The 57,671-nt window shown below is 46.2% G+C and carries 45 protein-coding genes and 1 pseudogene (1 of these 46 only partly in view); 36 read left to right on the top strand and 10 right to left on the bottom strand.

What is annotated here, in order from left to right:
• Positions 1-80: 80 nt before the first annotated feature.
• Positions 81-698: pseudogene (locus tag P150_RS17400) on the top strand (toxin-antitoxin system YwqK family antitoxin); the annotation flags it as partial.
• On the opposite strand, the gene P150_RS17035 reads toward P150_RS17400, so the two are convergent.
• The 4 genes from P150_RS17035 to P150_RS0103495 form a co-directional block, all read right to left on the bottom strand.
• Complete coding sequence (locus tag P150_RS17035; RefSeq protein WP_231477575.1) at positions 581-1,033, bottom strand: GxxExxY protein; 453 nt, start codon at positions 1,031-1,033, stop codon at positions 581-583. The pseudogene P150_RS17400 and the gene P150_RS17035 sit on opposite strands and share 118 nt — an antisense overlap.
• 391 nt (positions 1,034-1,424) lie before the next feature.
• The gene (locus tag P150_RS15845; RefSeq protein WP_197018034.1) at positions 1,425-1,766 is read right to left on the bottom strand and encodes a DNA-binding protein; all 342 of its coding nucleotides are present in this window, start codon (positions 1,764-1,766) and stop codon (positions 1,425-1,427) included.
• A gap of 67 nt (positions 1,767-1,833) precedes the next feature.
• A complete protein-coding gene (locus P150_RS0103500; RefSeq protein WP_028896501.1) occupies positions 1,834-2,340 on the bottom strand; it encodes a hypothetical protein in 507 nt (168 codons plus the stop codon).
• Positions 2,337-2,948 (bottom strand): master DNA invertase Mpi family serine-type recombinase, encoded by a 612-nt coding sequence (locus tag P150_RS0103495; protein WP_028896500.1) that lies wholly within the window; start codon positions 2,946-2,948, stop codon positions 2,337-2,339. Before P150_RS0103495 ends, P150_RS0103500 begins: the two co-directional genes overlap by 4 nt.
• A gap of 641 nt (positions 2,949-3,589) precedes the next feature.
• Here P150_RS0103495 and P150_RS0103490 point away from each other — a divergent pair.
• The 6 genes from P150_RS0103490 (at position 3,590) to P150_RS0103465 (ending at position 8,521) form a co-directional block, all read left to right on the top strand.
• Entirely contained in the window at positions 3,590-3,925 is a 336-nt protein-coding gene (locus P150_RS0103490) for a helix-turn-helix domain-containing protein (protein WP_028896499.1), read from the top strand.
• Positions 3,926-3,931: 6 nt separating this feature from the next.
• Positions 3,932-4,312, top strand: coding sequence for a hypothetical protein (locus P150_RS0103485; RefSeq protein ID WP_028896498.1), 381 nt, complete (start codon positions 3,932-3,934; stop codon positions 4,310-4,312).
• A complete protein-coding gene (locus P150_RS0103480; RefSeq protein WP_028896497.1) occupies positions 4,309-6,369 on the top strand; it encodes a bifunctional DNA primase/helicase in 2,061 nt (686 codons plus the stop codon). Before P150_RS0103485 ends, P150_RS0103480 begins: the two co-directional genes overlap by 4 nt.
• Positions 6,357-6,665, top strand: a complete 309-nt coding sequence (locus P150_RS0103475; protein ID WP_028896496.1) for a helix-turn-helix domain-containing protein — start codon at positions 6,357-6,359, stop codon at positions 6,663-6,665. Before P150_RS0103480 ends, P150_RS0103475 begins: the two co-directional genes overlap by 13 nt.
• A gap of 193 nt (positions 6,666-6,858) precedes the next feature.
• Positions 6,859-7,623, top strand: a complete 765-nt coding sequence (locus P150_RS0103470; RefSeq protein WP_028896495.1) for a type IV toxin-antitoxin system AbiEi family antitoxin domain-containing protein — start codon at positions 6,859-6,861, stop codon at positions 7,621-7,623.
• Complete coding sequence (locus tag P150_RS0103465) at positions 7,616-8,521, top strand: nucleotidyl transferase AbiEii/AbiGii toxin family protein (RefSeq protein WP_028896494.1); 906 nt, start codon at positions 7,616-7,618, stop codon at positions 8,519-8,521. Before P150_RS0103470 ends, P150_RS0103465 begins: the two co-directional genes overlap by 8 nt.
• A 59-nt stretch (positions 8,522-8,580) precedes the next feature.
• On the opposite strand, the gene P150_RS0103460 is transcribed toward P150_RS0103465, so the two are convergent.
• The 3 genes from P150_RS0103460 to P150_RS0103450 all read right to left on the bottom strand — a co-directional run bounded on the left by P150_RS0103460 (position 8,581) and on the right by P150_RS0103450 (position 18,382).
• Positions 8,581-14,787, bottom strand: coding sequence for a helicase-related protein (locus P150_RS0103460; RefSeq protein ID WP_028896493.1), 6,207 nt, complete (start codon positions 14,785-14,787; stop codon positions 8,581-8,583).
• A gap of 88 nt (positions 14,788-14,875) precedes the next feature.
• Positions 14,876-16,957, bottom strand: a complete 2,082-nt coding sequence (gene topB / locus P150_RS0103455) for a type IA DNA topoisomerase (protein ID WP_028896492.1) — start codon at positions 16,955-16,957, stop codon at positions 14,876-14,878.
• A gap of 21 nt (positions 16,958-16,978) precedes the next feature.
• Positions 16,979-18,382 (bottom strand): DUF4099 domain-containing protein, encoded by a 1,404-nt coding sequence (locus P150_RS0103450; protein ID WP_028896491.1) that lies wholly within the window; start codon positions 18,380-18,382, stop codon positions 16,979-16,981.
• Positions 18,383-18,636: 254 nt separating this feature from the next.
• Between P150_RS0103450 and P150_RS0103445 the strand changes: the two genes are divergently transcribed.
• From P150_RS0103445 to P150_RS0103340, 22 genes are all read left to right on the top strand, one after another.
• On the top strand, positions 18,637-19,059 hold the full coding sequence (locus tag P150_RS0103445; RefSeq protein WP_028896490.1) for a GPW/gp25 family protein: 423 nt from the start codon (positions 18,637-18,639) through the stop codon (positions 19,057-19,059).
• An 11-nt stretch (positions 19,060-19,070) separates the two neighbouring features.
• Positions 19,071-20,855, top strand: a complete 1,785-nt coding sequence (locus P150_RS0103440) for a type VI secretion system baseplate subunit TssF (RefSeq protein WP_036932030.1) — start codon at positions 19,071-19,073, stop codon at positions 20,853-20,855.
• Entirely contained in the window at positions 20,852-23,302 is a 2,451-nt protein-coding gene (locus tag P150_RS0103435) for an AAA family ATPase (RefSeq protein WP_028896488.1), read from the top strand. Before P150_RS0103440 ends, P150_RS0103435 begins: the two co-directional genes overlap by 4 nt.
• Complete coding sequence (locus P150_RS0103430; RefSeq protein WP_028896487.1) at positions 23,281-24,213, top strand: hypothetical protein; 933 nt, start codon at positions 23,281-23,283, stop codon at positions 24,211-24,213. Before P150_RS0103435 ends, P150_RS0103430 begins: the two co-directional genes overlap by 22 nt.
• Before the next feature lie 18 nt (positions 24,214-24,231).
• The gene (locus tag P150_RS0103425; RefSeq protein WP_028896486.1) at positions 24,232-25,122 is read left to right on the top strand and encodes a TssN family type VI secretion system protein; all 891 of its coding nucleotides are present in this window, start codon (positions 24,232-24,234) and stop codon (positions 25,120-25,122) included.
• Complete coding sequence (locus P150_RS0103420; RefSeq protein WP_028896485.1) at positions 25,109-26,254, top strand: hypothetical protein; 1,146 nt, start codon at positions 25,109-25,111, stop codon at positions 26,252-26,254. Before P150_RS0103425 ends, P150_RS0103420 begins: the two co-directional genes overlap by 14 nt.
• A 4-nt stretch (positions 26,255-26,258) precedes the next feature.
• Positions 26,259-26,765, top strand: a complete 507-nt coding sequence (locus P150_RS0103415) for a hypothetical protein (RefSeq protein WP_028896484.1) — start codon at positions 26,259-26,261, stop codon at positions 26,763-26,765.
• Positions 26,749-27,201: a type VI secretion system TssO gene (gene tssO / locus P150_RS0103410; protein WP_028896483.1), complete on the top strand. Its 453-nt coding sequence runs from the start codon at positions 26,749-26,751 to the stop codon at positions 27,199-27,201. The genes P150_RS0103415 and tssO overlap by 17 nt, the downstream gene beginning before the upstream one ends.
• Positions 27,202-27,203: 2 nt before the next feature.
• Complete coding sequence (locus tag P150_RS0103405; RefSeq protein WP_028896482.1) at positions 27,204-28,154, top strand: PKD domain-containing protein; 951 nt, start codon at positions 27,204-27,206, stop codon at positions 28,152-28,154.
• The gene (gene tssR / locus P150_RS15840) at positions 28,151-30,469 is read left to right on the top strand and encodes a type VI secretion system protein TssR domain-containing protein (protein WP_051617521.1); all 2,319 of its coding nucleotides are present in this window, start codon (positions 28,151-28,153) and stop codon (positions 30,467-30,469) included. Before P150_RS0103405 ends, tssR begins: the two co-directional genes overlap by 4 nt.
• 3 nt (positions 30,470-30,472) lie before the next feature.
• Positions 30,473-31,246: a DUF5457 domain-containing protein gene (locus P150_RS0103395; protein WP_028896481.1), complete on the top strand. Its 774-nt coding sequence runs from the start codon at positions 30,473-30,475 to the stop codon at positions 31,244-31,246.
• 287 nt (positions 31,247-31,533) lie between these two features.
• Positions 31,534-31,932 (top strand): type VI secretion system tube protein TssD, encoded by a 399-nt coding sequence (tssD, locus tag P150_RS0103390; RefSeq protein WP_004357856.1) that lies wholly within the window; start codon positions 31,534-31,536, stop codon positions 31,930-31,932.
• A 97-nt stretch (positions 31,933-32,029) separates the two neighbouring features.
• The gene (locus P150_RS0103385; protein ID WP_028896480.1) at positions 32,030-33,787 is read left to right on the top strand and encodes a type VI secretion system Vgr family protein; all 1,758 of its coding nucleotides are present in this window, start codon (positions 32,030-32,032) and stop codon (positions 33,785-33,787) included.
• Between the two features lie 3 nt (positions 33,788-33,790).
• Complete coding sequence (locus P150_RS0103380) at positions 33,791-35,146, top strand: hypothetical protein (RefSeq protein WP_028896479.1); 1,356 nt, start codon at positions 33,791-33,793, stop codon at positions 35,144-35,146.
• 18 nt (positions 35,147-35,164) lie between these two features.
• Positions 35,165-39,415 carry an RHS repeat-associated core domain-containing protein gene (locus P150_RS15835; RefSeq protein WP_081819268.1) on the top strand — a complete coding sequence of 1,417 codons (4,251 nt, stop codon included), beginning with the start codon at positions 35,165-35,167 and terminating at the stop codon, positions 39,413-39,415.
• Entirely contained in the window at positions 39,412-40,134 is a 723-nt protein-coding gene (locus tag P150_RS0103370; protein WP_028896478.1) for a hypothetical protein, read from the top strand. Before P150_RS15835 ends, P150_RS0103370 begins: the two co-directional genes overlap by 4 nt.
• A gap of 92 nt (positions 40,135-40,226) precedes the next feature.
• On the top strand, positions 40,227-44,492 hold the full coding sequence (locus P150_RS15830; protein WP_081819267.1) for a DUF6531 domain-containing protein: 4,266 nt from the start codon (positions 40,227-40,229) through the stop codon (positions 44,490-44,492).
• Between the two features lie 5 nt (positions 44,493-44,497).
• Positions 44,498-44,788 carry a hypothetical protein gene (locus P150_RS0103360; protein ID WP_002672917.1) on the top strand — a complete coding sequence of 97 codons (291 nt, stop codon included), beginning with the start codon at positions 44,498-44,500 and terminating at the stop codon, positions 44,786-44,788.
• 581 nt (positions 44,789-45,369) lie between these two features.
• Positions 45,370-45,780 carry a hypothetical protein gene (locus tag P150_RS0103355; RefSeq protein ID WP_028896477.1) on the top strand — a complete coding sequence of 137 codons (411 nt, stop codon included), beginning with the start codon at positions 45,370-45,372 and terminating at the stop codon, positions 45,778-45,780.
• A gap of 493 nt (positions 45,781-46,273) precedes the next feature.
• Positions 46,274-46,741: a hypothetical protein gene (locus P150_RS0103350; protein WP_028896476.1), complete on the top strand. Its 468-nt coding sequence runs from the start codon at positions 46,274-46,276 to the stop codon at positions 46,739-46,741.
• Positions 46,742-46,743: 2 nt separating this feature from the next.
• On the top strand, positions 46,744-48,120 hold the full coding sequence (locus P150_RS0103345) for a DUF5458 family protein (RefSeq protein WP_028896475.1): 1,377 nt from the start codon (positions 46,744-46,746) through the stop codon (positions 48,118-48,120).
• A 122-nt stretch (positions 48,121-48,242) separates the two neighbouring features.
• Positions 48,243-48,980: a hypothetical protein gene (locus tag P150_RS0103340; protein WP_197018032.1), complete on the top strand. Its 738-nt coding sequence runs from the start codon at positions 48,243-48,245 to the stop codon at positions 48,978-48,980.
• A gap of 443 nt (positions 48,981-49,423) precedes the next feature.
• Here P150_RS0103340 and mobC read toward each other — a convergent pair whose 3' ends face one another.
• The 3 genes from mobC to P150_RS0103325 all read right to left on the bottom strand — a co-directional run bounded on the left by mobC (position 49,424) and on the right by P150_RS0103325 (position 53,289).
• Positions 49,424-51,427, bottom strand: a complete 2,004-nt coding sequence (gene mobC, locus P150_RS0103335) for a conjugal transfer protein MobC (protein ID WP_028896473.1) — start codon at positions 51,425-51,427, stop codon at positions 49,424-49,426.
• Positions 51,428-51,582: 155 nt separating this feature from the next.
• Complete coding sequence (gene mobB / locus P150_RS0103330) at positions 51,583-52,863, bottom strand: conjugal transfer protein MobB (RefSeq protein ID WP_028896472.1); 1,281 nt, start codon at positions 52,861-52,863, stop codon at positions 51,583-51,585.
• A 6-nt stretch (positions 52,864-52,869) separates the two neighbouring features.
• Entirely contained in the window at positions 52,870-53,289 is a 420-nt protein-coding gene (locus P150_RS0103325) for a hypothetical protein (RefSeq protein WP_197018030.1), read from the bottom strand.
• A gap of 586 nt (positions 53,290-53,875) precedes the next feature.
• Between P150_RS0103325 and P150_RS0103320 the strand changes: the two genes are divergently transcribed.
• The 7 genes from P150_RS0103320 to P150_RS0103290 all read left to right on the top strand — a co-directional run.
• The gene (locus P150_RS0103320; RefSeq protein ID WP_028896470.1) at positions 53,876-54,679 is read left to right on the top strand and encodes a division plane positioning ATPase MipZ; all 804 of its coding nucleotides are present in this window, start codon (positions 53,876-53,878) and stop codon (positions 54,677-54,679) included.
• Entirely contained in the window at positions 54,666-55,187 is a 522-nt protein-coding gene (locus tag P150_RS0103315) for a DUF3408 domain-containing protein (RefSeq protein ID WP_028896469.1), read from the top strand. Before P150_RS0103320 ends, P150_RS0103315 begins: the two co-directional genes overlap by 14 nt.
• Before the next feature lie 119 nt (positions 55,188-55,306).
• Positions 55,307-55,687: a DUF3408 domain-containing protein gene (locus tag P150_RS0103310; RefSeq protein ID WP_231477568.1), complete on the top strand. Its 381-nt coding sequence runs from the start codon at positions 55,307-55,309 to the stop codon at positions 55,685-55,687.
• The gene (locus P150_RS0103305; RefSeq protein ID WP_028896467.1) at positions 55,684-56,421 is read left to right on the top strand and encodes a hypothetical protein; all 738 of its coding nucleotides are present in this window, start codon (positions 55,684-55,686) and stop codon (positions 56,419-56,421) included. Before P150_RS0103310 ends, P150_RS0103305 begins: the two co-directional genes overlap by 4 nt.
• A gap of 153 nt (positions 56,422-56,574) precedes the next feature.
• Positions 56,575-56,880, top strand: coding sequence for a DUF4134 domain-containing protein (locus tag P150_RS0103300; protein WP_028896466.1), 306 nt, complete (start codon positions 56,575-56,577; stop codon positions 56,878-56,880).
• Positions 56,881-56,882: 2 nt separating this feature from the next.
• Entirely contained in the window at positions 56,883-57,218 is a 336-nt protein-coding gene (locus tag P150_RS0103295) for a DUF4133 domain-containing protein (protein WP_028896465.1), read from the top strand.
• A protein-coding gene (locus tag P150_RS0103290; RefSeq protein WP_028896464.1) for a TraG family conjugative transposon ATPase crosses the window boundary here: on the top strand, positions 57,215-57,671 show its 5' end (the start). 2,048 nt of this gene lie beyond the right edge of the window; the window shows 457 of its 2,505 coding nt (coding positions 1-457); it begins with the start codon at positions 57,215-57,217; its stop codon lies off the right edge, out of view. The genes P150_RS0103295 and P150_RS0103290 overlap by 4 nt, the downstream gene beginning before the upstream one ends.

Genomic DNA, 57,671 nt, shown 5'->3' with positions numbered 1-57,671 from the left:
CTTCACATTTTTTTCGTACGTTTGCATATTGAATGTTTCGCACAATGTGGGCATACAGAAAAAGTAACAGAGAGAAGAAAATGAAAGCATTACGCATAATCATATTGTTGGCAGCGTTTCCACTGGCATTGTTGGCGCAGCGCACAGTCAATCCGAATATCCCTCAAGGGGCAATCTTCTATAACAGCAGTTGGAAGGGAGTGCCGAAGGCGTCGCAGGCTGCATATTACAGAATGATTGCTATTGACGATAAAGGGCAGAAGATGTTCTATGATTATTACATCAGTGGGCAGCTCCGTGCCGAAAAACACTATGTTTCCATCAACAGGCAAGACGACAAGCGGACGGTTTTGTCGGGACTTTGCCGCACTTTCCACAAGTCAGGCAGGGTAGAGTCCATTATGCAATACCGAAACGGAAAGGCACACGGACGCGCTGTCTCGTTCTTTCCGAGTGGAAACGTGGGAATGAAACTGAACTACAAGAACGGCGTTCTCGACGGTACCACCTATACTTACAGCGAGTCAGGAAGACTGGAGTACACCACCGTATGGCGCAATGGCTCGAAAGTCAGCGAGCATCAGGGAGGAAAAGATAAATACGTGGACTGGGAAACGAACACCGATCCTTTCTGCGACGAATACCGAAGCGACGAAACCCTGATAATGGCGCAGTCGGCTGCGATTGCCGAAAACAGAACGCCTGCACGGAATATCGGCAACCACTCCGAATACAATCCTGTGGGACTGAAGTTTATCAGCATGCCATAGGGTAGATGCGTCAGGTTGAGATAGTTCCATAACTGGCGACGATGGGGCGTGTCGATATGGGCGATGGCTTTCAGCTCGACGATGATGTTGCCGTTTACCACCAAGTCCATGCGATAACTCTGGTCGAGTTTTACTTCTTTCCAGAATATAGGCAGGAATACTTGTCGCTCTACGGTGTAGCCTTTCTGTTCCAGCAGATATTTCAATGCCACTTCGTAGGCATTCTCGAGCAGTCCGTAGCGGTATTCCCGATGCACCCTCATTGCTTCTCCTGCTATGTCGCGAAAGAAAGCATATCGCCTGTTATGTTCTTGTATCAAATTCATATTGGTTAATGTTTTACTTTTATATCTGTTTAATTTGTGCAGATTTGATAGATTTCTGCCGTTAGGCACTCCTGTTTGATGTAGTCGCTCTGCCGAGCGAGAAATCTTACAAATCATTCCAAATCTTTTTATTCATTATATATATTATTATGTGAGATTTTGTTTCTATTTGTAGGATTTACTCGCCTGTCGGCTCATCAACTCGTCTGCGCCGTGAGGCGCACTCCTTTTTCTCGTTAGGTCGGACAGACACGGGGGCTGTCGCTACGGCTATAGCCCTGTCTCCCCCTCCTTTGCAGGGCTTTTGGGGGAGGTTTCGGCTCGGGGGCTATGGGTTGTCATCCTCGCCGCTGCCATTTTCGCCCTGCGTACCTTGCTGCTTGCGCCGCTTGGGGTTGTCTACCACCAGTTCCACGCTCTTTGCCGAGTCGCGCATCTGCATCTTGGGCGTGAAGACGATTTTCGGGGTCTTGAGCGTGGCGGCGGTCACGTCGATTTCATTGTCCACCATCGTCGGAGGGGCGATGACGCGGAACGAGCCGAGGTCGGCAAGGTCCACGCTGGCTCCCATCAGCAGGGCGTCGCGCACGATGGCGCCGAGCGAGATGAGGGCGTTGGAGACGTCGCCGGCAGAGAGCGAAGTCTCGCGGACAATGCGGTCCACCACCATCTTATTGAACACTGTTGCCAGTCAGTGTTAAACACTCTTGACGATTGGTGTTAAACACCCTTTGGGACTACTGTCGGCAGACGACTTTTCGGGTTGTTCCGTCGCTCATCTTGACGATGTTCACACCGCACTGCATCCGTGGCTGTCGGCTGCCGTCGAGGGAGTAAATCTCCTGCACGGTGGCTGTGGCAGAGGCTTCGGGCGAGGTGATGCCGGTGGTATTGTCGGGCACGATGACGATTCCATTAGAAGAGAACTTGCCGTTTGCATCAACAACACACTGCCCTCCGTCTATGTCGATAACGTGTCCTCCCTCGGGGCTTTGTATATGGCAGTCGATGAGAGTAATGGATTTCAGATAATTGATGTATGGCGTTTTCAGCGTAGCATTCTTCACCACAAGGTGGTTGTTGAAAATCGGAGGTTTGATATTGACGGACAATGGTTTCAATTTGGAAGGAGGCAAGGACTCTCCTATGGAAATATTCCAAAGATTGTAGCTCCAGAGATTTCTTTCGGAGGAAATTATGCGTTCGATGTTAGCGGTAGATATATCGATACCAATAAATGTCATTCTTTAACCTCCGACAGATTAGTTCGTTGTAGAAATAAATAAAGTGTATTGCGACTGACTTTTAGTTTATGGGCTAAATCTGTTTTAGATATACCTCTTTCCAAACTCTTTTTTATCAGCATTTCTTTGTTATCCAATTTGTGTTTCTTATTTTTACTGCCCTTACGTCGTCCCAGCACAACACCCTCTGCTTTCTTTCTCGCCAACGCTTCTTTTGTGCGCTGGCTGATAAGATTGCGCTCTATCTCCGCTGACAAGCCAAAAGCAAAGGCAAGGACTTTGCTCTGAATATCATCGCCAAGGCGATAATTGTCTTTGATAGTCCAAACTCTACATTCCTTAGTCATACAGATGTTTAATATCTCCATTATCATAAAGAGATTCCTGCCAAGACGTGATAATTCGCTACAAATGATAATGTCGTCCTTGTTGATTTTCTTCAATAGGTTGCCCAACTGCCGTTTAGTATAGTTTTTCGTGCCACTGATAGTTTCTTCAATCCAGTCGTCAATCGAAAGATTTTGATGTTCACAAAAGTTACTAATCTCGAAACGTTGATTTTCTACTGTTTGCTTATCGCTGCTTACTCTAATATATCCGTAAATCATAGTTGCATGTGTGATAGTTATTACTTTCACAAATACAAACGGATATTGCAATAAAAGAAATACGATAAGATTTTCTAAAATGTTGAAGTTTTTGGGTGTAATAAAGGGTGTAAATCACGTAATTCGTTGATTTACACCCTTGTTTGCGGAGAGAGAGGTTTATGAACCAAACTCTGCTAAATCGCTGTAATTAAATCTCCTATCCTTTTTGACGAATCAGTAGTGTAGCATTTTTGTAGCAGTATTTTGACTGCCTAATGACTACCATTCTGACTACCTTTTGAAAGCACAACTGCTCTCTTTTCTTGGGTACAAAGGTATATAAAATTGTACTAACCTCCAAATCTTTGTGCAACAAATATTTAGATATTTTACTGCTACACCTTCCAGTGCACGGTGCAAGCCCTTATATATAAAGGGTCTTGCACCGTGCACTGGTTCTTCAAAAAACTGTTTGTTTTTGCCGTTCTGGAATGATTACAAAGTATTTTCGTTATAGATTATAGAAATCAGAACAAACATCCCATGCTGACACTGCTCACAATATTCATCTGCACCTAATGCAAGCCACCTTGCATGGGACGCAAACATTTGAATGTAGCGGGTTGCTCAAATTTAGGTGTCTTTGTAACTTTATAGATATGAAACAGTTGCACAAAACCCTAAAGGAAAAACGAGAGCATGAAGGTTACTCTCAGGAGTATATCGCTGAAAAACTGAAAGTTAGCTCAAGCACCATCTCAAGATGGGAGACCGGTGCCATATCAATGAGTGTCGTACAGATTTACAACTATGCCAAGGCTTTGGATATGGACGAGGGTGACCTGCTTGCATCCATTGCAAGAAGAAGGCAGGAAATACCGCTTCCGTTTGTCCGACTGAACATTGATGTGTTTGATGAGGAAACTTATGGAAGGATGATGGAGCTCGTTAAAGAACTGGGTCCGCAACATATTATCTTACAGACCAAACTATGATGACAGATGGAAATAATCGCAGTAGAAAGCCGGGCCTATCAGGAACTGATAGACAGGCTCAATAGAATTGAGCAGTTTGTCGAACGAACTTCTCGTCTTATCCAGGATATAGATGATGAGCTGGAAATGACCACCAAAGATCTTATCGGGACTCTGAATGTTTCAGAGTCCACTCTTTACCGCTGGCGCAAGAAACAGTTAGTACGGTATCGCTACACGGAGAGTGGTGATGTGCGTTACTTCTTCAAGTCTATCGTGATAGCCACAAAATGCAACCGCCTTCGTGTCTCAGGCATGAGGAACGACGAGGTTCTTGGTCGACTCAACCGCTTCAAGGATAATCTTATCATGAGTTCATGCCTTAACCCTAAAAACCGACAACTATGATAGAAAAGGAGCAGATACTATCACTTACACAAGGAGGGCTTAATGTGTTTTCCCATTTCCTTGGCTTTGAGGTGAACCTTCACCGTAACTTCCGCAGTCCTTTTTATGACGACAGGCGGGCTTCATGCCATATCTATTATGATAGGAAAACTTCTTCCTATAAGTTCTATGATCATGGGGATACCACCTATTCGGGGGATTGTTTCTGGTTTGTGGCAACCATGCGAGGCTTAAATCTGAAAACCGATTTCCCCGAAGTCTTGAAAATCATCGTCCAAGAACTTGGACTGTATTCCTTGTATGACGGTGGGAAGCATGGCAAGCGCGCTGCACCGCCCCGTAAAAGCCCTATCGTTTCCAGCCCTAAGGCTGACATTACCCAAAGTGCGGAAGAACGCCCATACAATTTCGAAATACAGCCTTTTGACGATGGATTGCTGAACTATTGGGCTCATTACGGTATCCATGAGGATACGCTTCGGCTTTTTCGGGTACGAAGCCTTAAACGGTATGAAAGCGTATCTGCTGAAGGCAGGAAGTTTGAACTTTGCAGTTCACCGACAGAACCAATGTTTGCCTATCTCGGAAACGGCTATGTCAAAATATACCGCCCTCACAGCCCGAAAATCCGCTTTCTCTATGGCGGACGGATGCCTGCCACTTATTGCTTCGGTATGGAGCAGATTCCCACTAAAGGCGACATGCTCTTCATTACAGGCGGGGAAAAGGATGTGCTATCATTGTATGCACACGGCTTTAATGCGATCTGCTTCAACAGTGAAACGGCACAGATACCGACAAGCATCATTGAGAGCCTTCAACTTCGCTTTCGGCATATCATACTTCTGTATGATGCCGACGAGACAGGCGTACGGGAGGCGCATAAACAGGCTGAACATCTGGCGGAATACAAGGTCTTGAACCTTTCACTTCCGCTCAGCGGAACCAAGACAGAAAAAGACATTTCCGATTTCTTTGCCTTAGGCAACGGGGCGAAGGAACTGAAAGAACTGCTTGCCAAGATGTTTACAGACCTATACAGCCAAACCATGATGATGCTTCGCTCCTGTGAGATAGACTACGATAACCCCCCGGATATTTCCAAGTCAGTAGTGGCAGTAAACGGTGTGCCACTCGGCACGCAGGATAACCTGTTCTGCATCACCGGAGGTGAGGGTACGGGCAAGAGCAACTATGTGGGTGCGATTCTTTCCGGAGCATTGGGAGAAGAACGATTGCCAATAGAGAGAACCTTGGGATTGGAGATTACCGCCAATCCCAAAGGCTTGGCTGTACTGCACTATGACACAGAACAGTCTGAAGCACAGCTCCACAAAAATCTGGGTAAGACTTTGCGCCGGGCTTCATTGAAGGCAGTGCCGGAGTTTTACCATTCCCTGTATCTCGCCTCTCTGTCCCGCAAGGACAGGCTGAAACTTATCCGCGAGAGTATGGATTTGTTTCACCACAGACATGGAGGTATCCATTTCGTGGTGATTGACGGCATAGCCGACTTGATACGTTCAGCCAACGATGAAACGGAAAGTATTGCCATCGTGGACGAACTTTACCGCTTGGCAGGGATTTATAATACCTGCATTATCTGCGTTCTCCATTTTGTACCGAATGGCATCAAACTCCGTGGGCATATCGGTTCGGAGCTTCAACGCAAGGCGGCAGGAATACTCTCCATAGAGAAAGATGACAATCCCGAATACTCTGTGGTGAAGGCTCTGAAAGTCCGTGACGGAAGCCCGTTGGACGTGCCGATGATGCTCTTCGGGTGGGATAAGGCTGAAGAAATGCACGTCTATCGCGGTGAGAAGTCTAAGGAGGACAAGGAAAAGCGCAAGACCGATGAACTTATTGGCGTTGTCAAAGAAGCATTCCGAAGTTCCTTCAAGCTCACTTACCAAGAACTTTGTGAGGTCTTGATGTGCGAAATGGAAATCAAGGACAGAACCGCAAAGAAATACATCGCCTACATGAAAGAACAACGTATCTTGGCACAAGATACCAATGGTAACTATCAAAAAGGAGAACTATGCCGTACATAGATTACAATACAGAAGACACTTGGCAAAAATGCCTGTTCGATAAACTGATGAGTGTCGAGGAAAAACTCAACCAGCTACTTGTCCTGCAAGAGCAATCCGTCGATACGACTGTCCGTCCACCTTTGAAGCCGGAGTACTTGGATATCATTGATGTATCCAAGATTCTCAAAGTGGAACAAAAGACCATCTATAACTGGGTTTGGGCAGGGAAGATTCCTTATCTCAAAGCCAACGGTCGATTGCTTTTCCTTCGGGAAGAGATAGATGAAATGGTACGGAAGCGAGATGGTTGGTAAAAGTCAGTTTCATACAAGTATGTTGGGAAATGTCTTCATGTTTTATTTCATCTTCCTTTTCCTTACAATGGTTGAAATTTTACCCTGCAAGTCAACTATTAGTTTACTTTCGGGAAAATAATTCAACCAGCCGTCTGTAATTAGCAAAGTCTTTTGTACCTTTGCGGTTGGTTTTTATTACAGCAAGTAAACTATGAGTGTACTAAAAGGAAAAAAAATAAACCAAATGCTTCAATCCGGGCAAAAGAACGGATTGCTGTTTGCGACATGGCTTGTAGAGCATGGCTATTCCAGGCAGTTGTTGAGCAGGTATCGTTCTTCCGGTTGGTTATCCTCTCTATGCAAGGGAGTCATGTACCGCACAGGTGACACGCTGTCCGCTTTTGGTGCTTTGCAGTCCTTCAACGAACAGGTAGGAAAGAGTTTTCGTGTTGCGGCGCATTCTGCTTTGGAGCTTTGGGGCTTCAACCATTATGTTCCTATGGGCAAACCCCTGTTAATGGTATCAACGGCAAGTGACAAAATGCCACAATGGATGAAGCATGACGTTTTCGACCGTGAATTTAAGTTTTTCAAGACAGAGGTATTTATCAGTGCACAGATAACAACTTTAACATACTTGGACTGGAGGCTGCTTATATCCTCCCCTGAGCAGGCTTTTATGGAATGTCTGCTACTGACGCCACGCCAATATAACTATATGGATTTATTTTATATAATGGAACAGCTGACCACTTTGCGTCCGAATGTTGTCCAATCGTTATTGGAAACCACAAAACATTACAAAATGAAGAGGCTGTTTCTATATATGGCTGAAAAAGCGGGGCATTATTGGTATGAAGACTTAGACTTAAAAAAAATAGATTTGGGGACACATAAACTCCAACTCGTCAAATCCGGTATATATATCAGCAAGTATAAGATGATTATCCCAAAAGAATTAAACGATTATGAATGATCAACAATATAAAAAACAGGTGGCATTGTTACTACGCATTATGCCCTTGGTTTACAAGATAACGGATTTTGCAGTCCATGGAGGCACGGCTATTAACCTGTTCCACCAGAATATGCCACGTTACTCGGTTGATATTGACCTTACCTATATTCCGATAGAGTCACGCACGGCGAGTTTAGAAAAGATAAATCAACATCTCGGAGAGCTGAAAACAAGTATAGAACGTGCCATTCCCGGAATACATGTGATACATAAATCCAAAGTATGGAAATTGCAATGCACGTATGATGGCGCCACGGTGAAAATAGAGGTAAATGGTACAAAACGAGGCATACTTGGAGATGTTGAAATAATGGAACTCTGTCCGAAAGCAAAGGAAGAGTTTCAAGCCAACTGTAAGGCACGCATAGTTCCTTATTCCCAACTTTATGGAGGAAAAATTACAGCTGCCCTCAGCCGCCAGCACCCACGTGACATGTTTGACTGCAAATACATGAAAGACCAAACGCTTGAAGATGTAAAAGACGGGCTCATCTTATGCCTATTGGGAAGCGACAAGCCTATCGTGGAATCTCTGTCTCCTAATAACATAAACCAAGAGGAGGCACTTGAAAACCAATTCAAGGGAATGTCAGATATTCCATTTACCTATACAGACTATGAGCAGGCTCGTGAATCCATTATTAAAAAGGTAAATGACAGCCTTACAAATTCAGACAAGGAATTCCTCGTTTCCTTTGAGGATGGAACACCACTGTGGGAGAAATGTTGCGCAGGGAATTTAAGCCAATATCCATCTGTACAATGGAAATTACTGAATATAGACAAACTCAAGAAACAGGCTCCCGATAAGCACAAAGAAGGAGTGGATAAATTAAAACGTCATTTGCGGATATAATGACAAAAGTCAGACATTCGATACGAATGTCTGACTTTTATTTTGCCCCTGACATCTGTTTAGTGTCTCCATTTGGGTCTGAAGTTTTGTGAACGGTAGTCTTCTTCCTTGTCTTGGGCAGTATAACTCTCGCTCTTTATTTCGGATGACTGTTTATTGTCGGACAAGTTCTCTCCTTGCTTCATTTCCTCCGTTTCCTCTTTTTCCTCCTCCGGCGGTGCAAGCGTAAGCGCAATTTTTCTGTCAAGTTCTGCTGCCTCTCCTTTGAGCGCACGCAGTTCGTCCTCTTTCTTCCAAGAACTGTTGGCAATATTCGTGTAAACGTCCTTGTTGGCCACAACCTTTGCCATTTCCTTCTCATGCGTCTCTATCACCTTGGGGATACGCTCCAAGGCATTGATAAAATTCTGGCAGGCAAGTTTCGGGTCGCTTGCGAGTTTACCATTGTTATAGGTGTAGAAAATGCTTTCCTGCCCCTTGACCAGAAAGCGATTGATGGAGCAGTCGAACAACTCTTTGGAAGAATTTTCAGTCTTGACCATGATGGAGAAGCCATAAATCTCACCGATCTTATTGTATTCACCATTGGTACGGGCTTTTTCCTCGATCTCCTGCAGGCGTGCGGCAATGACCTTGATGTCCGTGGAGTTTTCCACCCCCTTGATGGTAATCCTGTTGATAGGGTTGCCTTCCGTGTCACGTTCCACTCTTTGCTGAAAAAGTGCAAGGTCATCCTTGGCTTCCTTGATTTTATCCGAATGGAAAGACACGGAACTCTCAATTTCCGCCAATTTCCCCGTTGCTGCATCACGTTCACGGAGGAAGTTCTTACGTTCTGATTCTAAGGTGGTAATCTTCTTATCCAATCTCGCTTTCTCTAAAAGGTCGGTATTACCTGAAAGCACTGCTACATACTCGGAGAAGTTCATGCCGCTGTCCTCATCCATACTTCCCTCGTCAATGGTACGGCTACCGAGCGTGTTCGTCTTTAACTGATTGATGAAAAGCTGCTTGTTGTGCAGCAGATTGAACTTGTAACTGTCCAATGAACGCTCCACGGCATAGATAATCACATCTACTTTATTGTCTGCAAACTCCTTGGCAATTATATTGCCCTTGCGCACGGCACGCCCATCGCGCTGTTCCAAATCCGAAGGGCGCCAAGGACAGTCTAAATGATGGACGGCCACGGCACGTTGCTGGGCATTCACACCCGTACCCAACATGGAGGTAGAGCCAAAGATAATGCGGATGTCTCCTCGGTTCATGGCATCGACCATTGCTTTCTTTGCCTTCTCGTTCTTGCATTCCTGAATGAAGCGAATCTCGTATGCTGGAATATGGTAGTCCTCCACCAACTTTCTCTTGATTTCCGAATAGATATTGAAATCTCCACCGGGCTTGTAAGTCCCTAAATCAGAGAAAACAAACTGCGTTCCTTTCTGTGCATCGTATTTCAGATAATAGTCATTGAGCAATTTCGCACAATGGCTCGCCTTGTTGTCGATATGGTCTGAGTATCCATTTTCATCAATCATGCGTAAATCCAAGCTCATCTTCCGGGCGTAGTCAGTTGCGATGAGCATCTTGGCTTTCTCCTCACTCTCGCTGAGCGGTGCACGTCCCAAGAGTGTGGCATTGCCCGTCTTGGCGAACTCCATCAGCTTGTCGATGAACTCCTCCTGTTCTGGTGTGGGTGGTATGTTGTGTAGTATCTCGTTTTTCTCGGGTCGGTCGATACCGATGTCCTTGGCTGTACGGAAGTCGCAAATCTCCGCATAGAACGCCGCCAGCTCCGGCACCTTGATGAAGGTGCGGAAACGTTCCTTTTGGATAATCTCATTGGTGATGGAGAACTCATAGTCGGTTGATTTCTTGGCAAAGACCGCTGCCCAAGCATCAAAGCTGTTGATGCCCTGCCGCTCCAACGCCTGCGGACGGAGGTACTTAAACAGAAGGTACAACTCGGTCAATGAGTTGCTGATGGTCGTTCCTGAAAGGAAAGTCGCTCCCAAGTCCTTGCCCGACCGCTCCTGTATGGTGCGGATGGCAAAGAGCATGTTGAGGGCACGCTGCGAGCCGTCCGGATTGCCCAAGCCCGACACCCTGTCGTGGCGGGTGTTGAACATCAGGTTCTTGAACTGGTGCGACTCATCGACAAAGAGGTGGTCTATGCCCATCATCTTGAAATCCACAGCATCGTCCTTGCGCTCGGCTATGCTGTCCTGTATGTTCTGCAGCTTGGCTTCGAGCGTCTGCTTGCGCTTCTCCAAGCCTTTGAGCATACCGCGGGAGATGTCCGCTCCCTGCATACGAAGTACTTCAAGGTTTTCCTCCACGGAGTCCATCTCCTTCTGCAGGATAGCCTCCTGTATCTCCAATGCCTGCGGTATCATGCCGAACTGTTCGTGCGTGAGGATGATGCAGTCCCAGTCATTGTTCTTGATGTCGTTAAAGATGCGCTGCCTGTTCTGCTTGCTGAAATCGTTCTTGCCCGGATAGAGTACCTTGGCATTGGGATAAGCCTTGCGGAAGGTATCTGCAATGTCGAAAACATTCGCCTTCAGTCCGATAATCATCGGCTTGTTCGCCAGTCCCAACCGCTTCATCTCGTATGCTGCCGCACACATGATGAGCGTCTTGCCCGCCCCGACCTCGTGGTCACAGATTCCGCCACCGTTGGTCTTGAGCATCCATACAGCATCCTTCTGGCTCTTGTACAGGTCGGCAATGCCCAATCTTTTTAGGTCAAGGTCGGGAAAATTCTGGTGCGTACCATCGAAGTTGGGTCGCACAAAACAGTTGAAAAGACGGTTGTAGCGGTCGGAGAGCTGCTGCTTGAACGTGTCGGGTGTCCGTCCGAGCCAATCGACAAAGCCCTGCCGTATTTCCTCAATCTTGGCGTTCGCCATCTGTATGGCGTGCCCGTCACGCACCTTGACGGTCTTGGTCTCGCCCGTTACGGCATCACGTACTTCTTTACTCTTGGTGATGTCGGGGATAGTGTTATGGAGAGCGTGTTTCAAAAGGTTAATACCATCATACTTTCTAAATTCACCTTGTACTGCATACTTGTGCCAGATATTGGCATTTTTCCGGTCACAGACAATGGAATACTCGTCCATATTGGAATGGTAGGACACGCTGATGTCTGTCTCGAAGAACTCCGAGGCGAACCTGCCATAGACCTTTGAGGGTATCCATCGCTCACCGAGGTTGAAGTCAAGGTCGGCAAAAGGAATGGGTGTCGGCGTGGCGGCACGCAAGGCGGCAAGGCTCTGCTTCGCTTCCTCATGCTCCGGATGGTCCAAGAGCCATGACTCGATACGATCCGCCTTTTCGATCACGTTACCCGAAATGAACTTGTCGGCGACCTCGTAGCCGCCTTCTTCCGGATTGTAGAAGATGCGTCCCTCCAAAGCTGATATGATGTCGCTCTCTTCCATATCGGGAAGCAGGGAACTCATATAGTCAAGTTCCACCGAACCGTATTTGTTGAGCGATGCGCCCAGTGCCTCCATCGGGTCTGCGGCAACGGACAGTTCGGTGGTGGAGAATGCCGTGGGGTGGTCGAAGATGTCCGCCTTGATATATCTGCCGTTCTCGGAGCGTTCCAGGAACAGCATTTCCATACCCGTGGCATCCATCTTGATGACATCTGCATTTGCCTTTTGATTCAAGTAACCCCATTGCAACACATAGCCGTCATACAGGCGGTTGAGTTTCTCGCGTTCTTCCTTGTCCTCGGTCCGGTTGTTTGCCTCATAGTCATATAGGCGGTGGTAGCTCTCTCTGATTTCTATATAGGATTTCAGCCGTGAGAGTTGCGAATAAGGCAAATCCATCGGATTGAAGGTAGGATGCCGTTTCAGGTCGGAGAGAAAACCTATCTGCCCTTTTTGCATGACAATGGAACCGTCCCTCAGATGGGCATCAGGTGATGAGAGAAAGGGACGGGGAGAGGAATCAAACTCCTTTTTTATCTCCGCTATGGGTTGTGGCTTGCGTTCTTCGGCTTCATCCATGAAATCAAAGAGAGACGGCTCGCGGAAAGACGGAGAGGCAGTCTTCCTGCCGCCTCTGCCCTTGGTCCTGCGTCCAGCCATAGGTGTCGCCCGTTTTTCCTTGCCCTGCCTGTCTCCCGACTGTGCCTGTTTCTGGGCTGCCTGCATCTGCGTTTTGGGGGCTTCCCTGATCTCATTGTTCACGCGCGTCACTTCCTGCGTCCAGAGGCTGTACTCCTCCGGACCAAATAGCGAATATTGCTCTGATTCCTGTCTTTCTTCCATTCCGTCCATCACCGGATGGTGGTCATCATCGAAATAGACTGTCTGTCCGTTCATCTCACGAGGGGCTTCCACGTCCGTGCGGATTTCTCTTGCCTCCTGCTCATATTGGCGGTGAAGGCTAAGCACGGGTACGCCTACAGGAGCGGATTCTTCAATAGTAGAGTCTGTCTCTTGTGTCTGTACTGTCTGCTCATCACTCATTTTATCCACTTGCCCACTTACCTTTTCAGCTTGGATTTCCTCTTTGCGTTCTTCCGTGGAAAGGTTATCCTCTATTGACTGAATCTGAACTGTCGGCTCCGCCTTTTCCTTGATTTCCTCAATAATCGGTTCTTTGGTGAACCGACCTCTGACAATCTCCTCCAATTCGGCTATCTCGTGCAGTTTCTTCGGGGTAAAATACAGGTCGCGTTCTATGCCCAGCCCGTGAATCTTCACTTCCTCCATCTCATCAAGCGACATGTTGCCCAACTCCCAGCCGTAGCCCATCGTGACGGCACCGAAACCGATACGACTTTTTGGATCATATTCCAGGAGATAAGCCGTATATGCTCCCATTGGGAAGAAATAGCGTGCGTAGGCTGTTTTATCACCAATGAGTTCTTTCTCCGTGCTGTATAGTTTGGGCAGTTGCTTCCTGATGCTGTCGGGCATCAGATTGTAGACATTCTCCGTCTCCTTGTCCGTTTTTGGTTCCTCTTCAGGTAAATCGACAGTTACACCTAACTTGCGCAGTTGCTTCTCTGCTTCTTTCTGTCGTTCCTCCTCCGTCATCGGTATGCCCGTTTCATAGAGCTTTCGGTCAAAGCGTTGCTCAAATTCCAAGGAGAGTTGCGTCCTGATACTCTCCGCCATATCGTCAATGATGCCATCGAAGCGGTACTCCCATGCAGGTTTGCCGTAAGGGTCAGTACCCATCGTGCGCTCCGTGGCAATAGTCCGGTGGGCTATATCTTTCCATTCGCCCTCAAAGAGCGAGTTGTGGTTAAAGGCAATGGAGAAACCATCACCCTTGGGAACGGAGACCGTTTCCACGAACTGCTGCTCAATGCCTTCGCCGATTTCCTTTCCTGACTGTTTTTGCAGGACGATGAGGTCGCTGCCTACTTCCGTTCCTGCATTCTCACTGAACATACCCGATGGCAGACGGAGAGCGGAGATAAGCCGGCTGTTCTGCATGAGGTAACGGCGGATAGCTTCGTTCTTGGGGCTGTCCAATACTCCCTGCGAGGTGATGAAAGCCAACAGTCCGCCCTCCTTGATACAGTCCAATCCCTTTACAAAAAAGTAATTGTGGATGGTACGTGTGGATTCGCGTCTGAGAATGTCCTTGCCCTTGCTGTACTCACGGTCATAGACCATAAAGTCGCCAAAGGGAATGTTGCTTGTTACGAGGTCGTATTTGTCCTTATCCTCCAGTTCCCCGATGGCTTCAAAGGGATCTTGGCGGACAAAGATATTGCCATGTCCGTAGGGATGCAGGGCTTGTGAGATACGAGCTGTGAGCAGGTCTTTCTCCATAGCATCGACCGTGCTTGCCTTCTTTGCGAAAGTCTCGGCAAAGGCACCCATACCTGCCGAAGGGTCTAAGCAGCGACGTATGGGAACATCTACAGAAGTGAGTGCATCCGAAATGGCGGCAACGATACGGGTATCTGTATAGAAGGATGTCAATACGCTTGCCTTGATGCTCTCCCAATAGCGTTTGGCGGTATTGGCATCGACGGCATCACGGTAAATCATCTGCTTGAGCCTTTGGGTAGGCTCAAAGAGCTGTTGCTCTGATTGGCTCCAATAACGGAGGTCGTCGGGGCTGTCACATCGGTTCAGTACGCATTTCAAGCCACCGAAGCCCTGATAGCCGCGCAATATGCCTTTTTCTGCTTCAGTGGCTTCACGGCGTTCTTTCTCCAAGCGAAGGACTACACGGATGGCTTCCGTGTTGGCTTCAAGGACGTTTTTCTTATTGTATGCCATAGTAAACTGTTTTAATTAAGGAATAAAAGGTCGGAAGATGTTCGTATTACCTCCCGACCTTATCTGTTACTCTCCGTGTCTGTCGGGACTATCTCCCTCGTTGTTTTCCTTTCTTATTTTCAAATTCAAAGGATGTGGTGTAGTCTTCATTCAGAACCAGACGGGCGTTGAACTTCTTGCCTGCCTTGCCGGTCAAGCCTTTGAGGACTGGCGTTCGTCCAGTGGTCAGCAAATCTTGGATATTGTCCTCTGTAAGCAGCGTGCCGCATATTTCTCGGAAAATGTGGAAGTCGCAGCCCTCATGCCTGCACTTGGCGACCTTGGCATAGATGCCCACGCTCTCACTGCCACATTTGGGACAGCGATACACAGGATAGGATTTTTGCTCTGAAGCCAGCAATAAAAGTTCCTCGCATATGGTGCCGACGTATGAGTTAATGCCTTGCGCAAACTTCTCTGCCGGCATCTGACCTGCCTCGATAGCGGCAAGAGCCAGTTCCCAACTGCCTGTCATCTCGGCATTGGAGATCCTCTTGTCCTTGACAATCTCATAGACTGCCAAGCCTTTCTCTGTCGGGATGATGGATTTCCTGTCCCTGCGGATATAGTCACGGAGGATAAGTGTTTCGATGATATTGGCTCTTGTGGCTGGCGTGCCGATGCCACACTCCGCCATTGCCTTCTTGCTCTCTGCATCCTCCACATCCTTGCCTGCGTTCTCCATAGCGGAGAGCAGGGTGGCTTCGGTATAGAGGGGCTTCGGTTTGGTTTTATGTTCAGTAATTTCGGCATCAATAAGTGGCAGGACTTCACCTTCCGTCAAGTTGGGTAATGAAGATACTACCTGCTCGTCTCCATCCTCTTTCTTCTCCGCAGCTGTTGCCTTTTCTTTCTGCACGACTTTCCAGCCCAAGGAAATTTGCCTGTACGCTTTCCAAGTAAAGGCATTGGTGCCGTCCGTGAACAGCACCTGCATACGCTCTTCCTCTGAGTCAGGAGAAAAGGTTTCAATGAAGCGAGTTACTACCATATTGTAAATGGTTGCTTCGTCCGCTGACAAGCCTGAAGGCGTTTCGCCTGTGGGGATAATGGCGTGGTGATCGGTTATCTTTGCATTGTCCATCGAATGGCGGTTAAGTGGGTTTGATAGCGTCTTGCCTATCTTTCGGAGCAGGGCGGGTATTTCCTCGAAAACATCCTCGCTGATGTATCGGCTGCCTGTACGGGGATAGGTCGTGATTTTCTTCTCATAGAGGCTCTGGGCAATTGAGAGGGTCTTGTCTGCTGAAAAGCCGTGGCGCCTGTTGGCTTCCTTCTGTAAGGTAGTAAGGTCGTACAAGAGGGGTGGCGACGTATGCGTTACCTGTCTTGTGACCGACTCTACTTTAAGTGAGCCTATTCCTCTTAGCGCAGCGAGGGATGATTGGGCGAAATCTTCATTGTCAAATGCGGTTTCACACACGGCTTTCAGCGATATGCCCCCTTTCTCCAAGAGAGCGGAGAGTTTCCAATAAGGCACGGAAGAAAAATCACGGTTCTCTATGTACCGACGGCAGACCATAGCGAGGGTTGGGGTCTGTACCCGTCCCAAGGAATAGCCGCCTTTTCGGGCTATGGAAAGGGCTCGGCTGGCATTGATACCCACGAGCCAGTCGGCTTCGCTTCTTGCCTTGGCGGAATGATATAGGTTGTCGTAGTCGCTTCCGGGTTTGAGACAGGAAAGTCCCTCATGGATGGCTTTGTCCGTGAGAGAACTTATCCAAAGTCGGTCAAAAGGTTTCCTACAATTAAGATGTGTGTAAATCCAGCGAAAGATAAGTTCACCCTCCCTGCCTGCATCAGTAGCGACGATGATACGGTCTGCCTTTTCAAAGCAGGAACGGATGACTTTGAGTTGTTTGAGTGCTGCGGGGTCGGATATGTACTCCTTATCCTTACGCACTTGGCGGACGACAAGCTGGAAAGGATTGGGACGGATGGGCAGGTCTTCGGCTTTGTAGGCTGAAAAACCGTATGCTTCGGGCATGGCAAGGGTGATGAGGTGCCCCATTGCCCATGTAACCACATAGTCATTACCTTCCAAATATCCGTCTTGTCTGGTATTAGCATCTACGATACGGGCTATATCTCTGGCTACCGAGGGTTTCTCGGCGATAATACAAGTAATCATAGTCGTTGATTGGGTTAAGGGTTACATCTTGCGTCCACGCGATTTCTTCTGCTTGCTCTCGTCTTGCTTCTGCTTCTGGGCAGCGGTGGGCTGTGTCTGCCCGGTCTTCAGTGGTTCATTTACATGCTTCGTGGCTTCGTTGGTCTTGCCGTCATTATTGACCGCTACCTGTGTCTTGTGTTCTTCGGCAACTGCCACAACCTTTTCCTTGCCTGCATCTTGCTTCTTGTCCGGATTCCATTTATAGAAACGGGGACGGTTCTGCTCTTTGTCCATGCGGACGTAGGCATTGAAGGAGTTTCCCTCCTTATCGACCATATTCTTCAGATAGAGCGTGCGACCACTGTCCAAGGCTTCGCGCTGCTTGTCGGAAAGTTCCAATCCACAGAGCTTACGGGGTGCGCCCTGCTGTTGTGTCTGCTGCTGGCGTTCCTTGAACCCACGGTTGCCATCGAAGATGAACTCAATGCCCTTTCGCTCGGCATTGACTTGCAATGTGGCATTGAAAGTCTTGCCACTCTTGGCCGTCATACCCTCCACCTTCACGGCTTTACCCTCCACGAGGTCTTTGTATTGGGCATCGGAAAGCGTAACGCCCTTGATGTCCTTGGGAATGTTCACCCGGTCGGCACGCAGGGCGATAAGTTCATTGGTCTGTGGGTCGATGGAGACGTAGGCAGAGAAAGACTCTCCGTTCTTGGGTGTTACCTCAATGGTCTTGCCAAGGTTGCCTGTCGTGAGTAGTTGCTCCTTTTCTTCGGGCGAGAACTTGTAACCCATATAGGGAAAGTCGAGCTGTGGCTCCTTTCTCAAAGGGTGGATAGCCAGCCCGATATTGCCCTCGCCGTCCGTGCGGAAAGCAAGTCGGGCATCGGTGTAGATAGTGGTGTCACCCATCGGGATGGCAATCGTAATGAGGTCGCTCTTCTGCCAATTGAGCATCTTGTCAAGTTCACCACTCTGCTCCAACTGTTCACGGGAAAGTCCGAGATTGTCGAGTTGTTTCCAGTCCACTTTCTCCGCATCGATGGTTGTGGTGTTCTTCTGCCGAGGCAGATAGTCCTCAAAGGGTACGCCCACCTCGGTCAACTGTTGTTTGCTTTCGGGCTTCTCACGGCTTTGGAGCAGAGTGCGCAGGTTGTCCACACCTTGCTCCACGTTGTTGGACAAAACCTTGTACAGTCCAAAGCGGGTCGGGTCGTTGAACTGTTTGAGAAAGTTGCTCATGAAGTTTTTCAGAAGTCCGTCCTTGCTGTTGAACTTCAGGAACGCCGCTTGGTTGGCGGCTGTGGCTTCCGTTGTTTGCAGGTTGCCCTTGTCGTCGATACCGGATACTACGGAGAGTTTCCCCATTTCTTTCTCGTTCTTTACCTCTGTGCGGTCTTCCAAGACCAATACATAGTTGTCATTGCTGTTTGATTCCATAATCATTTGTTATTGAGTGAATAAATCGTTTTCAAACAACAAAAGTATGGGTATATGAATAGATAATAAAGTTTTCGGGAAAAGTGGGAAATATAGGGAAAAAGAAGAAAAACAGCACTTTTTTTTCTTTTGTTCTGTACAAATTTCAAGAATTATTAAATTTTCATACGTAAAAATTTGGTTGTCTGAATTTAATATGTTATATTTGCGAATTACCATAATTGGTGGTGGTAAACTATAAACAAAAATGTACAATGGATTATTTGAAGATTCCATTAGATTGGCCTGCCGCTTTGAAGGGGACTTTAGCAAGATGTACCCCCGAAGAATCTATTGCACAAAATATAATGCTTTTGATTGTGTCACATCCCGGTGAAATTTTCGGAAAAAATGAATATGGGTCGATTATTTGGGAGTTGGAATTCAATCAACTGGTTAAAGTCAGAGATTGGGAAGAAACAGTAAGAAACTCCCTTATGCAATCAATCACGGCTTATGAGCGACGGCTTAAAGATGTTCGTGTGGATGTACATCTTTCTGAGATAGAGGAGGACTTGCTGGGAAAGAACCCGAATATCCGCCGTCAAGCCAATATTACGATTCATGCCCAGATAGAATCGACAGACATACCTTTTGTTTTTAACACTTTGGTCTATATCAGTCCTTTATCTCAATAAATCTTGGTATTATGGCAACAGATAAGAATTTTATACGAATAAAAGAGCGGGTTTTAGACTATGCCATGTCTTTGTGGGAAATAGATGATGCAAGGTTGATAGATCCTGTGGTTGATTTGCTGCTGGACGTATTCGCTTATGAGTCTTATAAGTTGCACCAAGAAGTAGAGAAGTCCGATGCCCAAATATTGAATCGTCTCGCCAGAATTCTGATTCCGCAAAAATGGTCGCTCCCATTCCCTGCTCACGGATTGCTGACCGTACATCCCCAATCCGGAGACAACTCCACAATATTGGGAACAGAAGACCAATTCTATGCGCGCAAGGTGGCTTTAGGCAAGGATGATACGCCTTTCTATTTCACCCCTTTGGTGGAAGAGCCCTTGTTTGACATAAGAATTCCGTTCCTGGCATACGGAACAGAACTTCAATATAATGTTCGTAAACGAACGGAATACATCGATTTTCTTCCTGACAACCAGCGCATAAAAGATTTCACGTTGTGGATTGGTCTGTCCATCCCGGATTCTCTGTTGGGAAAGATTACAGCACTGCCTGTTTGTATTTTGCCGGAAGACAGGTCTCTGCTTCCTTTCATTCAGAATGTCAGGGCTTATGATGACCAAGGTCGCGAACTAAATACAGCACCTCATCAGCTGAAACAATCTCACGAAGAAGAGCATTATTTTGAAGAAATAGCAACCTGTTACCAACAAGCATATATTGACTTAAATCTTCCGACCGCCCCCGCAACGAAGCCAGTAAGAGACATTTTTCCGAATGCCTTGTCAGAATTGAATCAGATTGAAGGAACAGAAAATGCGGTTTGGATTCGTCTGGTATTTCCTGAGGTCTTCAACAGGGAGGAACTGGGAAACATCAAGATTCTGTTTAACACATTTCCTGTCGTGAACAGACAGTTGCTCTTGGTAAATCATAGCTTCAGGACACACGGGAGAATAGTTTCATTACCTTGCTCACACAATGCCTCATTGTTGAACATACATAAATTTGAGGACAATGCCGGTTGTGAGTTCCGTAATAGGCTTTCCTCGCACCAAAAGGAAGCAAAAGGTGTCTATAGTCTGTATTTCGGAGATTTGGAGCGTTTTGACAGTGACAATGCCCAGAGTGAGATCAGCAAAGTCTTGCGCTTAATCCGAGAGGAAGGAAATGCTTTCGCTTCCCTTGATACAGACAGCCTTTCCTCTGACCTAAAGGTTCTGCAAGAAAAGTTGGACGCCACAGAAAAGAGCATAAATCGTCAAAACTTCAGGGGGAACAGGAACAAGGCTTTCCTTTTGACCGTGCCTTATAAAGGAAGCCATTTTGCAGAATTGAAATATTGGCAGACCCAGGGTGAAAGTGCCAATGGAATAGACCAAAGAAATCTTGTCCTGCAGTTAGACATGGACAAATTTGACTCGTCCAGCATTAAATTCCAGACACCTACTGTAGATGGAAGAGTGCATGCAGACGAACAAGATTTTATCAACAGCTTGCGATATGGCTTGCTATGCCATAATCGCATTGTTTCTGAGGAAGATGTCAAAAGTTATATTTACCATCGCCTAGGAACTATGGTGAACGGAGTTGATATAAAAGACGGCATTTCCATATCCAACGGTCCGCTTCAAGGAATAGTCCGGACTACGGATGTCAGTATACATCTGTCATCGGAAATGAAAACAAGATTCTCCGAGATGAACCAATTGGATTTCTTGGCGAATGCACTTGCTGAGGAAATGCAAAAGAAATCCGTTAGTCATAGTACCTATAAAATTAATTTTGTATGATGGAAAGAAACATAAGCAGTAGTGTACAATCTGCCATGCGCCTGTCAGCTTCTATGGCAAATGCGGACAACCATACGAGTTACGGCATTTCCCATCTGGTGCTTGCTTTGCTTTCAGAGGGGACAGGGACCGGATTGTCCAATATACTGAGCTCAATGAACAAGGATGTCGGCTATATTCATGAATGGTTTGACGTACGCCGTGAGATGTACGTGTCTGAGGAGCATGAAGGTGATGGTATTGTCGCAGACAGCCAAGTGACCCTTGTGCTTGAGGAAGCGGAACGCTCAAAGATAAAGTTGGGCTCCGACAGCATAGACGCTTTATGTGTATTTACAGCGATTATTCGCCAAGGTGTTGTTTTCTCGGACAGTCAAATTGAGTCCTTGGCCGTTTCTGAGGATGATGTCCTTTCTTTCTTCAATGCACAAGCGGTTAATCATTTTTATCAAGGAGAGGAGAATAAGCTCTTGGCGAGTTTCCCTTTCGCGTATAATCTAAAAGAAGAGGCATATATCCTTCGAGGAAGGATTGTTTTGGGACGTGAGAAAGAAGTACGTACTATCTTGGAAGGCTTAGAGCGTTGTGCCAATAAAGCTATAATGCTTATAGGAGATTCCGGTGTAGGCAAAACGGCTATTATTCATTCTCTGGTAAAGGAGGTCTGCGAGAACCACGACGAGTTGATTTCTCAAATCAAACTTATCGGCTTACACACAGCAAAGCTGTTGGCTTCTTCCGGCAATGAAACAGAACTTACCCAGAAACTCTCCAGTTTTCTTGGGAAATTGGATGAGATGGAGGGACAGACCGTTTTACTGATAGACGATCTGCAAATGCTGTTGGAATTTGGAGGACAAACAAAAACTCCAACCCTCATCAATATACTCAACTCCCAAATTAGCGATAGCTCAACAAGTATCGTGTTTACGATTACGCCAGATGCATACAGGAAGCATATCGAGAAAAACAGCATAGAGAGCAAATTGGACATTTTGGAGATTTCGGAACCGGACAAATTTACAGTCCTAAGAATGCTTAGGGAGCATTCCAACCGGATGGAAGAACACTATGGTCTTTCTATAAGTGACAATGCCACGCAGGAGTCGCTATCTTTGTCTTCTAGATATTTTAAAGAGAAGAAACAGCCTGCCGCAGCAATAGACCTGTTGGACGCGACTGCCGCCGCAGTACGCTTGAGCAACAAAAATGCCCTGAATGAGTTGGATGTCTTCCTTTCCAAGTTTGAATCTCTCAAACAGGAGGAACCGAGCTTTCTGCAACAGGATTTACATCTTTTCTCCAACAGTCTGAAATCGAAAATCAGCGTAGTGCTGACCTCCAAGCTCCCTGATGGAATCAGTTTTTCAGAAAACACTTTGGAAGAAGAACTGGCGAAAATCTCTGAGACTCTCCAGAACTTGTCTATCCTAGCCAAGAATGGCATTCCGTGTGTTTCTCCAAGTGAGGTCGAAGCGGTTGTCGCGGAGATGACCGGTATTCCCTTGGGAAAGATTCAAGCCCAAGAAAAAGACCGACTGTTAGGAATTGAGAGCCGTTTGGAAGAAAGGGTCAAGGGACAAGATAAAGCAATCACAACGCTTTCGGACGCCATCATAGAGTCCAGAAGCGGACTCAGCGACCCTCGCAAGCCCATAGGTTCTTTCTTTTTCTTAGGTCCTACAGGTACAGGAAAGACCGAACTTGCCAAATCCCTTGCCGAATTGCTTTTTGACGACGAGAATGCCATGATAAGGTTTGACATGTCCGAGTTTAAGGAGGAACATTCAGCAGCTTTGCTTTATGGTGCACCTCCTGGATATGTGGGATATGAGGAAGGTGGCTTGCTGGTGACAAAAATCCGCCAAAAGCCCTATTCTGTCATTCTTTTTGATGAAATCGAGAAGGCTCACTCGAGTGTATATGATGTCTTCCTACAAATCATGGACGAAGGAAAGATACACGACAAGTTAGGGCGGGAAGGGGATTTTTCAAACGCCATCATCATATTCACCTCAAACATTGCAAGCAATTGGATTGCAGAGCAATTTCATCAAGGAATGACCCCTGATTCAAAACATCTGATAGAAGTGATGTCTCAGCATTTCAGACCTGAATTTTTGGGACGATTGACTGAGGTCGTACCGTTTGCACCCATTAACGAAACGATAGCCCAGTCCATTTTCCGTTTGCACTTCTCTCGTTTGCAACAGCAACTGCAAGAGCAAAAGAACATTCACATACAGATCAGTGACGAAGCCTTGCGTTTCCTGTCAGCCAAGGGATACTCCCCTCAGTACGGGGCTCGTCCCATCGCTGGCGTTGTACGTACCTATCTTAAAAAAAGCATATCTCGCTTAATCGTTTCCGAGGGTATCAAGGAAGGAGACAGTGTCAAAGTTTATTACCGAGACAACGGTTTGGAATGGAAAAGACTGGATATATAAGTAAGGAGGAAAGGCTGGCACTCTTTCGCAGAAGTGAGTCAAGCAATCTTCTGGCGGAAGTGTTCCTCGATGAGCTGCAATTTATCTTGGGCGAGGATATCCTTGAACAAGTGGTTGTGGCAAATCAAGGCATGAATCCTCGTGTAAAGTCCAAGGACATCCTTGATGTAAAGTTGCGCCACGTTTATGCCTTGGGAGAGTTGGTAGAGTTGGTTCTGGCCCGTAACAGCATCTACCACCAGCTTCCCGAAAGCCTCTTCCATCCATTGACTCTGAGTAAGCCAAATATGTCCCAGAGAGAATTGATAGAGGCTATCAGGCAAAATCGCAGAAAGGAGAAAGAAGCCCTGCACTTTTTTGCCCCTTTTGATACAGCCTTTTTCAAAGAACGGGTACGGATTCACAGACGCTATCTGAATTTCTTTTCGGAAAAAGACGAGCATCCCATAAGAAAGGCGTTGACAAAATCCATCCTATTTGACAATAAAACACTTTCCCCGGACGAATGCCGGCGCCTTTTCTTCTTTGTCGGGAAGTCAGATACATCCAAGGAGAACCTTTCGGAAATAGGCATCCTCCTTCGCGAGATTTTAAATCTAGAAGTGAAATTACAATTTAAGCCATGTAAGGTGGAGAATTTGCCATATCCTGCACTTGGAGAGACCCGGCTTGGTTTGGATGCAGGGCTGGATGGAGTTATACAGTCCGAAATAGAGGATGTCGAGGGTATGATCCACTATCACGATAACGTACCTACAATGCAAGAGGTACAAAAGCACATCGAGTCCGTCAAGTATGTATTGGACTTCTTTGTCTTGTCATCAAGGAAAACTTACATCAAGTTCACACTTGACGGGACTATGGATTTTATCTTGGGAAACAACCGTTTGGGATATGACACTCAGTTATAAATTAAAAAAAGTGCAACTATGGAAGTTTTGACAACATATTTTCTTAAATTTCTTTTAGCACCCCTGCTGGTGACCGTCATTTTATTGATAATGAATGGAGTAAAGGCAATAAAGAAGCAACTGAAATTTAAAAATGTAATCGTATATATCTTAGTAGCAGGATTGCTTTTGGGAATACCCGGTTGCTTGTCCATCCTCAAAGATGAGTTCGTTTGGGGAGGAGTCTTTATTGGCAATGCCTTATATCTTTTCTTGGGATGCTTGTTCACCTATACTATGAACAACAATGTGGCAAGGAGGATAGGCGTTGACGGCAATGTGGCATCTCAGGTCCTTGTCATGCTGGTTTGTGGGTTGCTCGGAGGATGGATACATTTTCTGCTTTTTGAGAAATTGGGCGGAATGCCATATGCCCCTTGGTCCATGCTGTCTGTCATTTGGTACACCTTGCCTTTTTTGACACTACTTAGCCTTAGGGCTTTCCACAAGATTCCGCCTCCTTTATATGGGTTGTGGTCTTTCGGTCAGAGTGGGTTCAATAGGAATCAATGGGATAATACGGATAATTTTCAAGCTATTCCTGTCAAAGTCCGAATAAAAAGGAGACAGGAAGACGAGGAATATGCCTCTCTGACCGTCCGCCTTCAGGACAACATAAGCCTAGGGGACTGGTTCAACTGGCTGGTGGAAGACCAGAACAGGCGTTCCCCGATGCACCAGATAGATGTCAATGATTCAAGTGTGAATGCAGGGTGGATTTTCTATACGACACGATGGATCAATTACCCATTGTTCATCAGGGTGCTGAATCCAGAACAAGACAGAAAGGAAAATGCAATAAGAAAGAACCAGATCATATACATAAAACGAATTATCGTTGAAGAATCAAAAGCACATGAAACAGATTAAATACCTTCCAATCAACTGGAGCAATGGACTGAAATTGTCCGGGCAGCACTTCATTGATGCCCACCTTCACATGGTAGAGTGTTTTCAACATCTCAGGGCAGAGCATGTCACGGAATACAATTACGGCATTGGTATGCCTTTGGAACACCATTCATCTTCTGTATCAGTAGAGGTTGTCGGAGCAGGGGCAGAGAGCTCAACCATCAGGCTCAACCATTGCAATGCCATTACGCTGGGTGGCAGCACCATTGTTTTTGAACCGGAACTTTATGGCAGTTTCTCTCCGGAGTTTACGCTTTCCGATCTTGGAAAAGATGCAGCTGACGGTGGCGTTTATATAGCGGTAACAGCTTCTTACGATCGTCTCATTCCTGTCGGTTATCCAGACCCGAACGAGATACCGCTTCGCCACCCCCATCTGCTTCCTGAGATTCGGATAACCGCCGTCCCGGTGCAGTCCGGCAACGAACATTTCCTAAACAAGGATTTTGTCATCATAGGAAAAGGCTTGCTCGAAGGTCATGGATTTGTTTTGGATGACGAGTACATCCCACCTGTACAGAAGTTGGCCTATAGCCAGAAGTTAAGGACATCTTTGAATGGCACCATTGTCCATCTGAATCATATGGAGGATTGCATTGGTCAAATTTACCAAAAGAACGTAGATGACAGCCGAAGGAGTACTTTGACATCCAACGTATTTACTCTATGTCGGGCAATAGACGAGTATTACGCACACCAGTTCTTCCAAATTGAGAACATACTCATCGAAGAGCCGCCAATCCGCTATCTCCAAAGCATCAATATTCTGGCTCGTTCAATCTTCAACGCATTAAGGACAATCCCCAATAAGGAGTACGAATATATGCTGCAGTATTTCTATGAATGGACAGAAATCAGTCCGTCAAGTTTTGAGACAACTGTCGGAGATGTCCTTTCTTTGAAATACAACCACTTGGACATTGCAAAGACCAACCGTGTCGTCCAGAGGCTTGTGACCACACTTGACACTATCGTCAAGAAAATGAGTGAGCTGGATTACATTGGCTTAATTCGTGAGAATATCATTATCAGTGATGACAGCAATGCCGAGCAGGAGAAAACCCAAAAGACGTGGCGTTTCTTAGATTAGGCTTATGGAAATCAAGAATAAAGAAGATAGAAGAAGAACGATCCGGCAGTTCTGTCTGGTCTTCTTCCTGTTGTTAACCGTCATGTTCGTGGCGGGAGTCGTCACGTTGGTGACAGCACAAAGGGGTGCCGCCCTCTTGGAAGAGAAAAAAGCCGCCTACGAACGGACCATTCAAAAGCAGGCTGAGTTCAATTTCCAATTGGAGCATATTTTCAAGGATTTGCACAACCTTAGGACACAACCGCGGACAATGAATGAATACAAGCAAATGCAGAAAATCATCACCGGGCAGAGGATGATGATGGAGCAGGAAATAGTGTCCCTTTCTCCGGAGGAGCAAGAACACTATGTCATATTCTCTCAAATCTTGGAAGTCGTTAAGAAGATGCAGGAGACATTGGATGCCTCTGATGCGGAAAGTCGCAAGAGAGTGTATAATATGGATCAGCTTGAGAAGTGCAGGCAAAAGTATCAAGAACAAACCCGTCTAAAAAATGAAAAGAACCAATGACGAGCAGGCGTGGACGAATTTTCGTTTCATCCTGCTACTAGTCTTTTTTACAGTCGCAGTATTTACATGCCTATGTAAATACATTTTTCGCATACCTGTAGTAGAGAGCGACCACTACATTTCCAGCATCAAGGAGACCGAGCGTCTTTTTGATGAGCAGAAAAAATGTGCCGAGCGGGTCAAGGAAATCGGCAGCAAGATTGATTCCTTGGACTTTAGCGTCCGACAAGTTCAGCGGTTGGATGAAATCAAAGAGGAAATGTTCCAGCTACAGAACATCTACCAGAAACACAACAACAGTTCAAAATATCTTTTTGGCTCTCATTCGTTTCGTATTGTCAAGGGATATTTTGATGTCAAGGAAGAGCTTTCCGCCACAACGGAAAACAACAAGGTGATAGAGCAGTATTTGGAGGAGTGCAAAGCAAATTTATAGTTATGACGGAACGACAAAAGATTTTATCCATATTACTTGGTATACTTGTACTTATCGGTATAATCATGATAATAGGGCTTCCTTTCCAGAGAATGAAGGGTGATGTTGACTTCAGTGTCCATGACAGTAACAGCAATTTTCATTACGAGGTTGGGGAGGTATTGGAATTTACCATTAACGAGCCGGAACGTGTCAAAGGTACGTCCATTCTCTGGCAAATGGGCAATGGAGACTCTATCAATGACAAGACGGTAGCCAAGTATGCTTACCGGACTTCTGGCAAGTATTTGGTAACCTTAAAGGTGAATGGTCATACAGTGGCAAACCGTTACATACAGGTCGTTTCTTGTACAGAAGCGTCAGCTATCGATTCGGTGCCAAGGATTTATGCTGTATCCGAGGCATATCAAGGGGAGGAACTTACCTTTTCCGCAAATGGAGTCGGCGTGGACACATGGATGTGGGAGTTTGGCGAGACGGGTACCGTTGATGCTTACGAACAGCAAGTGACATACACTTACGAAACGCCTGGAAATTATATCGTACACCTACAGACCAATACAACGAAATATCCAATAGAACATAAGATTAAGATTTTACCGAAATTTGAAAAAGTAGAGGAAACCATAACCGAACCACCTGTAGATTCGCTGGGGTTAGCCCAAGACGATATTCGCAGAAGACTGCAGATTATAGCGAATCTTTCCGTAAGGGACAACAGGGCTTACAAAGAACAAGTGAACTATATTCGCGACACATATTTCTGTGTTCCGTCAAACCAAGTCGTCGTAGTCGTCAATGGGGATAAATACAATGACTTTCCAGGATATTGCCAAGGCTTGCACTTTTTGGAAAGCAGTCCTAAGAGGCGAGTTAAAATCCAAGAAGTAAAAATTGACAACCTGAACTGTGTGAGAACAATTCAAGTGACACAAAGCGTAGCAGACAAATGAAAAAGAAGATAGCCTTTATTACATTCCTTTTTGTGGGTTGTTTCCCCCTTTTCTCATTTGGACAGGTTTCCACTTATCAAGCGGTACAAAGAATCAAGGGGAAAACATTCAACTTTTATCCCGATACCAGATCTCCCTCTCGTTTGAGGAGTAACCACGAAGCAAGGGTTGTCTTTTCGGACAGGAACTCCAATAAGGCATTCTCTACTGCCTACGGACAACATTCATTGAAGGAGTATGGGATTGGCGAGGCTTTTTATGTCATAGGCGAAAAAAACGGATTTTATCAGCTGGTCAAAGCCGACCCGAAGTTGCTTGGCAGGCCAAAAGGTTTGTTTGGCTGGCTCTATTCCCCAAAAAATCATTTTTCAGACAAGGCGAAAGTTTCCTATGTCGGATGGATGCCGAAGAACAACCTGCTGTACTATGACCACGCCCATGTGTCCCCGACCAACAACAGGGCTGTCCGTTATAGTGTAGGTGTCAATCGAATTGAACGGTTGTACAACTTGCGCCGATACTTGAATGGGGACAGTCTGATTCTTTTCTCAGATCCTTTTCTAAAGACCCCATGTCCCTATAAAATCCATGCGGGACAATCCGTATATGCATATAAACGGGACGATGTACACAAGACGGTCTTAATTTCCGATTGCCTCCGGCTTTCTACAGACAGCACTCATGTTTTGGGATGGGTCTCTATGGACATGATAACCGCCGTGGGGCAGCACGATGTTTACAGGATTATGCCCGATGTCCAGCATCTTGCTTGCACCGGCATCATCGGAAATGATACCTTGTCCATACATCCCCTAGACTTCCAAAGTCATTATCTGTTTGATGCAGGGAACTTGTCCCTTCAATCGTCAACAGGCCGGGATGTCGGTTCAGACTCCCTGCATTCGGTTTGGCTGCCCGTTTCGGTATGGGACGGCAAGGCAAATAAGTTCATCAATGTGAAAGGTGGGGATACCTATGTTTCGGATGTCCGGAGGATGAAGAACGGTCAGAAACAGATGAACATTCATGTCTTTTTCTTCGCACAGGACAAACATGAGGTCGGGAAACTCATCAGTGCATTACAAAATGTGGCGCTCCGAATGTCTCCGAACCGGAAATATGCTTTTTCCGCGACAATGATTTCAGAATTGGGGAACCAATATCTACCCCTTACCGACAGTCTGGTGCAATGGCTGGATTTTGTCCTGTCCCCGCCCCATGTGACCAGGAATAAGGATGCAGGGGTGAAGGATGCCTTTAGGAATTTAGTCCTTCAGACACGAAATGACTGTTTCGAAGATAATCTCTTGTTCCTCTTTGGCAAGAGTCAGGACATATCCATTGATTCACATTTGCACCAGCAATTGGCTTCCCGGTCTTTCTCCATGACTTTCTTCCAACTCTCCAGTGACAACGGAGAGGCAAGTCAGGACTTTCTCTTAACGGCAAAAGAAGCCTTGGATAAAAATATTGCGGAATACTCACAATACATCCAGAACTATATAGTTGACCCCTTCCTGCTCAAGCCTTCTCTATTTTTTGATTACGGGACTGATGCAAACGTTTATCTGTTGGAAACACCCAAAAGCAGCCTTGCCACCGGTGGAATAGTCTTTCCCCTTGCAGGACAAAAAATATCCAATGCTACCGTGGAATTGGTGTTGGACACCCTGTTTTCGCAGATTCCCCGACGAAACGAGTTGCTGTTGAGCAGTCTGGAACGTTACGAGAATAAGTTAGGCGTGCTCAGGAGCAAACCATCTCGGCTTATGAGATATGTGCATCAGCATGCGGAATCCCCAATGCCCTCCATTGACGAGATGGATCGAAACTCGGTGTCTGACGTGTACTATATTCCTGCTTTAATGCCGGACTCGACTTTGAACCATTTTCAAAAAGGATACGTCTTCTCTAAAAATGAGATTACAGGCTTCCTGCAATCTTTCAGGGATTTATTGCCCGTTTTTTCAGAAGGCTTGGGCAAGCGTGAACTGAAGCTACTGCGTTCTCTCTACAGGCAAGAGCGTAAGAATATCAATAAGAGAAACCTCAGAAAGGTACTGTCTTCAGAATCTTCCCTCGCGGAGTTGTTCTACCATAAGACGGGAGTTCATGTAAATGACTCACTGTTTTACCACCTTTCTCCCTCCCGACTTAAACGGAATGGAGCTGCGTTCAAAGACTGGGAGATACTATATGACTTATCCCTGCGCAAATTGCAAAAAATGGAGGAGGATTATGTCGAGGCAAAGTTGGAGGAGGTGCTTGTCGGAAATGATGTTTATTACTTTATACCTCAAACTCTTATACCATAAGGAATGAAGAATGTCAATGAATTAGAGGAAAGGGTGCTGGAAATTCTATACCAAAAGAGTATATCCTCACCGCTCTGGGTCACCGAAAGTGAAATCTATTGGAGTATCCCGGACATGAATGTAACGGAGAGAGACGTGCGGGAAGCCTTGGGTCGTCTTGTTTACCAGCGCAGGGTTATGAAGAAGGTGGGGAAATATCAAATAGAGAAAGTCGAATTTCTTGCCATCAAGGAAAGGCTTGACTCTCCTGTCTCCTTGGGATTATCTGAAAGCGTAGGGCAAAACAACAACGTGGAAAAAGAAAGTGGGGAAAAAAACTGTTCCCGCCCCTCAGTCCGAGAATGGAATGGTCAAGGTCTTGTCAGTCTCTTGGTATGCTTGTCTTGTATAATCTTCGGTTTTCTTTTGTGCTTGTTACTCATGAATCACAAACAGAATCAACCATTCTCCTTCCCGGAACTTCAGCTTCCCCAGAACCAACTGCAAGTATCTGACCGTTCCGTTTTTTTGTCGTCCAAGAAAGAAAACCAAACCAAAAATCTGCGAAAGATAGAGACAGAGTTTACGGAACAGCAGAAAGTCAACCGCCTGCTGAATCTGCAAGCAGACAGTGTGAGAATGTCCGTTGAAAGACTGAGGGCTTATGTTTCAGAAACGAACAACAAGCAAAATGCCCGTCTTCAGGAAGAAAGAGATTTGATACTTACAGTTTCTCTTCTCCTTGCCGGACTGCTTGTCATATTGGTTATTGCCTTGCTGGTCAGGAAGAAAGAATGAACGGGCAAGAAAAATATACCCGTTTTTCCTGCAATCTTCTGCTTGATTTGTTAAATAATAGGGCTGGGATAAAAAAATACGACTAAAAATTTGGAGATATAAAAAGTAAATCATATATTTGCCCATGATATAGGACTTGCGTTTGTTTTCTTCTCTTTCTTCCGCATAACCAAGTCAATGGAGAATGGGAAATTTTCAAACAAGAGTTTGGAGGTTTCTTTTTTGCTTTAATACGTATGTTGAGCGAAATCGACCTTTTATGTTCAACTTTTTAATTTTACAAAATTATGGGATCATTCCGTGCATCACTGGAGTTGGGAGGAAAAGAATTTGACGTCCTCTTCTCAAATTATGAGTTCTCTCGCTCAACAGACAGTAAGGGTAAGCCTTCTTCAAGTATTACCGGAGGACGAGTTGTCGTTACCATCGAGTCCACAGAGGACACCTCTACCATCGAAGCTATGCTGAATAGTCAGTTCAAACCCGTTGAAGGAAAAATCATCTACAAGAAGACGGATGAGGACGCCAAGATGAAAGAGGTTGAATTCAAGAACGCCTATATTGTGCATTATAAGGAAACCTTGGATGTAAACAATGACGTTCCGATGACCATTACTATGACTTTTGCGGCAGAGCACATCACCGTGGGTGCTGCAGAACATGACAATCGTTGGCCTAAGGCTTAATTTGCCTTGCCAACATTTCTTTTCTCCATCATCCGGCAGATACAACTCTGATTGGGTGATGGAGAATGTTGCTTTTACTCATCAAAAAAATGCATGTATGGATTTTTTGCCAAACAAACCGGTGACAATTTGTATTGGTGGTGTTGAGTTGTCTTCGTTCAAGTCCCTTCGTCTGAACCAGTCAATTAACGAACACCATTATTTTGAAATGCTTCTTGACTATGAAGTCGGTGAAGTGTTTCAGGCAGCCACACTCACCAAATCCGCTGACTGGCTGGGAAAATCAATTGCCATAACTATTGGTGAGAGGAACTTTTACGGTCTTGTGGCGCAGGTAGGCTTGCACAAGTCCGAGGGATATACTTTCCTGAAAGTCTCGGGTTTCTCCACAACCTACCGTTTGGAGGGCGATTTGCACTTTGCGTCTTGGAACGAGAAGACTTTGGCGGACATTGTCGGGGAACTGGCAGAAAAGTCCAATGTGCAGGCATTGGTGAAACCGGAAAGGAGCGCAAAACTGGAATATGAGTGTCAATATCAGGAGAGCAATTTCGCATTCATACAAAGACTAGCGAGACAGCATTTCGAATGGCTCTATTATGATGGAGAGAAATTGATTTTCGGCAAGCCGGAATTACCTCCCTCCATCACGCTGGACTCCAAGAGGGATTTGAACTCCTTGGACATCTGCATCCAGACCGGAGCCCGTGCCCTTTCCTCCTTCGCCCATCTGTCGGGAAGCAACAATACGCTGAAATCCTCGTCGCCGGACGAGCCGGCGGGACTGAACAAGCTCGGGCAGCAGGCTTTTCAGGAATCCATCAAGATGTTTGGTCCTCCCGCCAATCATTATGCCACCTCCCGTGTCACGAACAAAGGAGAGTTGGACGCCTATCTTCAGAAGAAACAGCAATCGGACGCCTCCATGTCCCACTTTGTCACGGCGGAGAGCGACTATGTGGGTCTGATGCTGGGCAGTGTCGTGGACATAAAAAGCACCGTTCAACTGGCAGGCGTTTCCTACAGGGAGGAGTTGCTGGGAACTTACCTTATCACTGAGATAGTCCACTTCGCGGAGGGCGACGGAGGCTATTCCTGCCAATTCACTGCGATTCCTGCATCCGTAAGGTCATTGCCGACCCCTGACGTCCCCCTTCCCATTGCCCAGCCACAGATGGCGACCGTCATCAGCAATGATGACCCCAAGAAACAGGGACGTGTCCAAGTGAGAATGAACTGGCAGATAAACGGGATGAAGACCTCGTGGGTGCGTGTGCTCTCACCGGATGCGGGAGGAAGTGAAAAGGTATCCTCCAACAGAGGATTTGTCTTTATCCCGGAAGTCGGCGACCAAGTCATGGTTGCCTTCCGTTACAATGACCCCAACAGACCCTATATACAAGGAAGCCTGTTCAATGGAACCAACGGAGGCGGGGGCGGAGCCGACAACAACGTGAAGAGCCTGACCACAAGAAGCGGCGTTGCCGTCACGTTGGATGACAGCAAAGGAAGTGCTACCATCGTAGATCCATCGGGAAGTATAGTCGTGCTGAATGGAGACAACACCATTTCCATAAAATCTGCTGATAAAATTACTTTTGAATCAAAAGAAATTGAGATTAAGGGTAATGAAAAAGTTAAGATAGAAGGTACTACGGAAGTCTATATCAAGGGAGAGAAAACAAAGTTGGAGGGTACTACGGAAGTCGAAGTAACAAGTACCACCAAGGCTGGTGTCACTGCTCCCTCCACCAAGGTTGAGGGTACCGCAGAAGTTGCCATAAATGGTGCAACTGTAAATGTAGATGGCACAGCTATGACAAATGTAAAGGGAGGACTCCTAAATTTGAACTGATTTATGGACAATGAACACAACCCTATTTCTATCCGCATAAGGCAAGTTCAAGACCTTTGGCTGAAAGTACGCAGTGAAAAACCACACGCCCGTGCTTTTGTGATGAACTATACCCCTGAAGATTATGCTCTTATAGAAGGGTTTATCGGTATTGAATCTACTCCACATGGAATTTCAGATGACACATTTCTCGTTTTTCGCACTCTTCTTGACAACAAAGGAGATTTTTACAAATCCTTAATAGAACAATGGATTACCGCATTTGACAAAGATTTAGAGAGTCATCCGGAATGGCATTGGAACGATTTTGCCCATCTCAAGGAGCAATACCATAAATTATCCCCTAAGGATGAGCATAACCTGCTGTCCTTTTATTCCCAATTGCTACATAGTTTTAAGCGATTTGAGGGGGTAACAGGTAATCTGCTTGTATTGGTTCTTGTAATTGAGCGTGTTGAAAGCCTTGATGTACTGCACGAAGTCCTAAAAGAGTTCTTGGATGCCACAGACGGTGACATCGGGCTACTCTTCATGGAAGCCAAGGGAGAAGAAATATTTTCTCCTATCATTAAAAAGATGGAAGATAAGGGGTGTGTTGTAGAACTTCCAAACCAAAATATGGGAGCAGCCTATAAGGAAATTATCACACAGGGAGACCCTAATGATCCACAGGTCCAATATAGGAGGTTGTTGCTGGAAATGGGCGAAGAAACAGCCAAGAGCAATAGGAAACGACTCTATAAAATTGCAACAGAGGAGTTTTTCCCGTTATGCAAAAAGATAGGAGATACAAATCTTTGGGTTTCCGGTTATTTGGCAGTAAGCGGGTTCCTGATGCATTTTATAAAAGAAGAAGGTGGACATTTGCAACAGATGCTTGACAAAGCCCTGGCAGTCATACAAGAGGCGACACCTGCAGATGAACCTTTGATGTATGCTGATCTTATGATTCATTGCTACCTGTATAAAGGAGCTGCCTATGCTATGGCAAAAGATTTGGAGAAAGCAAGTTCTCATTTTATGAATGCTGTCCGTATCTCTAAACAGACAGAGAATCATGCACAAACCATCAATTGCTACAATAGTATTCTCTTGGTGCTTCTAAAAAAAGAAAGGACTGATTACACGCCTATATTGAAAGAAGCTTTTGAATATGGTTATTCCCTCACTGACGAAGAATTGAAACTTATCAACATTTCATTCATCGCGCAAGCTTTCATATCTAAGGGAGAAAATGTCAGCCGAAAGTTGGAGCGGGAAATAGATAATCGTATGGTCACTCTCTACGGAGTTCATTGGCAGGAAAGTCCTAAAGACGCCATCAGGCGCATAGAAAAGGAGAATAAAGTGCCTCAATAACTCATAATACTTCAGCCTATGCTACCGAGCAGTACCCATTTGATGCCCGTTATCGGTCTGGACCTCCATCTTGCGACCTCCGGTAATCCTTTCCATCCCTATATAGGTATGGTCATAGACCCCTTTGACTATATTCCCTTCCTCGGCAGCAACGTCAACATCAACGGTCTGAAGCGTGGCGTGTCCGACACGAGCGGTGTGCTGATCACCTTCCAGCACATCCCCTTGGTGGGAGCCTTCATCATGATGCCCATCATCGGACACGAGAGCGTGAACTTCTTCTCCTCACAGACGGTCTTTGCAGAGGGTACGCGTTTAAGCCCCAAGGGACACATGCTCATGACCTGCAACGACGTGGGTATTCCCTTCTCGGGAGCATTGAGCAAGGCCGGCAAGAAAAAACTCAAGTTTACCCCAACCCTCTTCGCCCCGACATCTTTCTCCATTCCCATTCCGACAGGTGCGCCCGTCATGGTCGGCGGTCCTTACGTCCCCGACTGGGGCGGTATGCTGACGGGGCTTTTGTCAAGCATCGGCTTCAGCACGCTGCTCAGTTTTGCCCCTGCCATATTGAAGGCTATGAAGAAAGCGGGGAAAAAAGGATTGACGGCTTTCAACCATAAAGTCCTTAAGAAAGGCATCTGCAAGAAAATGAGAGCGACACGATCCCTGTCAAAGAAACTTTGCAAGCACGGTTTTGAGCCTGTGAACCTTGTCAATGGCGTCGTAGTCTATGAAGGTGAAGACTTCTTCTTCCCCGGCATGCCGTCCTTGTCATGGGAGCGTGTCTGGTATTCCGATTCCGACTATAAGGGCTGGCTGGGACACGGGGTGCACTGCTCGTACGACAGGAGCGTCACCTTCCTTCCCGAAGAGGATATCCTTGTTTTAAGATTGAGTGACGGTCGCCTCGCCTCCTTCCCCGTGCTTGATGAGGGAGAAGACTCATATAACCGCCTCGAGCGCATCACCCTTTCCCGAACGAAGGAAGGGTACGTTGCATTTGAACACGACAGCAACCTGTCCTTCCACTTCACCATTCCCGGAAAAGACAGGGGGTATTCCACCCATCGTCTTTCCACTGTTACCGACTTGGAGGGCAGGAGCATTCGCCTTTCCTATGAGAATGGCGTGCTTGCGACGCTCACCGATGCCTGTGGTCGTCAAATCACAGTCCGACTTACGGATGAGGGATTCATCGAGAGCCTTCACCTGAGGATGCCGGACGGAAATTCCGAGCAACTTGTTCGCTATTCCTATGACGAGCAGGGCGACATGGTAGGCATCACCGACGCATTGGGGCAGACGACAGGAATCCGCTACGAGGAGCACCGTATGGTGGAGAAGACCGACCGTAACGGGTACACGTTCTATTGGGAATACGACAAGGAGGGGCGCTGCATCCATACACACGGAGAAGATGGTGATCAGGAGGGCTGGATCTCCTATTTCCCCGAGAAGGGATATAACACTGTCCGTGACGCCTGTGGCGCGGAGACTACCTACCGCTATGACCCCGACCAGCTTGTCCGCTCCGTCACCGATGCCCTGGGCAACACGACCCGCTATGACTATACCGAGGAGATGGAGCCCTACCGGGAAATAGATCCCGAGGGGCGCATTACGGGATGGCACTATGACGAGCGCGGCAATCAGACGGGCACGACCCACCCCGACGGAACACTGTCCATGTGGGTGTTCGATGAGCAGGACCGCATGATTCTCCAAATGTCACCCAAAGGCACCAGACAGATTTACGTCTATGACCCCGAGCACCCCCATAGAGTACGCACCGTCATCGAGGAAGACGACACCCAGACCAACTTTCACTATAACTCTGACGGCAGTCTCGCCATGTTGGAAAAGGGCGGCAGGAGCATAGCCCTGAACTATGACGAGATGGGCAATCTCAGCAGTTGCCATTCGGAGGGCAGGGAGCTCATGCGCTGGGAGTACGACTACCGGGGACGTCCTGTTATGGAGCAGAGCCCGTCCGCACGCCCCCTCCAATACGAGTACGACCTCCTTGACCGCGTGCGGCGTATCTACCGTCCCGACGGGAACATTATAGACATCGGCTATGACTGTTACGAGAGCGTCACCGAGGTGAGGGACAAGGACCGCCATGTGAGGATGGACTACACCCCAATGGGCAGCCTGAAACGCCGTGAGGAACAGGGCACGTCCGTGGAGTTCTTCTATGACGCAATGGAACGCCTCACCACCCTGCGCAACGAGCGTGGCAGCCTCTATCGGTTCGTGCGCGACAAGGCGGGCAACGTCATCCGTGAGGTTGGCTTTGATGGTATGGAGCGCCGCCTCACGCTCAACGCATCGGGGGACGTCATCCGCGTTGACCGTCCCGATGGACGCCATACCACCTATGAGCACAACGCTTTCGGGCGTATCAGCAAGGCACGCTATTCCGACGGCACATGGGAATCCTTCTCCTACGACAAGGACGGCAGGCTGTGTGGTGCCGCCAACGCACAGGGAGAAGTGACCTTCAGCCGCGACAAAAAGGGTCGTGTCATTAAAGAAGAGCAGATACTCCCGAACGGAGGCAAGGCAAACAGGATTGCCATTGAGCATGAATATGACCAATGGGGCGGACACACAGGACTGCGGAGTTCTCTCGGAGCGGAGCAGAATACCTCCTACACCCCACTTGGGGAGACGGAGACCCTCCATGCCCGGCAGTCAGAGGAATCAGACGCTTGGGAAAGCCGTATCCGCTACGATGAGAGGGGACGCGAGATAGAGCGCTTTGCCACGGGTGGCGTGCGCATTACCTCGGAATACGATTTTGCGGGGCGTCTGGAGGCAAGGTGTACCTATGCGGGGACGGAATCGCGCGGACACCGCTTCTATGCATGGAGAAGGAACGACAGGCTGCTTTCCATGCGGTCTCACCTGAGGAAGTCTCCCGTGATGTACGACTATGACAGCTTCGGCACCCTTGTCTGTGCATCGCTTGACATGAGCGAGTGTCTCTTCAAGACTCCCGACATCATCGGCAACGTCTATCGGGACAGGGATGCCAGGGGACGTGTCTATGACAGGAGCGGCAGGCTGCTCAGGGATGAGGATTTCTTTTACCGCTATGACGGTGAGGGTAACTTGATTCTCAAGAGCCGAAGGAACGTTCTCGAACCGCCGCTGATACCCCGACCGAAGAGTTGGGCAGACCGCCTCTTCATGGATAAGCCAGACGAGAAGGAGCTGCAGGCTCATTATGGCTGGCAGGAGGGAGATACCGCCTACGAGTGGTACGGCAACGGCATGCTCAAGAGCGTACGCACTCCCGAGGGTGCCACCATAAGGTTTGAGTACGATGCCTTGGGCAGACGTACGCTTAAGGAGACGCACGATACATGCCATCGCTATGCCTGGGACGGCAACGTGCTGCTGCATGAGTGGAACTATGACAGGCGGGAAAAGCCGAGAATGGAGAAAGATGAACTCGGGCGCATCCGCTATGACAGGCAGGAGCCGTATACCAATCTCATTACATGGGTGTATGACGGTGGTAGTTATACCCCTGTGGCAAAGCTCACCGAGGAGGACAGCTACAGTATCGTGCAGGATTATCTGGGTACACCTATTCAGGCTCTCGACAGCAAGGGTGAGGTGGTTTGGGACTGCATCCTCGACATCTATGGAGATGTACTGGAACTGAGAGGGAAACGAGACTTTATACCCTTCCGTTTCCAAGGTCAATACGAAGATGGGGAAACAGGACTGTACTACAACAGGTTCAGGTATTACTCGCCACATACCGGAAACTACATTAGTCAGGACCCGATAGGACTGGCTGGAAACAACCCTACGATGTATGGGTATGTTTTTGATAGTAATACAGAAATGGATCCGTTTGGATTGTTTTTTGGTAAAATTATTGGTTCGGCACAGTCTACAGGGACTCTTGGACACGCATTTGTTTCCAAGATGTATGCTCAAATTTATTCACTTAACCCTAATGTAGAGAGAGTAACAATGAATCTAGGATATAAACGACTTTTAGGAGGAGGCAACTTTAAGTATGGTCCAAGACCTGATGTTGGAATACTATATAAAGATGGTACGGTAAGAGTGATTGAAGTAGCTTCTAAAACTGATGTTGTTGAAAACTTAAGACTACGAAATAGCGGTTTTATGTGGCAAAATAGGATAACTGGCGATGTGAAAATCAGCAAGTTAGCACAAATAGCAGACAGACTAAATGAACGATTGAAAGGTATTATTAATAAATTTAAGCCTTGTCGATGATATTCAAGAACAACAAGAAAGTTCCCACAGGGAGTGTGCTGAAATTATTCAAAGTGGTTAGATACAAGGATTTATCCTTGTATAATCCGCAGGCGATCAAGAATGCAATAAAGTTGTCTATTGATTCTTTTTTTGAGGACTCTGTTTTTGATTGTATTGAATTGAATTATGGGGTCAAAACGTACAAAAAACTGACAGTTTTCTTAGAACAAATAAATGGAGTTTCGGGCGATCTTGAAATTTGTGATTTAATAATCTCGAGTAAAGAGAAGGCTAATAAAATATTATATTCGAATAGCTTGCTAAATCAGGTTCATCAAGAGGGGGCAGGGGTTATAGAATTTGACATCTGCTCAGGACACAATGACATAAGCAAAGATAAGGCATATGCATTCATTAAAGCATTGCTAGAAATATTCCCAATAGATTACGGATATGTACTCCCGCTTGAAAAGGGGATGGATGTCCGCTCTGAGAGAATAGTTAAAAGCTCATTTTGGGGTTCTTCTGTATCTGTAACCAAAGAGGACATCTTAAGAAGAGATGGGTTATTAAATTTAAATGATGGCTTTCTCCCTAAGCTATATCCAATAAACATTCTAAATCAATCACAATTCGATAATATAGAAAATGGCAAGACTCCTGTGGAAAGCATCACTGAAATTGATGGTAACTTAAAATTGGTAGTTATAAATAATATCTTAGTAAGGAATCATTGACAAGAAGTCGTCCATCTCTTTAAGGCGACAAAACGTAAAAGTTAAACACCTTAAAAAACGAGAGAGCGAACAAAGAAATTACATTGTTCTTAATGTTACCCGTCAGTACTCATTTGACCCCTGTTGTAGGTCTGGATTTGCATCTTGCGACCTCCGGTAATCCTTTCCATCCCTATATAGGTATGGTCATAGACCCCTTTGACTATATTCCCTTCCTCGGCAGCAACGTCAACATCAACGGTCTGAAGCGTGGCGTGTCCGACACGAGCGGTGTGCTGATCACCTTCCAGCACATCCCCTTGGTGGGAGCCTTCATCATGATGCCCATCATCGGACACGAGAGCGTGAACTTCTTCTCCTCACAGACGGTCTTTGCAGAGGGTACGCGTTTAAGCCCCAAGGGACACATGCTCATGACCTGCAACGACGTGGGTATTCCCTTCTCGGGAGCATTGAGCAAGGCCGGCAAGAAAAAACTCAAGTTTACCCCAACCCTCTTCGCCCCGACATCTTTCTCCATTCCCATTCCGACAGGTGCGCCCGTCATGGTCGGCGGTCCTTACGTCCCCGACTGGGGCGGTATGCTGACGGGGCTTTTGTCAAGCATCGGCTTCAGCACGCTGCTCAGTTTTGCCCCTGCCATATTGAAGGCTATGAAGAAAGCGGGGAAAAAAGGATTGACGGCTTTCAACCATAAAGTCCTTAAGAAAGGCATCTGCAAGAAAATGAGAGCGACACGATCCCTGTCAAAGAAACTTTGCAAGCACGGTTTTGAGCCTGTGAACCTTGTCAATGGCGTCGTAGTCTATGAAGGTGAAGACTTCTTCTTCCCCGGCATGCCGTCCTTGTCATGGGAGCGTGTCTGGTATTCCGATTCCGACTATAAGGGCTGGCTGGGACACGGGGTGCACTGCTCGTACGACAGGAGCGTCACCTTCCTTCCCGAAGAGGATATCCTTGTTTTAAGATTGAGTGACGGTCGCCTCGCCTCCTTCCCCGTGCTTGATGAGGGAGAAGACTCATATAACCGCCTCGAGCGCATCACCCTTTCCCGAACGAAGGAAGGGTACGTTGCATTTGAACACGACAGCAACCTGTCCTTCCACTTCACCATTCCCGGAAAAGACAGGGGGTATTCCACCCATCGTCTTTCCACTGTTACCGACTTGGAGGGCAGGAGCATTCGCCTTTCCTATGAGAATGGCGTGCTTGCGACGCTCACCGATGCCTGTGGTCGTCAAATCACAGTCCGACTTACGGATGAGGGATTCATCGAGAGCCTTCACCTGAGGATGCCGGACGGAAATTCCGAGCAACTTGTTCGCTATTCCTATGACGAGCAGGGCGACATGGTAGGCATCACCGACGCATTGGGGCAGACGACAGGAATCCGCTACGAGGAGCACCGTATGGTGGAGAAGACCGACCGTAACGGGTACACGTTCTATTGGGAATACGACAAGGAGGGGCGCTGCATCCATACACACGGAGAAGATGGTGATCAGGAGGGCTGGATCTCCTATTTCCCCGAGAAGGGATATAACACTGTCCGTGACGCCTGTGGTGCGGAGAGTACATACCGCTACGATGCCAATCAGCTTGTCCGCTCCATCACCGATGCTCTTGGCAACACGACCCGCTATGACTATACCGAGGAGATGGAGCCCTACCGGGAAATAGACCCCGAGGGGCGCATTACGGGCTGGCACTATGACGGACGCGGCAACCAGACAGGCACGACCTATCCCGATGGCACATTATCCATGCGTGTGTTTGATGAGAAGGACCGCATGATTCTCCAAATGTCACCCAAAGGCACCAGACAGATCTACGTCTATGACACCGAGCACCCCCATAGGGTACGCACCGTCATCGAGGAAGACGACACCCAGACCAACCTTCACTATAACTCTGACGGCAGTCTCTCCATGATGGAGAAGGGTGGCAGGAGCATAGTCCTGCACTATGACGACATGGGCAATCTCAGCAGTTGCCATTCTGAAGGCAGGGTACTCATGCGCCGGGAGTACGACTACCGGGGACGTCCTGTTATGGAGCAGGGTCCGTCCGCACGCCCCCTTCAATACGAGTACGACCTCCTTGACCGCGTGCGGCGTATCTACCGTCCCGACGGGAACATTATAGACATCGGCTACGACTGTTACGACAGCGTCACCGAGGTAAAAGACAAGGACCGCCATGTGAGGATGGACTACACCCCAATGGGCAGCCTGAGACGCCGTGAGGAACAGGGCACGTCCGTGGAGTTCTTCTATGACGCAATGGAACGCCTCACCACCCTGCGCAACGAGCGTGGCAGCCTCTATCGGTTCCTGCGCGACAAGGCGGGCAACGTCATCCGTGAGGTTGGCTTTGACGGTATGGAGCGGCGCTTCACACTCAACAGGTCGGGAGACGTCATCCGCGTAGACCGTCCCGATGGACGCCATACCATCTATGAGCACAATGCCTTCGGTCGTATCAGCAAGGCACGCTATTCCGACGGCACATGGGAATCCTTCTTCTACGACAAGGACGGCAGGCTGTGTGGTGCCGCCAACGCGCATGGCGAAGTAACCTTCAGCCGTGACAAAAAGGGGCGCGTCATCAAGGAAGAGCAGATACTCCCCGGAGGGAAAAAGGCTGACAGGGTTACCATTGAGCACGACTACGACCAATGGGGCGGACACGTGGGGCTGCGGAGTTCTCTCGGGGCGGAGCAGAATACCTCCTACACCCCACTTGGGGAAACGGAAACCCTCCATGCCCGGCAAGCTGAGGAATCGGACGCTTGGGAAAGCCGTATCCGCTACGATGAGAGGGGACGCGAGATAGAGCGCTTTGCCACGGGTGGCGTGCGCATTACCTCGGAATACGACTTTGCGGGACGTCTGGAGGCAAGGTGTACCTATGCGGGGACGGAATCGCGCGGGCACCGCTTCTATGCATGGAGAAGGAACGACAGGCTGCTTTCCATGCGGTCCCACCTGAGGAAAGATCCCGTGACGTACGACTATGACAGCTTCGGTACCCTTGTCGGCGCATCGCTTGACATGAGCGAGCATCTCTTCAAGACTCCCGACATCATCGGCAACGTCTATCGGGACAGGGATGCCGAGGGACGTGTCTATGACAGGGGCGGCAGACTGCTCAGGGATGAGAATTTCTTTTACCGCTATGACGGGGAAGGCAATCTTATCCTCAAGAGCACTCGCAATGTCTTGGAACCTCCCGTGATGCCGCAACCCAAGGATTGGCTTGACAAGCTCTTCACGAGAACCACACCCAACGACAAGGAACTGCAGGCTCATTATGGCTGGCAACAGGGAGACACCGCTTACGAGTGGTACGGCAACGGCATGCTCAAGAGCGTACGCACACCCGAAGGTGCCACCATAAGGTTTGAGTACGATGCCTTGGGCAGGCGTACCCTTAAGGAGACGCACGACACATGCTATCGCTATGCCTGGGACGGCAACGTGCTGCTGCACGAGTGGAGTTATGACAAGCGGGAAAAGCCGAGGACACAGCAGGATGAATTGGGGCGTATCCGTTATGACAGACAGGAACCGTACACCAATCTCATTACATGGGTGTATGACGGTGGAAGTTATACCCCGGTGGCAAAGCTCACCGAGGATGATAGTTATACCATCGTGCAAGACTACTTGGGTACGCCTATACAGGCTCTTGACAGCAAGGGAAATGTGGTCTGGGACTGCATCCTTGACATCTATGGAGATGTACTGGAACTCAGAGGGAAACGAGACTTCATACCTTTCAGGTTTCAGGGGATGTATTATGATACGGAAACTGAACTTTGCTATGTGCGACATCGGTACTATTCAGCAGATACAGGGGCGTTTATCACTCAAGACCCGATAGGGTTGGCAGGTGGTAATCCTACGCTATACGGATATGTGTTTGATAGTAATATAGAAATAGACCCGTTTGGGTTGGACTGTAAAGCACAATCTAATATTTATAAGGGAGTGCAAGAGGCATCGCAAATATTAAAAGAACGAGGTTTACCCCGCCAAGTTAGAAAAAATATACTACAATCTTTTGATGTGCGAACAATCAAAGTACGATTAGCTCGCACTAATGAATATGGTATAAGATTCCATGACAAGGGTTTGAAAGCTACGGCAAATGGGCGTTATTTATTTGAAACTTTTCCAGCTTCACGTAATAGTCTTGCTATTAAGCCCGAATGGAATAACATGACAGATATAAAACAATGGCAAATAAAAAAAGGAACATTACTTTTTGAAGGCGTTGCTGCTCCTCAAGGGAACTTAAGCGGAGGGCAAATTCAAAAATTTGTGGTAGATGACCCTGTAACCAGTTTAATTTAATTCATATGGAAAGTTTTGCTAATAATTTAATTTGTTTAATATCAGAGTTGAAGGCAGAACTTCAGAAGAAAGATAGTTACTTTCCTGCCCATCAACTGGAGAAAGCAATTTATATCTTTTCTATCATACGTGATAATATTTCATCTAAATCATTTGGTGATAATTTATCCAATGATTTAGATAAGATTATGCGCTGGTCAATAGATTCTTGGCCTTGGGATAACTTAATTACCAAAAAAACATGGTCTATCATTGAAGAATACAACAAGATAAAAAAGACATTACCTATAAAATAATATATCTACTTATCCGATAAAGTTTTATATAGACTATGTCAAAAAGTTATCAACAGGTCTTTTGCTTGTTTTTCCCTTTTTTTCTTCTGATGGTTTTAAGGGATTGGGGTATGTTTCGTTTTTCATGTATATTTGTCCGTTTTTCTCTTTCTTTTTTTAGTCTGATTATTGGGGCTTTCTTTATCCAGTTCATTTAAAGGGAGAACAGGTATGGAGCTATTGAACAACTCTGGGATTGGTCTATAAGGATAAGGAAAAGACGGATTTTATTAACAAAAATGCGTAACATCAAAAAGAAGGGGATAAATAGAGATTACCCCTGCCAAAAACTGACACTTTTAAATTTACTGATTCTATTTTCTTTATTGGAGGCTTTCATACGTTACAGATAACCAAAAAGAACATGCCCTATCCATGGTTCATTAGGGTATGTTTTTTTTGGCTAATTCTATTCGGGAGCTTTTTTGCCTGTTTTTGTCCGTTTTTCACCCTCTTTTTGGCTCGGATATAGTTAAATATTCTTAAATCTTCGTGTTTTTGAAGAAAATTATCGCCAATCCGCTTTTTTGCCGTCAATCCCTTTGTTTATCAGGGTTTACGCCCTGTTTCCCTCGCCCCTTTCCCAAAGGCTTTTGAGCGGGGGGAGAGGTAGCAAAACAGACCCGCAACAACACCCCTTAAAAAAACAGGCAGAACCACATACAAAACACTCCGATAACCGCCGAGCCGATAGGAATACCAATCAAGCCGTAGAACACCCCCAAAAACAATCTATAACCAATAAAAACAGCCCGAAGAGCGGGCAAAAAAAGGGGAGGCAAAAAATATCTGCCAAAGGCAGACATAAACAAAATACAAGACATTATAAATCAAATAATAAACAAAGAATAACAAATCCGAACCCAAGCAAAACCAAGCCCTCAAAAACAGCCAACAATATGGAATTTGAGATGGAGGCCGAAGCAGAAGTAAGGCAGCTCTCACTTTTCTAAACCTATTGGCGTGAAACAATGATTCTTCGACCTAAAACGAGGTCGAAAGAAGCGTTATGGACGATAATCCGGACTAAAAAGAGATGCCCTTAAACCGAATTGGGGTTACCTTTGTCCGCAGGAAGCTGTTTTTGGCTTTTTGCGGATTTTTTGTGTTCTTTGAGTTCGTTTTGGGCTATGAGGCAGTGCGGGAACTGTTTTTTATCTCTGACCTTAAAGTTTTGAGAGTTTAAAGGATCCTAATGACTCCAGAGGAGGTATTAGTGCAACAAGTACAAAAGTGAGACCTATGAACCCAGATGCGATAAAACGTAATTATACCTAATTTGTATCATGACCATGTTGGTTAATACAGCTGATTATCAACATTTTTGCAGTGAAATAACAAAAAAATCAGATTTTCTTTGGTATTCACAGTAAAAATGATTATATTTGCCAGCACCCTAATGGCTTGAATAATCGAATATATAGAAAATATTAAATCATACAAATTATGGGACTATATCAATACGGTGTAGGTGGCAATGAAGTAAAAGTAGATGCCAATGAGTCAATTGCTGAGATTCCTTCGAATCGAACATTGTTTGTTCAGAAACTTACGGATGAAGCTCCGGTAAATCCAGAAGCTGTCTATGGTTTAGAGACAGTCGAGGATGTCTTCGAGCGTTTTAATCCGACAGTTCAACTAGAACACCAAGATCAGGAAGGAACGCCTGTCGTGGAAACCATGAGTTTTCATAATCTTGGCGATTTTGGTGCCAAGAATCTTAAAGAGAACAGCCCTTTCCTTTCTCAATTGGATGTGGAAAAAGAGCAGTATGTAAAGATTGCTCGTCAGTTATCCTCCAATCGTGCTTTGCTGAAAGCAGTGGAGAACGCTGAAACACGTTCGGCAATGATTGAGCTATTGGAAAAAGCCATAGAAGAAATATCAAAGTCTAATCCATCAAATGAAGAATAACTATGGATACAGAGAAGAAGACTAAAAGCAGTCAGCAGGTAAGTTCAGTTGCACAGTCCTCTCAAGCAACATCGCCATCTTCATCTGCGCTAGACAAACTCAAAGAGTTTGGAGGTTTTGCTTTCATTGAGAATACAATTGACGGAATGTCAAACCTTAATCCCAATCGCAAGGCGAGGAGGAATATCTTTCTGACTGACGAACAGTGGGCAGGGGAACGAAAATTACTTTCCAGTCGTTTGAAAGTATGGATAGAACTCCTCAAATCCGGAGAGTCTGTCGAGAAAATGAGAGACGAGGCAAAGCAACGGGCTTTGCAAGTTGAAGAGAACTTAAATGCCAATCTTCTGGCGGCTCTCTCACGTACACGCGAGTTGGAAGCTGCTTATCGTTCCATCGCTTTATTCTACAAAAACACAGAAGCAGATAAGGTCAAGAACATTACGATTGTCAATGCAGACCTTGAACAGCTCCGAGACCTAGACAATACTCTCTTCATTGATTATATCGGCAATGAGTTAAAGCAGAATTACGACCGACTTGATTTGCGTCGTAACTACTCACTTCTAGTTGTCCCAGGCTATCTTGGCTCTAATGCCGTCTTAGACAAATGGTCTAAAATGGCACATGAAACCAAGGCAGTTTTGATTACGGATTTCCAAGACTTGGAAAGTCCGGATGATGTTGTAGATGTCTTTTTCAATGCAGATCACACAGGTGGCGAAGTCTTTAAGGCAAATACTATCATGACTTGCAACTGGTTGCTTGGGCGTCCGAAAGTAGATGCTGTTGGCGAAGAAGAGAACTTATATGTTGCCCCTTCTGGTGCTTTGGCAGGAAAAATCTACATGACATTGATGTCCCAAGTTGTTGCAGGAAAGAAATTTGGTGGACTGAACGAAGTAGAAAGTGTCCGCTTTGATTTAAAGAAAAGCGAAATTTCAGAACTGGAACGTATGGGACTCGTTCCTATGGTGAATGAGTATAGCCGTGTAATGGCATTTTCGGCAAAGACGCTCTTCAATGGAGACAACATCGGTTTGCAAACCTATTCCGTTGTTCGTGTCTTTGACTATATCACCAAAGTGCTCTTTGACTTTTTGAACCGCAGGGCGTTTGAGAACTGGACAACACGCACAGAGGCTGATTTGCGTTCTCAAATTGTCAAGTTCTTGGATGGAGTTCAGGGACCAAGCAAACTCATTGAAAAGTTTAAGGTTCTTAAGATTGAGCAAGACAAGGATCAGAAAGACAGGGTTCTTTTGGACATCCATATCACCCCGTATTTTCCTGCAAAGAGTTTTGTGATACAACTCGCAGGACACAAAGGAGATAATCCTGAAGACACTGTTTGGGAGAGTGAGTATAAGCAGGAATAACCCACATTTTAATTATAGATGGGATATATGTATTAAATATATATATGTCCCATCTTTTTATATTGAAATTTATGCCAATCCATCAACAAGATAGACTAACCCAGCATGAACTAGGGCAAAAAATGCTTGCTGGGCAGTTTATAAAGGGTCATGTTACATTTGAAAATCATAAAACTGCAGAAATTGAAGTTGAACCCTTAGGAAATAAAGTCATTAAAACCTCGACCTTACCTCCTTTTGGGTTAATATCATTCTCAGACTCCATGCCTCTGTGGGGGTCTGCTCCTCAGAATATTGACAGCACCAGAATTCCAACATATACATGGCATGGACAAATATCCAACGCGTTAACCGCTGCTGGCACTTCTTTAGGGTTTACTGAACTCTCTAATACAAGAACGACTGTGCGTTTTAACTCTAAAGGACATTTCTCTCCTAAAGTGTACCCATCTGGATGGGGAGGGGGAAGTAGAGCCAGGATAAAAACGTATAAGATAACTCATATTGCAAAAAGTGTTGGGAGGAAAGTCTTTATTATAGGAGTTGTAACTGATGCTGCAGGAGTAGTTACAGGTCAGATTTCTGCACTTAAAGGAATTACAAATATAGGATTTTCTGCATTAGCTACATTTGGTGGTCCTATCGGCTTAACCATAGGTCTAGTTTATTGGGGGCTCGATTTGTTAGGAGCATTTTACTCTCCAACGCTTGCCCCAAATATACGAAAAGATCCATATATTCAACCTGTAGATAATCTAAGAGTTGTCCTACCTATTCATTCTTTCCCACCATCAATTATCAAAAGACGTTTTAGCCCCAGACAAACTTTCATTGGTCCTGCATCAAAATCAAGGAGATAAGATTATGCTATTAAAAGAGATTGCATATTGGACATATTATTTTTTATCAAAAAATAAGAGCTATGGAAAATCTGCAGATACTCGCATAGACTCAGCCTTAATTGTTTCTGTTTTATTATTTGTAAATATACTTACTATAGTTTATATCGCGGAACAGCATATAGGATTAAATATATTACGACATCTACCCATAAAAAGCAGAAATGATTTACTTTCATGGGTATGGTCTGTCATAATAATCATGCCAATAGTAACATACATGTATAGATGCTATTTTAGGAAGTCAAGAATATCCCATCTTGTTGGTGAATATCAGGAGAAAAGTCCTAAGCGTCTATTTTGGGGAAAAGTCTTTTTTGTTTTTTATTGTAGTTCAACATGGATAATATTTTTCTATGCTGTAATATAATCTTTTCTCATTTTTAAAAAAACTTTATTGAAGATTACTCTTTGATCAAATGAGAAAGTAATGGGTCATTTTTAACTCTTTCCATTTCTGAATCAACCAGCGAGAGTATTTCTTGCTTTACCTTACGATAATTGGCTTCGATGGTTTCTTTGAGATTGTCGGAGCTATCTTCATTTTTGAATTCCACTATCACTGGGATGGGCTGGTATGCTTTCATTTCAGCCGACACCTTGGCACTATCCACGACAATCTCCGCATGGAAAATCTTTTGGTCGATGCGTTCATCGAAGTTGTCGGACACGGCACCCACAAACATACCCTGTGTAAGGTTACTGATTTTTGATGCAGGGATAAGACTGTCCATTTGCGTGGAGATAGATGTAGATTTATCATTGCGGTTGATGGTCATGGACTGGCGTTGCTGGAGCACCTTACCGAAACGCTCGGAGAGTGTCTTGGCTGTTTCTCCAACCACCTGCCCAGAAAAGACATTACCCACGGTGTTTTGTATCACCTTGCTTTCCTTGTCCCCATAATCACGAGTGAGCTGTGAGAAGTCTTGAAAGCCTAAGCATACCGCCACTTTGTTGCTTCGGGCAGTAGCAATAAGGTTGTCCAAGCCTCGGAAATAAATCGTTGGCAACTCATCAATAATCACCGATGATTTAAGTTGCTTCTTCTTGTTGATGAGCTTTACGATACGGCTATTGTAAAGTCCAAGTGCTGCCGAATAGATATTCTGACGGTCGGGATTATTGCCTACAACCAACACCTTCGGCTCATTGGGATTGTTGATGTCGAGCGAGAAGTCATCACCCGTCATCACCCAATAAAGGGCTGGTGAAATCATACGGGACAGCGGTATTTTGGCACTGGCAATCTGTCCCTGCAACTGGTCTTGCGCACCACCCTCCCAAGCGTCCATAAAGGGCGAAAGGTAGTTGGCAAGCTCATCGTAGGAAGTGAGTATCGGGAAAATCTGTGCGTAAGGGCGGTTCAGAAACTCGATGGCATGAGGAAAGGTGCAATACTTGCCGTTCTCATAGATTTTGAGAAACCAAATGATGGCAGCCAGCAAGATAATCGGAGACTCCACAAAGAAATCTCCCTGCTTCTGAATCCACGAACGGTTAAGGTTGAGCATAATGGTATAAGCACTCTCATAAGCATCCGATATGTCCGTCATAAAGGCAGGGTTGATGGGATTACAGCGATGCGACCTGCGAGGATCGTCAAAGTTGATGACATAGAACTGTGGTTTTACCTTGTAAGCATCCAAATGATGGAGCAGGTGATTGTAGGCTATTTCGGAAAGATCAGGGAACTTGTAATCGTAAATATACATGGCAAAGCCTTTCTCAATCTGTTGCTTGATATAGTTGTTCACAATGGCATAGGACTTACCCGACCCCGGTGTACCGAGCACCATCGAGGCACGGAAGGGATTGACTACATTTATCCAGCCGTTGTTCCACTTCTTCTTATAGTAAAAGCGTGTAGGGAGGTTTACCGAGTATTCGTTTTCCATCAATCTTGTCTCCTGCATAAAACTCTCATTCTCCGTATTGAAAACATCGTCCATCAGATTGTTTTTAAGCAGTCGGCTCATCCATACGCCACCCATCAGCAGGCAGATATAGCCCACAGACAGCGTGAATATATAGAGCGAAGCTGCACCGACCTTGCCGATGGGCAATGCCAGCAGCCACCAGTTGAGAAAGAAAAAGACGAAGCCGGAGAAAAGCACCGTCCAAATCTTTGGCCACGTGATTTTCTCTTCTTTCACGCCCTTTGTCCCAAGACAGGACAAGGCAAGGAACACCACACAAAAGAGTTTTGTCCAAAGGATGGAGGAGAATAATCCCGTAGTTCGCTGAAAGTTCATCAGTATCTTGTTGATGATACCGAGTGTAAAGTGCCACTGTTGAAATATCTCGAAACAGAACCAATAACAGTTAATCAGAAGGAATATCACCGATATACCCCGCATAAAGTCCATGACTTTACCCAATGCCCTTAAATCGTCTTCCTGTGCCATAACATATTTTTATTATCTACCCTTATCTCTAAAATTGTCTTATAAGACTTTTCAAATTGTCTTATAGGACAATTTTTATTCTCCTATAAGACAATTTTCCATAGGTGATTTATATTGTGTTAGAATACTCTTTGATTGCCGTTTGAACGAGAGAATTACCGCTTTCTTCGTTTGAGATTAACCTTACTTAGTTTGCGGAGTTTACGCTGCCATGCCACTTCCTTCCAATCATCGTTGCCCATCGTTCCGAATGACTCGCCCACCATATCCTCGATAAGTTCATCGATGAGGTTGTCTTCTTCCTCTGTATTCTGTTGCGAGGGTTGAACGGTTGTCGATGGTTCCAAACGGACAGACGGACTGCCATACAATGTTTCGTCCAAGAATGGGTTATGGGTAGAATTGGAGAAATAGGCATTAAAAACATTGGCGGCATACCCCTTGCCCAACCGTGAGCCATTGAGAGCAATGCCCTCTTTGTCATCAATGAAGGTAATGCCATAGATACGTCCGCTTCCGTTCTTGCGAATTACCACACGCAAACCCTGTTCCTCCAATCTTTGTCGGAGTTTTTCTTCTGTATCAGGAGAAGTACACATAACTTCCAATACTTTCCTTCTAATGGTTGGTATCAGTGGTTTGATGGCTTGCTTCGATTTCTGCACCTTATTCTGTACGGCAGTATAGCCCATACCACGACCGATGTCTGAGGCATGGATGGGTGTGCTTGCTTTGTTACCTTTATCATCTATCGGGACATATACAAGTCCGTCGTATTTCTTTCCCCTAAACTCCGTCTTTACTTCTTCCACGGCAAGATTGTATGCGGAAAGGATAGCGTTCAGTTCGCCCAAGGAACAGAAGCGATAATGCTTCAGCACCATGCGGAGGGCACTTGCCACCTGCTCCTTGATGTTTCCTCTATCAATATCCACTTTGGGCGTTTCTGTTACGGCTTGCTCGCTAACCTTTGAACTTGGGATAAGGTTATACTTTCTTTCCAGTGCATCGGTAATCTGCTTGCTCCTTCGCTTCTCGAAGCGGTCATTGATTTTTCTTCTATTACTATCCACCCGAAGCGACACGATATGTACATGCTCACGGGCGATGTCGTTATGCTTGAACACGATATAGGGTTGCTTGCCGTAGCCGAGTGCCTCCATATACTCCTTGGCAATCTGCACAAGAAGTTCATCAGAGAGTTTCTCGTCCGGGTGCGGATTGAGCGAGCAATGGAACACCGCTTTTTTTGTTCGACACTTCTCCGGGATATCCTTCTGCATATCGCTAAGCACCTTATCCATTCGGTAAGTACCGTCAAAGGCTTTCCTTAATTCATTTACGCATAGAACGGATGCCTCGTCACGCTCCACCTTCTTGAAGTTGTAGCCCAACGCCCCTCCGAGATTTTCAGTAGCTGAAATTTTGGCAATCATACTCGCTTATCTGTTATCAAATTGTTCGGTCAGTTGGATGGCTCTCTGTTGTAACGTAATAATTTGAGCAGACAATTTCTCCAACTTTTCAAGCAGAATTTGTGCGGTCTTCACGCTGTGATAGCTGTTGATGGCACGCACGGTCTGGTTGTACAGCACGCCAATTTTATGGATTTGAACAATTAGTTCGGAGAGTTTCCGATAGTATTCCACGGCGGATTTATCCACCGTGATAACCTTAAAACTCTCTCCAAGAATACGTCCGCGCACAAAATCCGACTTGGTTTCTGCTCCCGAACGCTGAAACAAATCTATCGCTCTCTGCTGGTCTTTCGGGTTGGGCAGCCGTACATGCCAGTTGTCCCAACGGGGCTTGTCTACCCGTTTCCGCTCTGAACGATGTTCCTCTTTCTTATTCATATCCATTCTGTTTTCTTAATTACGACTTTGGAGTGATTATTCCCTCGCACCGAAGCAAGGGTCTTTGTGGTACAAACTGCGGTTTGTGTTACAAAGACACACCTTGCCAATATCAAGAGATGATGCGAATGAAGCATCCACCTGTAAGGGTGTCAGCTTCGGATAGTTCACCTCCATGTTCCCTATCCGCCTGCAAAGTTACAGCGGATTTTCAAATATCTCATTATCAGCGATATTCACTCTTTTTCCTTTCATTTCCCAGTACTTCATCGGTATAATAAAATCAGTCGAAATATCTTTTATTTTGCAGTCAGAACGAGCTGGCAATGGTATGATGACACAAGCAAAAGATGTATCATATTACCGTTGGCTTGCACCAAAGATGACAAGAAGGAACAATGCCTATTCATAACAATTTATTGTCATGACAAACTATTGTCAGTACAACTGATTGTAAGAACTCGAAATCGTCCTTTGGGACTATTGCATGAACCATACGTAGTCAGAGCAAACTGTCTGCAGATGATTCTTGATAATGATAGTACATCCAAACATTAAATAGACAAATAATATGAACTAAGAAATTATCATTATGGAGAACAAACAACAACGCCCCCTCTTTCTGGGGTTCTCCTCGCAAAAGGGAGGAGTCGGAAAAAGTACGCTTGCCGAAATCATAAGTAGCATCCTTTTCTATGAGAAGGATGTCAATCTCTTCGTGATGGACTGCGACTTGTCGCAGGATTCCTTTCACAAACTCAGGGAGCGCGAGAAGAGAGTCATTCAGGAAAACGAGGAACTGTCAAAGTCGATGGAAGCGTATTTTCAGGCATTCGGTAAAAAAGCATACAGAATTTACAAGTCCGCTCCCGGCGATGCAATCAAAACCGCCCGTAACTATATTGAGAGACTCCACGACGAGGAGTTTCAAGTGGTCGTGTTCGACTTCCCCGGTCATGCAGGGACCTCTGAGTTGATGGAGCTGTCCCTTCAGATGGACTATATTCTTTCTCCGATTGAAGCCGACATTCAGTCGCTGGTTTCATGTCTGGCATACGCCAAGACCATCACGGACATCGGAGTTTCGATGTCTGATTCCCGGATAAAGGACATCATACTGTTTTGGAACAAGGTGGACAGAAGAGTAAAGAACGTCATCATCGATGAATACACTAAGTTCATCAACGAGCAACAAATCACGCTCCTGCCCAGCTATGTATATGCCATGCACCGCTTCTCCCACGAACTTTCCACATACGGGCTGCGAGGAGTGTTTCGCTCCACCTATCAGCCTCCCGTAAAGGGATTGAGGATTGGCACAGGAGTGGACGAACTTGTCTCCGACCTGACACGACGTCTCAAACTAAAAACGACATCAGAAAATGGCAACGATTGAGGAAAGAAAGCAGCAGCTGGAAAGCAAGCTGAAGAAAATGGCAGAGGACAATGTCGTTGTGGAACCTGCAACGACTCCCAACTCTTTCGATCCGCCAGAAGCCGCGCCTTTGCCTGAAACATCACGAGAGGAGGGGAAACACCCGAAAGAGGCAAAGACCACAAAAGAGGAATATGTTGATGAAGCCGAGGGGGAAACCGTGGAGACAAGGGATAGGGAGTTGAAAAGAGAAAAGAAGCCGAGAATGGAAAAGCCCGACAGGGCACCTCTTTCCATTGAGGACTACCGTTCCCTGTACTTTCATCCCGTCCGTTCCCAAATGCGGACAGCCTTTTCCATTAATCTGGAAACGCTGCAAAATCTGCGCAACGTGTTACAGGATTTGGGGGAGCGTGTTTCCATAGCCGCATATATAGACAACATTCTTCGGGAACACCTGCGTGAACATCTGGAACTGCTCAACAGTGCGGCTGCAAAGCAAAGACGCAAGACAACCATAACATTATAAAACATAGAATCATGACAACGACTAACGTAATTATCCTATCGCTCGTGTTTTTCAACATTGCCGTCACAGTGGCATTCTGCTCTTATGTAATGGTGTTATATCAAAAAACAAAGAGACCGATGAATGACACGACACAGGCTTGTGATACAGACGACTTGCTATCGCTCCATAAGCCGGCAAACCATGTGGAGAACGATGGAAGGGGAAATACCATCCGAGATAATTTTCGTACCCCAATATCGGTCCCAAAGCCACAGGAAGACGCATGGCATCTTTATGAATCCATGTATTTCAAGCCTACACCCCAGAGTGCAAAGTCAGGCTTTACCATCAATCGGGAGATACTTCAGATGCTGCGCAATGTCCTTTGGGAAACAAAGTCGGATGCGACCCTTACTGCCTATATCGAGAATATTCTCACATGGCATCTCCGTGCCAATGAGGACTTGTTGAACGAAGCTGCTTCGGCATGTAAGCGATACAAAACATTGAACTTATGATGGAGACGATACTTTTCTCTTTTATACTGCTGCTCATAGCCGTATGGCTATTACTCGGCATACTGTATTTCTATATGCGGTTCGTGTCTCCTCTCGATATTGTAAAAATGTCCCGAAAGGAATATGGGCAATCTAAGGAAAAGGGGGTGAAAGTACATGAAAAAGAAGCAGGGACAGAGTTTGAACTTGTCGGTAGAAGTCGTCCGTTTTCCCTTTCCATCCCGCAAGTTCCTGCATCTTCCCCATCCGAAAATCCAGAGCAGAATATCAATAATTTTGCACAGGAAATCTCCGAGAATACCGAACTTCAGAAAGAAAAGGACAACGAGATGGAGGTTAGCTACGAGATGGAAAAAGAGGACGAAAACGAGGTTGCTCGCGAGGAACTGAGCCTGCCCATTGAATCCGCCCCTGAAGATGGCGAGGTATCCAGTCAATATATCCTCGCACGTGACTTAGGTCGTATGAGAAACTGGCGAAAGAACAGCGAAGAGGTAGATGATGCCGAAGTCAAGCAATTTGTCGGGCAACTTAAAGGCACGGACTTTATGGAGAAGTACAAGGAGTATGTCGCCAAGATGCAGGGTGAGCAGTCCATTCTGCTGAATAAGATCCGAAGAGTAGAGGAAGGAGAAGAACTGTCCTCAATTGACACTTCCAGTAAAGAGCCTTCTGACAATATGAAGACGGTAGCTGATGATATGGGAGACCGTCCACTGTCATACTATCTGTAAGACTAATGTTTTTGTTCATATCTGGAGTGATGCGGGGGTGGCTCAAAAAGTAAAACAATCAACCAATATCTGTCATACGATAAAACCGAGCCGCCCCTTACCACCTCCACCAAAAAGAAGACAATTCGTTTAATAACTTAAAATAAAAGAACAATGAACAACAGAAAGAAAATCACAATGATGCTGCTCCTGATGGCTGCCGCCACCGCAGGAGCCTACGCACAGGGCAACGGCATGGCGGGTATCAACGAAGCCACCAAGATGGTAACATCCTACTTTGACCCGGGTACAAAACTCATCTATGCCATCGGTGCCGTGGTGGGCTTGATTGGAGGAATAAAAGTCTATAACAAGTTCTCTAGTGGCGCCCCCGACACGAGCAAGACCGCCGCCTCTTGGTTCGGTGCGTGTATCTTCCTCATCGTGGCAGCAACCATCCTGCGTTCCTTCTTCCTGTAACAATGGCTGAGTGGGAAATCAACAAGGGTATAGGTCGGACGGTGGAATTCAAGGGTTTGAAGGCGCAGTACCTCTTCCTCTTTGCGGGAGGCTTGCTTGCCGTCTTCATCCTCGTGGTCGTGCTCTATCTCTGCGGCATCAGTCAGATTGCCTGTCTGGTCATAGGCGTAGTGGGTGCCACCCTCGTGGTGTGGCAAACGTTCTCCATGAACCGAAAGTACGGGCAGTATGGGCTGATGAAGCAGGGGGCGGTGCGTATGCACCCACGCTACCTTGTGAACCGCCGGACGGTCTTTCACCTTATCCGTAACCTTCAACCCAAAAGAAAGAAGCAATGAGAAACAACAGTAAGATAACGACCTTGGAATCGAAATTCCCGCTGCTCTCCGTCGAGCAGGGGTGCATGGTGAGCAAGGATGCGGACATCACGGTGGCTTTCCGTGTGGAGCTTCCCGAACTCTTTACCGTTACCTCCACCGAGTACGAGGCGATACACTCGGCTTGGCACAAGGCCATCAAGGTGCTGCCCGATTACAGTATCGTACATAAGCAGGATTGGTTCATCAAGGAGGACTATCAAGGTAAACTCTCCGAGGGTGGATTGAGTTTCCTTGCCCGTGCATCGGAGAGACACTTTAATGAGCGCCCTTACCTGCACCACAGCGTTTACCTGTTCCTGACCAAAACCAACAAACAGCGCATGGCACAGCAGAGCAACTTTTCTGCGCTCTGCCGTGGACACCTGCTGCCCAAGGAAATTACCAATAAGGACGAGGTCATGAAGTTCATGG

The organism is Prevotella sp. HUN102 (genome assembly GCF_000688375.1).
Taxonomy (GTDB): Bacteria; Bacteroidota; Bacteroidia; order Bacteroidales; family Bacteroidaceae; genus Prevotella.
The sequence above is the reverse complement of the archived record's forward strand: the minus strand, read 5'-3'. Positions and strand labels throughout refer to the sequence as shown.

What these genes read in the sequence shown, in the direction of transcription:
- P150_RS17035 (WP_231477575.1), bottom strand. Translation starts at nt 1,033, where the DNA reads ATGAGGGTGCATCGGGAATACCGCTACGGACTGCTCGAGAATGCCTAC.
- P150_RS15845 (WP_197018034.1), bottom strand. Translation starts at nt 1,766, where the DNA reads ATGGTGGTGGACCGCATTGTCCGCGAGACTTCGCTCTCTGCCGGCGAC.
- P150_RS0103500 (WP_028896501.1), bottom strand. Translation starts at nt 2,340, where the DNA reads ATGACATTTATTGGTATCGATATATCTACCGCTAACATCGAACGCATA.
- P150_RS0103495 (WP_028896500.1), bottom strand. Translation starts at nt 2,948, where the DNA reads ATGATTTACGGATATATTAGAGTAAGCAGCGATAAGCAAACAGTAGAA.
- P150_RS0103490 (WP_028896499.1), top strand. Translation starts at nt 3,590, where the DNA reads ATGAAACAGTTGCACAAAACCCTAAAGGAAAAACGAGAGCATGAAGGT.
- P150_RS0103485 (WP_028896498.1), top strand. Translation starts at nt 3,932, where the DNA reads ATGGAAATAATCGCAGTAGAAAGCCGGGCCTATCAGGAACTGATAGAC.
- P150_RS0103480 (WP_028896497.1), top strand. Translation starts at nt 4,309, where the DNA reads ATGATAGAAAAGGAGCAGATACTATCACTTACACAAGGAGGGCTTAAT.
- P150_RS0103475 (WP_028896496.1), top strand. Translation starts at nt 6,357, where the DNA reads ATGCCGTACATAGATTACAATACAGAAGACACTTGGCAAAAATGCCTG.
- P150_RS0103470 (WP_028896495.1), top strand. Translation starts at nt 6,859, where the DNA reads ATGAGTGTACTAAAAGGAAAAAAAATAAACCAAATGCTTCAATCCGGG.
- P150_RS0103465 (WP_028896494.1), top strand. Translation starts at nt 7,616, where the DNA reads ATGAATGATCAACAATATAAAAAACAGGTGGCATTGTTACTACGCATT.
- P150_RS0103460 (WP_028896493.1), bottom strand. Translation starts at nt 14,787, where the DNA reads ATGGCATACAATAAGAAAAACGTCCTTGAAGCCAACACGGAAGCCATC.
- topB (WP_028896492.1), bottom strand. Translation starts at nt 16,957, where the DNA reads ATGATTACTTGTATTATCGCCGAGAAACCCTCGGTAGCCAGAGATATA.
- P150_RS0103450 (WP_028896491.1), bottom strand. Translation starts at nt 18,382, where the DNA reads ATGGAATCAAACAGCAATGACAACTATGTATTGGTCTTGGAAGACCGC.
- P150_RS0103445 (WP_028896490.1), top strand. Translation starts at nt 18,637, where the DNA reads ATGGATTATTTGAAGATTCCATTAGATTGGCCTGCCGCTTTGAAGGGG.
- P150_RS0103440 (WP_036932030.1), top strand. Translation starts at nt 19,071, where the DNA reads ATGGCAACAGATAAGAATTTTATACGAATAAAAGAGCGGGTTTTAGAC.
- P150_RS0103435 (WP_028896488.1), top strand. Translation starts at nt 20,852, where the DNA reads ATGATGGAAAGAAACATAAGCAGTAGTGTACAATCTGCCATGCGCCTG.
- P150_RS0103430 (WP_028896487.1), top strand. Translation starts at nt 23,281, where the DNA reads ATGGAAAAGACTGGATATATAAGTAAGGAGGAAAGGCTGGCACTCTTT.
- P150_RS0103425 (WP_028896486.1), top strand. Translation starts at nt 24,232, where the DNA reads ATGGAAGTTTTGACAACATATTTTCTTAAATTTCTTTTAGCACCCCTG.
- P150_RS0103420 (WP_028896485.1), top strand. Translation starts at nt 25,109, where the DNA reads ATGAAACAGATTAAATACCTTCCAATCAACTGGAGCAATGGACTGAAA.
- P150_RS0103415 (WP_028896484.1), top strand. Translation starts at nt 26,259, where the DNA reads ATGGAAATCAAGAATAAAGAAGATAGAAGAAGAACGATCCGGCAGTTC.
- tssO (WP_028896483.1), top strand. Translation starts at nt 26,749, where the DNA reads ATGAAAAGAACCAATGACGAGCAGGCGTGGACGAATTTTCGTTTCATC.
- P150_RS0103405 (WP_028896482.1), top strand. Translation starts at nt 27,204, where the DNA reads ATGACGGAACGACAAAAGATTTTATCCATATTACTTGGTATACTTGTA.
- tssR (WP_051617521.1), top strand. Translation starts at nt 28,151, where the DNA reads ATGAAAAAGAAGATAGCCTTTATTACATTCCTTTTTGTGGGTTGTTTC.
- P150_RS0103395 (WP_028896481.1), top strand. Translation starts at nt 30,473, where the DNA reads ATGAAGAATGTCAATGAATTAGAGGAAAGGGTGCTGGAAATTCTATAC.
- tssD (WP_004357856.1), top strand. Translation starts at nt 31,534, where the DNA reads ATGGGATCATTCCGTGCATCACTGGAGTTGGGAGGAAAAGAATTTGAC.
- P150_RS0103385 (WP_028896480.1), top strand. Translation starts at nt 32,030, where the DNA reads ATGGATTTTTTGCCAAACAAACCGGTGACAATTTGTATTGGTGGTGTT.
- P150_RS0103380 (WP_028896479.1), top strand. Translation starts at nt 33,791, where the DNA reads ATGGACAATGAACACAACCCTATTTCTATCCGCATAAGGCAAGTTCAA.
- P150_RS15835 (WP_081819268.1), top strand. Translation starts at nt 35,165, where the DNA reads ATGCTACCGAGCAGTACCCATTTGATGCCCGTTATCGGTCTGGACCTC.
- P150_RS0103370 (WP_028896478.1), top strand. Translation starts at nt 39,412, where the DNA reads ATGATATTCAAGAACAACAAGAAAGTTCCCACAGGGAGTGTGCTGAAA.
- P150_RS15830 (WP_081819267.1), top strand. Translation starts at nt 40,227, where the DNA reads ATGTTACCCGTCAGTACTCATTTGACCCCTGTTGTAGGTCTGGATTTG.
- P150_RS0103360 (WP_002672917.1), top strand. Translation starts at nt 44,498, where the DNA reads ATGGAAAGTTTTGCTAATAATTTAATTTGTTTAATATCAGAGTTGAAG.
- P150_RS0103350 (WP_028896476.1), top strand. Translation starts at nt 46,274, where the DNA reads ATGGGACTATATCAATACGGTGTAGGTGGCAATGAAGTAAAAGTAGAT.
- P150_RS0103345 (WP_028896475.1), top strand. Translation starts at nt 46,744, where the DNA reads ATGGATACAGAGAAGAAGACTAAAAGCAGTCAGCAGGTAAGTTCAGTT.
- P150_RS0103340 (WP_197018032.1), top strand. Translation starts at nt 48,243, where the DNA reads ATGCTTGCTGGGCAGTTTATAAAGGGTCATGTTACATTTGAAAATCAT.
- mobC (WP_028896473.1), bottom strand. Translation starts at nt 51,427, where the DNA reads ATGGCACAGGAAGACGATTTAAGGGCATTGGGTAAAGTCATGGACTTT.
- mobB (WP_028896472.1), bottom strand. Translation starts at nt 52,863, where the DNA reads ATGATTGCCAAAATTTCAGCTACTGAAAATCTCGGAGGGGCGTTGGGC.
- P150_RS0103325 (WP_197018030.1), bottom strand. Translation starts at nt 53,289, where the DNA reads ATGGATATGAATAAGAAAGAGGAACATCGTTCAGAGCGGAAACGGGTA.
- P150_RS0103320 (WP_028896470.1), top strand. Translation starts at nt 53,876, where the DNA reads ATGGAGAACAAACAACAACGCCCCCTCTTTCTGGGGTTCTCCTCGCAA.
- P150_RS0103315 (WP_028896469.1), top strand. Translation starts at nt 54,666, where the DNA reads ATGGCAACGATTGAGGAAAGAAAGCAGCAGCTGGAAAGCAAGCTGAAG.
- P150_RS0103310 (WP_231477568.1), top strand. Translation starts at nt 55,307, where the DNA reads ATGAATGACACGACACAGGCTTGTGATACAGACGACTTGCTATCGCTC.
- P150_RS0103305 (WP_028896467.1), top strand. Translation starts at nt 55,684, where the DNA reads ATGATGGAGACGATACTTTTCTCTTTTATACTGCTGCTCATAGCCGTA.
- P150_RS0103300 (WP_028896466.1), top strand. Translation starts at nt 56,575, where the DNA reads ATGAACAACAGAAAGAAAATCACAATGATGCTGCTCCTGATGGCTGCC.
- P150_RS0103295 (WP_028896465.1), top strand. Translation starts at nt 56,883, where the DNA reads ATGGCTGAGTGGGAAATCAACAAGGGTATAGGTCGGACGGTGGAATTC.